The following is a 54583-nucleotide window of genomic DNA, read 5'->3' on the forward strand; positions in this document are numbered from 1 at the left end:
ATATGGGCGTGTTCTTCAGCATCACCATGACAAGGAAGGAGTCCGGCGCGACGCCCTTCTGGATTGACGGTAACTAAGAGTGCTCTCGCCCGTTGCCCGCCTGCCTGCGGCGGCTAGGCCGAGCAGCGCGTGCCGCGCTACGGGATCAGAACCCTGGGCTGGTGCCCTGTAGAACGCCGTGCTCCAGCGCATAGCGGGTCAGGCCGGCAGTTGAGGATATGCCCAATTTTCGTTTGATGTTCTTGCGATGGGTTTCGACCGTTCGCACTGAGATATCAAGTGTTTGGGCGACTTCCTTGTTCGATTTCCCTTGTGCCAGCTCCAGCAAGATCGTCTGCTCGCGCCCGGTCAAAGCCTCGCGCGTTGTGTCGCCTTTGGGTTTGAGGGAACCGCTTGCGCCCGTGCACAAGTATTGTTCACCCCGCATGACGGCGTCGATGGCCTTTTTGATTTCATCCGTTGGGACGTCCTTGAGCACGTACCCTTTTGCACCATGGCTGAGAGCAGTCGAAATATATTCGGGGCTGTCATGCATGGACAGGATCAGAATGCAGGTGTCCGGTATGCGTTCAAGGATGATCTCGGTTGCGCTCAGACCGCTTAGCCCGGGCATGTTCAGGTCCATCAGGATGACGTCAGGCTTCAGATCGGCAACCTGATCAACCGCTTTCTTTCCGCTGCTGAGTGTCCCGACCACGGTAATGTCATCATAGCTTTCGAGGATCGACTGGATCCCCTCGGCCACCATTGGATGATCGTCGACAATCAGGACCCGGATCGTCTGGTCGCTCATGTACCGGCCTTTCGGTTCGGAGTTGCGTCTTCCTGTGGCGGCAACAGGTGGCTGAGTGGCAGGCTGACCTCGATCACTGTGCCGCTGCGGTGGCCGCGTGATGACAGAATACGCAGCGATCCGTCAAGTTGCTCGATCCGTTCCTGCATATTGCGCAACCCAATCCCGGTACTGCCCCGACCCGGAGAGTTGTGCAAACCGCGGCCATTGTCGGTTATTCGCATGGTTGCGCCTTTCTTGTGCCCGCGCAGATCGATGGTGACATGGGTGGCACCGGAATGGCGTTCGATATTGGTCAGGGCCTCTTGGGCAATGCGATAGAGGGCGATCTTGCTATCCTGATCCAGCCGGTTGCGGAAAACAACGGTCGAGAAATCGGTCTCGATCCCGGTTCTCTCGCGGAAATCATCTGTCAGAGCCTCAAGCGCGGGGCCGAGGCCCAAATCGTCCAGCACGCCGGGGCGCAAGTCGCGACTGATGCGGCGGACCTCGCTGATGGCGGTTCCCAGATGCTCGATCCCCTTGTCCAGTGGATCATGCGCGCCCACATCATCGCCGCGCGACAGGCGACGGCGGGCGTTGTCCAACGCAAAGCGCACGCCCACAAGGATCTGACTGATCCCGTCATGAAGCTCGCGTGCCACACGGCCGCGCTCTTCCTCTTGCGCGTCGAATACCCGCTGGGTCAGCTGTTTCAGTTTGGCATCGGCCAGACGTCTTTCGCGGATGTTGAGCAACATGCCTGAGGCAAAGACAATCAGAACAGCGGCCAGAACAATGGCACCGATATACATGAAGGTACGCTGCACGCGCGCTTCAACCTCGGCCCGTGCGCTGGCAACTGCGGCAACAATGTCATCGATGAATACCCCGGTGCCCACGACCCAGCGCCAATCCTGAAGGCCGACGACATAGGCGATCATCTGCGCTTCTTCCCCGGTCGAGGGCTTTTGCCACATAAAGCTGTGCCAACCCGCACCCTGACGAGCAAGGCGAATGAACTCATTCACCACCGGTGTGCCGTCGCTGTCGGTCAGACCCTCCCAATTTCGGTTGATGAACTCAGTCTGACGGGGGCTTACCAGATTGGTGCCGTCATAGTCATAGACGAAAAAGAACCCGTCCTGCCCATAGATCATGGCCGACAGGATTTGCGCGACCTGAGTTTTGGCGGCTGTGTCATCCGGAGCCGCGCGCCCGTAGATATAGGCAAACCCATTGCGCGCCTGTGTGACATAGTTGCGCAGCTCTTCCTTCTTGGCCTGAATCAAAGAGCGTTCCAGTGCTTCAATTTCGCGCTCGGCAGTGGCGCGCGCCTCATAGGCAACCATCACCGCAATCGCGGCCACCGCCACGACCAGCGGGATCGCCGCCACCAGCGACAGCTTTTGAGCATAGGTCAACGAGACCAGTTGTCGAAGTCTTTGCATGGACGAATCGATACGCAAGCCACAGCAAAATTGCAAAAAGATTGGGCGTCTGGCGGGAAAACGGCACCAAAAATCCCTGTTTTGCTATGATTGGACCGTTATTGCCTGTGCAATTCGCGCAGAAAGCCGCGTTTCTACGCAGTAGTAGGTATTCCCTTTCACTTCCTTGTGACTAGTCTTGCCGCTGTTGAATACGACAGGCCCGGACAATCCGGGTCATGATTATGAAGGGGAGGATCACTCATATGGACCGTCGTTCATTTCTGAAAACATCCGCACTGGGCGGCTCGGCTGCTGCAGCGACCACGCTGGCGGCACCGGCCTATGCACAGGGCAAGCGCACGCTGACCATGGTCACATCCTGGGGCCGTGGCCTTGCAGGTGTGTTCGACAGCGCGCAGCGCTGCGCCGACAGCATCACCACCATGTCGGACGGCAACCTGAACGTTGAGATCAAAGCAGCCGGTGAGCTGGTTGGCGCGTTCGAAGTGTTTGACGCGGTATCATCCGGTCAGGCCGACATGTACCACGCGGCAGACTATTATTTTGTGGGTCAGCATCCGGGCTATGCATTCTTTACCGCTGTTCCGTTTGGTATGACCGCCCAGGAACTGGTGAACTGGTACTACCATGCCGGTGGTATGGAACTGCATGACGAGCTGGGCGAAATCTTTGGCCTGAAATCCTTCCTGGCTGGTAACACCGGTGCGCAGGCGGGTGGCTGGTACTCGAAAGAGATCAACAGCCCCGAAGATTTCAACGGCCTGAAGTTCCGCATGCCGGGGCTGGGCGGTAAAGCTCTGGGTAAACTGGGCGCATCCGTACAGAACATTCCGGGCTCCGAAGTGTATCAGGCGCTGTCATCCGGCGCGATCGACGGAACCGAGTGGATCGGTCCGTGGGCTGACGAAAAAGCCGGTTTCCAGGAAATCACCAAGACATACTACACCGCGGGCTTCCATGAGCCGGGTGCGGGTCTTTCGCTGGCAACCAACCGCGAGGTCTATGACAGCCTGTCTGCCTCGCAGCAGAAGATCATCGAGATCGCCGCAGGTGAATGCCATCAGTGGAACCTGGCGCAATTCTTGGCCAACAACGGCGCGGCGCTGCAGCGTCTGCAGGCAGGTGGCGTCAAGGTCATGGAGTTCCCGGACAGCGTTTGGGACGCGTTTGGTGCCGCAAGCCAGGAAGTCCTGGACGAGAACATGGGCGACGAGCTGTTCAAGCGCATCCACGACAGCGCGATGGAATCCATGGCCGCGTCTTCGGCCTGGAACAATCTGTCGTCGGGTGTCTACACCTCGCAGCGCGACCGCGTTCGCGGCTAAGTCACTTCGATCTTTGAAATCGGTTCCCCCGCATGTCGGGGGAGCCATTCCCGTTGCGCATCTGACGGTCGGACAAACTGTAACTCTCAAATGTGCAACTGACGCGACCTGGGGACAACATGCAGGACGAAAACGGTATCTCGTTCTTCGGCGCCCTGTGGAATGGACTGATATGGTTCATTCAGAACATTGCCGAAGCCTTCATTAATTTCGGATACGCCATCACGCATCCGCAACTCTGGCTAGACTGGTCGGACAAAGAAGCAGTCATGCGCTTTGTCTATTACGGCGGGTCGGTCGAGTTCTTCTTTGTGGTTTTCACGCTGTTTCTAGTGTTGACGGCCATTGGTCTTTACTACCGCAACTTCATGTGGGCGATGGTGCGCGGGCTTGAAGGCTTTGCCAACACGACGGGGCGTTTCTTCGCCTGGGCAGGCCTTTTGATGGTGGTTCAGCAGATCATCATCGTGTTCATGCAGCGGGTCTTTACCCGCCCGGATATGTCCTTTGGGCTGGGTATCCCGTTTCAGATGGATATCAGCTGGTTCGCTGAAGAGCTGAAACTGTATAACGCCATGGTCGTGTGCCTGTGCTGCACCTACACCTTTGTACAGGGCGGCCATGTCCGCGTTGACCTAATCTATGCCGGCATCAGCCACCGCGCCAAACGTGTGGTCGACATGTGTGGTGCCATACTGTTCATGATGCCGATGGCGGTGCTGACCTGGATGTATGGCTGGTACTTCATGTGGCGGCATCTGATCGTGCCGAAGCCCTCGGCCAGTGATACTTTGGACCGGCTGGTGGCCAAGTCCCGCGCGCTGCGCTGGAACGTGGAAACCATCGGGTTCAGCCCCAACGGATTCAACGGCTATTTCCTGTTCAAGATCTTGCTGATCGCCTTCGCAGCGATGGTGTTCCTGCACGCGATTGCATTCCTGTACCGCTCGTATCTGGAATATGTGGAAGGCCCGGAAAGTGTTGGAAAATACCTCGACAAGGACAGCCTTGGCGAGGGTGAAGAAGCCTACGAAGGCGCGCATTAGGGACGGAGAATCAGACAATGCTATTCGGACTTGATGGCGTCGAGATAGGCCTCATTATCGTATTTTTCTGCCTCTTCGGAGGTATTCTATCCGGTTTTCCGGTGGCCTTCGCCATCGGCGGGGCAGGAGTGATCTCATTCGGCATCATCGCCGCATTGGACAGCGCAGGTTTGCTGATTCACCAGGCGATCGACACCGGCTCTGCGGCGTATCAGGATCTGGTCAGCACGGGGGTTAAACCCGATACCATATCAGTGTTCCGCTTCCCGGACTTACCAAGGATTGCCGAGCCTGTTTTTGTCTCGGGCTGGGAAACCGCTCTGGACCGCAACGTGTCGTTCATCGTGAACCGCATGAACGAGCGTGTTCTGGCCGGTCAGTCCATTGAAACCCTTCTGGCGGTTTTGATGTTCGTGCTGATGGGCATCACGCTTGAACGGTCGAAGATCGCCAATGATCTGCTGACCACAATGGCGCGCGTCTTTGGACCGTTGCCGGGTGGTCTGGCCGTTTCGATTGTGGTCGTGGGGGCGTTTCTTGCGGCCTCAACCGGGATCGTGGGCGCGACCGTTGTAACCATGGGCTTGCTGGCGCTGCCAACCATGCTGCGCAACAACTATTCGCCTGAATTGGCGACGGGTGTCATTGCGGCTTCAGGTACGCTGGGGCAGATCATCCCGCCCTCGATCGTGATTGTTCTGCTGGGAACGCTGGCCGGTGACTTGTATTCGACGGCTCAAGAGACCCGCGCGGTTGACGCAGGATGCACGGACGCACTGACCTATCTGGGTGAGCCTGCGGTTGTCTCGGTCGGTACTTTGTTCCAGGCCGCCTTGCTGCCAGGGATCATGTTGGCGCTGCTATATGCGCTTTATGCCTTTGGCTATGCGCTGCTCAACCCGCATAAGGCGCCTGCGGTGCCCATGACCGGCGGCAGCGGAGAGCCCATTACCCGTTCAGAAGGTTTCACCTGGTTGCTGGGTGCGCCTGTCGCGCTGATCGTGGGTACAGTTCTGCTGGGCAATTTGGGGGTTATCGGCAGCCAGAACGTCTCGGTCTCGGCTTTCTCTGATATCGGGCAGGGCGCATCGCTGCGGACCAACGTTTCCGAAACCTGCAAAGCCTCGATGATTGAGCTGCATGGTCAATCCGCCTGGGATCAGGCCGTGGCCGAGCAAACGGCCATTGATGACGCAGGTGGTGCCGCAGAATCGACCCGTCTGACCGAGGAAGAACTGGCCACCGCGCAGCAAGAGAAGATTGCCAACGCCGCTCCGATTGGAACGGGTGTTGCGGTGATGGTTCTGTTGCTGGGTCTGACCATTGTGCTGGGTCGGGGCATTGCGCCGTCACGGTCGCCACAGCCGCTGATCCTTGGGTCCATTGGTCTGATCCTGATGTTGCTTGTCGATATTCTGTTCGTGTCGCCAACAACGTCGTCAGGGTTGACCTTTGTGATGCTGGCGTTGCCCTTTGCCTTGGCCATCTATGGCTGCAAAGAGGCTGCGGCGCGCTGTGCCACCAATGATCTGATCCGGGTGGTCTTTCCTCCGCTGGTTCTGATCATCGCGGTGCTGGGGTCGATCCTGGGTGGGGTGACCAACCCAACACCGGCGGCGGCTTTGGGCGCAGGTGGTGCGATCATGCTGGCGGCCTATCGCAAGCTGCAAGATCAGGAGCGGTCCGGCAAGGTCATCATCTGGGCCACCTTCGCCGTGGTCATTGCCCTGTTGATGGGGGTCAATTTTGATCTGCGCATCAATCAGAGCAGCGCCTCGGCCGAAACCTGGATTGCCTTCATCATAGCCTATGCGGCCTATCTGTATGCCCTGTTCGGTTTGCTGTTCGGCTGCTGGGTTCTGTATTCCAGCGGCGTGCTGACCCCGGTGGTGCGGGAAACCGCCAAGGTGACCTCAATGGTGTTCACCATTTTGATCGGGTCTCAATTGCTGAACCTTGTGGTGATCTCGTTTGGCGGTGAGCACTATATCCAGCAATTCCTCAAGAGCTTTGACAATGAATTCACAGTCTTCCTGATCGTGATGCTGGTGCTGTTCTTCCTTGGGTTCGTACTGGATTTCCTGGAAATCATCTACATCGTGATCCCGATTGTAGGCCCGGTAATCTATGGCGGGTCTTTTGATCCGAAATGGGTGACGATCATGGTGGCGGTGAACCTGCAGACCTCGTTCCTGACGCCACCTTTTGGATTTGCGCTGTTCTATCTGCGCGGGGTCGCGCCGAAAGAAGTGACGACCGGCCATATCTATCGTGGGATTGTACCGTTTGTGCTGATCCAGGTGGTAGGTATCGGAATCCTTTGGTTCTTCCCTGCGATTGTGACCATCGTGCCGGATCTGATCCCGAATTGATCAAAGATCAGGTGTTCAAATGAAAAGGGGGGCCAGCTGGCCCCCTTTGCTTTGTTTGTAGGTAGAAGGGGCCAGCCCCTTCTTGGCCTGCGGTCAATTCAACCCCGAGGTATTTTTGGCCAGATGAAGATGCGGATCAGGTGAATTGGATCAGATCCCATCTGTTTCCGAACGGGTCCTGCCAGACTGCTACGGTTCCATATGGTTCATGGCGCGGGGCTTCTTCGAAATGGACGCCTTTGGCCAGCATGTCCTTATAGTCGCGGTCGAAATTGTCTGTTTCCAGAAAGAAGCCGACCCGACCACCTGTCTGGTTGCCGATTGCGGTTCTCTGATCTGCATCGATGGCCCTGGCGAGTAGAAGTGAGCCCCCGGTGGATCCGGGTGGGCTTACGCGGACCCATCTTTTTCCAGCGCCCAAGTCGATGTCCTGCGTCAGGGAAAAGCTGAGTGTATGCGTGAAAAAGGCGATGGCATCATCGTAATCCGGCACGACAAGCGTAACGGCGTGGAGGCTTTGTTGCATCAGGTTTCAGCCTTTGGTCGGGTGACGATCAGGCAGTTGGATGCTGGCAACCTGTTCGGCGATGGGGGCTGTGGACAGCGGGTGGTGGCCGTCATGTGCAATGTCATAGGGATCCTTGACCCGTTTCCATTCGCCCTGACTGTAAACTTCCAGCCCTGCAAAGCGGGATTTGTATCCCATTTTCGGGCTGCCAGGCACCCAGTAGCCAAGATAAATATAGGGCAGACCCGCCTCGCGTGCGATGTCGATGTGATCCAAAATCATGTACGTGCCCAGTGAATTCTGAGGCTGTTCCGGGCTATAGAATGAATAGACCATGCTCAGCCCGTCATCCAAGACATCGGTCAAACTGACAGCGATCAGATTGCCAGATTCCGGGTCTGAATATTCGACCACTCGGCTGCGTATGGGGGTCTCTTCGATCATGGCTGCAAATTCGAAGACGTCCATATCCGCCATTCCGCCATCCGCATGTCGGGTGTCAAGATAGGTGCGGAACAGGTCATACTGTTCGTCGGTAGCCCATGGGGAATTCGCCCGGCGTCGCAGATATGAGTTCCGCCTGACCGCGCGTTTCTGGCTTTTGCTGGGTTGAAAGGCCGAAACGTCAATCCGCGCGGACAAACACGCGGCGCAATCGGTGCAGGAAGGGCGGTATAGGACGTTCTGAGACCGTCGAAACCCTTGCTGGGAAAGGGAGTCATTCAGTTGATTTGCGCCTTCGCCCTGCAGCGCTGTGAACAGCTTACGCTCCATCTTGCCCTCAAGATAAGGGCAAGGCTGAGGGGCCGTAACGTAGAATTGCGGCGCGATTGGCAGCGTGTGTCGCATGAATGTCCTATGGTTCCTGAAACGGGATGATAACAACCGTTCCCGGAGCCGCCAAGTGATTCACGCGACAGTCTTTTAAGCGCGACGGTTAATCATAACAGTTCCGAGAAGGGTGTCAGTCAGGCCCTGGCCGCGCGCGCCGGTCAGCATCATGATGACTGAAATGATTTGCAGCACCGGAAATGCCATGCTGACAAAATAACCAGCTGTGTGTGCGACCGCTTTACCTGTGTCCATTCGTTCACCAAAAGCGTCGCGCAGTTCGACCCCCATGAAACGCATACCCAGAGTGGCCGAGCCGTTGGCGATTGTGACGACGCGATAGACAAAACTGACCACCGCATAAATCAGGGCGAGTATCAGTACGCCGAGCCCGAGGGTCAGGACGATGGCGACGGTACAAAGCAGCGAAATAAAGGCGATATCGAACAGCCAGGCCAGGAACCGTTTGGTCGTGACGGACTGGTAAAACTCGGGCTGTCGGTTCGGGTCTGGCAAGGTGTGCATACGGGTCATTCCGGTAGATGTTTCAAATACCCTGTCCCGATTGTCGGAACAGGGCAAGGTCGATCAGGCGTTATCGCCGGTTTCATCGCTTTCGCGGTTCTCGCGGACGCGTTCATCCATGAACTGGTCGAATTCGGCCTTGTCTTTCGCTTCGCGCAGGCGATGCAGGAACGCTTCGAATTCCTGTTGCTCACGCTCCAGCCGAGCCAGAGTGTCGGACTTGTAGGCGTCGAATGCGCTGTTGCCCGAGGGTTTCATTGCGCTCATGTGGCTGTGCCAGGATTTGCGACGGCTGCAGGATTTGTTGAACATACGTTTGCTCCAGATCATGTAGGCCAGAAGGGCCAGGCCGACGGGCCAGAAAAAGATAAAGCCAAGGACCATGGCTGCGATCCAGGCCCCTTTGCCTTTATCGTCAAGCCAGGCTTCTGCGCGGCTGAGCCATCCCGGGTTTTCAGGGACGGCGTGTTCGGTCAATGCGGTCATTGGTGCTCTCCGGGTTAGATGTAAATTGCTTTCACATTGAATAGATGGGGGCACCAAACCCAGTTACAAGAGGTCAATGTGAAAATGATTTACATTTCTGAATTTCGGATGGTTGACCTGACATCTGAACAAGCGCAATTTCAGTCTAACGCACCACGGTTTCTTTCAAACATTGGCTGGGTTGTCTGCTGCGGCGCTGTTTTGAGTTAAGCGCCAAATTGTTGCAATGTCGGGTCAGATATTTGGCCACAGAAATACTGAAACCACGTCATCGGAGATGAAATGACAGGACTTCTTGCCGTCAACCGTGTACCGCGCGCCTTTGATCCTTCACTTGGTTCCGAAGCGCGCGATGCAGTGGGTGGCATTACACCTGAGCAGGGGGAACTGATCGCAGGGGCTGCGGGCTCCAGCCCCTATCTCAAAGGCCTGATTGATCTGGAAGCTGACTGGCTACCGCAAGCTTTGGCGCAACCGGACGCGATGCTTGCATCCATTATGGAAACCGCAAGGGCCTTGCCTGCGGATCAACTCAGGCCGGGGCTGAGGCAGGCCAAGAGGCGTTTAGCGCTGTTGACCGCCCTAGCGGATCTGGCAGGGGCCTGGCCGTTGGAAAAAGTTACAGGGGCACTAACCGATTTCGGGGCCATGGTAGCGGATGTTGCCGCCAAGGCCGAGATTGCAACCTTGATCCGGCGAGGTAAATTGCCGGGGATGACCGAAGATGATATCGCCTCTGCCGCGGGAATGATCATATTGGCCATGGGCAAGATGGGTGCGCATGAGTTGAACTACAGCTCTGATATCGACCTGATCGTTTTGTTTGACGAAACGCGCTATGATCCGGACGATTTCTATGATGCGCGGCAAGGGATGGTCCGGGCGACACGGAATTTCTGCGCCACACTCAGTGACAAGACAGCGGATGGATATGTATTTCGCACGGATCTAAGGCTGCGGCCTGACCCTGCGGTGACGCCAGTTTGTCTGGCTGCGGAAGCTGCCGAACGGTACTATGAAAGTCTGGGCCGCACTTGGGAGCGCGCCGCATATATCAAAGCGCGTCCCTGCGCTGGCGATATCGCTGCGGGGCAGCGTTTCCTGGATACGCTCCGCCCCTTCATCTGGCGAAGGCATCTGGACTTCGCGGCTATTCAGGATGCCCATGACATGCGCTTGCGTATCCGCGAAAACAAAGGGACAGGCGGTGCGCTGACCATTCCGGGTCATGATATGAAACTAGGGCAAGGCGGGATACGCGAGATTGAATTCTTCACTCAGACCCGACAGTTGATTGCCGGAGGTCGCGATACGGACCTGCGCGTGCGTGGCACTGTACCGGGTTTGGCGGCTTTGGCCGGCAAAGGGTGGGTGCCCGAGGACGTGGCTGAAAAGCTTACCGATCACTACCGCGCGCATCGCGAAGTCGAACACCGCATTCAGATGATCCATGATGCGCAGACCCATAAGATTCCGCAATCCTCGGACGGGATTGACCGGATTGCATGCCTGATGGGGATTGATAGCGCCGATCTGACTGCGGATCTGAAACGGCGACTGACCGAGGTTCATGAGTTGACCGAAGGTTTTTTCGCCCCCGGCCCGACAGCCCGTGCACCTTTGCCAGAAGTTGAATTTGACGAAAGCATATTGGCGCGCTGGACGACCTACCCATCACTGCGTTCTCAGCGCGGGGCGCGGATTTTCGAACGGCTGAAACCAGAGCTGCTGACGCGTCTTGCCAAAACCGCCCAACCGGATGAGGCGCTGCTGGCACTGGACGGCTTCCTTCGCGGGTTGCCTGCGGGCGTGCAGCTGTTTTCTCTGTTCGAGGCCAACCCGCAGCTTATCGACCTGCTTGTCGATATAGTAGGCACGTCGCATGCATTGGCCGCGCATTTGTCGCACAACGCCTCGGTCTTTGATGCGGTGATTGGCGGCAGCTTCTTTGACGACTGGCCGGGCCGGACGGTGCTGCAGGGCGAATTGGAGCGAGAACTCTCGCAGGAGCAGGACTACGAAAGCCAGCTTGATCTGGCGCGGCGCTGGTGCAAGGAATGGCATTTCCGGATCGGCGTTCACCATCTGCGCGGGTTGATCGACGGCGTGCAGGCCGGGCAGCAATATGCCGAACTTGCAAGCGCGGTGATCGCTGCGATCCTGCCATGTGTTGTGGACCAGTTCACCAGCAAACACGGGCCCGCACCTGGTCGCGGTGCCGCTGTGTTGGGCATGGGATCCCTGGGGGCAGGGCGGATCAACTCGCAATCTGACCTTGATATGATCGTGATCTACGACCCGCTGGATCAGGACATGTCCGAGGGCCCACGGCCTCTTGCCACGCGGACCTACTATGCCCGGTTCACGCAGGCACTGATCACGGCGCTGTCGGCTCCAATGTCGCAGGGGCGACTTTATGAGGTCGACATGCGGCTGCGCCCCTCGGGCAATCAGGGGCCGGTGGCGACCAGTTGGGCCAGCTTCACGAACTATCAGCAGAATGAGGCATGGGTGTGGGAACACCTAGCCCTGACGCGCGCAAATCCCGTCGCCGGTGAGCCCTCTCTGGCCGACGATATCGAGGGCTTTCGAACAGAGCTTGTTTCGCGCTCCCGCGATCAGGCGCAGGTTTTGCGCGAAGTTGCCGAAATGCGCGCGCGTCTGGCAGCCGCGAAAACCCCCGCCGGTATTTGGGATGCCAAGAATGGGGCCGGACGCATGATGGACATAGAGCTGATGGCCGAAACAGGCGCTTTACTGTCCGGTGTTGCAAAGCGCGATGTACATGCCGGGTTGGACGGTGCAGTCGCAGCCGCGCTTTTGGATGTCGCTCAGGCGCAAACGTTGAAGGATTGCTACGATCTATGCTGGTCTGTGCAATGCGCAGCTCGACTGTTGTCAGGTAAGGTTATCGAGGCCGATAAAATCGGAGAGGGCGGTTCCGCCTTCCTGTGTCGGGCCACCGGGTATGAGCAGGTAGAACAGTTGCAGGCCGAGTTGCAGGAAAGCTACGATATCGCCGCCGAAATTATCGGCCGCGTGATTCAGGAGGATAAAGATGCCGCGCAATGACGATCCGAACGATCACAAAGGCCTGATCCGCGAGGCCTATCGCATCGATGGCATCACATTGCCCGAATGTCGCAGTATCTTTCTGGACTGGGCGTTGAGCCTTCCGGAGGGGCGTGATCAGAGGCAAGCCCTGTCTGACCTGCACGCCATCTATGCCAAAGATGAGGCCGATCACCCAATGACACAGGTGCTGACCGAAGGGTTGCAATCAGCTCAGGCGCCGAAACGGCGCGGTGGTTGGCGGTCTCGCAACCGCTAGGGCTTTCCCCTCGGCGCGTTCGCGACTATGAGGTCGCCATGACCCAAACTGCAGACCGTCCCCGTATCCGCCTGAAACCCAAAGCCAATGCGCGCGGCCTTCGCCATGGCTTCCCGTGGGTCTATGCCAATGACATTGTCACCGACCGTCGCACGCGCAAAATCCCTGCTGGCGCGCTGGCCGTGCTCGAGGATGAAAATCGCGCGCCGATCGCGTTGGTGGCGGTCAATCCTGAATCGAAAATCATGTGCCGTGTGCTGGACCGCGATCCTGACGCCGAGCTGACGGCTGATTGGTTCGAAACCCGTCTGCGCCGCGCGCTTGATATGCGCGAACGCCTGTTTGACTCGCCCTTTTACCGCCTGATCCATGCCGAGGCCGATGGCTTTCCGGGTGTCATCATCGACCGGTTCGGTGAGGCGTGTGTGATCCAGCCCAACGCTGCCTGGGCCGAAGCGCATCTGGATATGTTGACCGATGCACTGACCGCCGTGACCGGCGTGACGACCGTGCTGAAAAACGCCTCGGGCCGGACACGCGGTCTGGAAGGGTTGGATGATGTCAACCTGACCTTGCGCGGCACTGTCCCAGATGCGCCTTTGCCCGTGTTGATGAACGGTGCAACCTATATGGCGGATTTGGCGGGCGGTCAGAAAACCGGCCTGTTCTATGACCAACGCCCCAATCACGCCTTTGCTGCGCAGCTGGCTCAACCCAAGGCACAGGTACTGGATGTCTTCAGCCATGTCGGAGGGTTCGGGTTGGCGATGCTGGCGGGTGGCGCCGGACAGGCGCTGTCGGTCGACGGGTCGGCCGCGGCATTGGAGTTGGCCGCAAAAGGGGCCGAGGCTTCTGGCTTTGCCGATCAATTCAACACGCGCCAAGGCGATGCCTTTGATGTGTTGGCTCAGTTGAACGACGAAGGCGCTAAATTCGACGTCGTTATCTGTGATCCTCCCGCCTTTGCACCATCAAGGCAGGCGCTGGATGCAGGGCTGCGGGCTTATGAACGCATTGCGCGATTGGCCGCCACACTGGTCAAGCCGGGCGGATATCTGGGCTTATGCTCTTGCTCGCACGCTGCTGATCTGGGCCGCTTCCGCGACGCCTCATCCCGTGGTATCGGGCGCGCCGGGCGCTCAGCCCAACTGATCCATACGGGCTTTGCCGGGCCCGATCACCCGCAACTGCCGCAGCTGGCTGAAAGCGGTTACCTGAAGGCCGTGTTCTACCGGTTATGAAGGCTGTACTCGATACCTGCGTCATCTATCCAACGGTGATGCGTGAGATGCTGTTGGGCACCGCCCGACTAGGTCATTTCACCCCTATATGGTCGGCGCGCATCCTCGAGGAATGGGCCCGCGCCGCACGCAAGCTGGGCCCCGAGGGCGAGGCGCAGGCCCGTGCCGAGATTGCCCTGACGCAGGTCAAATGGCCCAAGGCAGAACGCCCAGCCAATGACGGTCTGCAGGCTCGGCTCTGGCTGCCGGACGCAGCAGATATCCACGTTTTGGCCACTGCAGTAGCCGCGTCAGCGGATATCATCGTCACGGTCAACGCCAAGGATTTCCCCAGAAATATTCTTGCAGAAGAAGGGCTTGAGCGGCGTGACCCTGACAGTCTGCTGTATGGTTTCTGGTATAACGACCCGCAAGGGCTGGACCAGCTTGCACAGCAGGTACTGGCCGAAGCAAACCGCCTGTCAGGCGATACATGGACTTTGCGTGGATTGATGAAAAAAGCCCGCCTGCCGCGTCTGGGCAAAGCGCTGACTACCTAGGCGCGATCCCTGTTTCATCTGGCCAAAAATACCTCGGAGAGCGCGAGAGGCTGGCCTCTCGCCGCCGGCCCTCAGCCACGCGCCCAACGCTGCTCAAGCACTTCCAGTGCCGCAATCCGCTCATCCGTTTTGGGATGGCTCATCAACCAGGCGGGTACAACGCCCGCGCGTTGCTGCGTCAAATCCTCAAGCTTGTGAAACAGAGACTTTTGCGGGCCGATGCCGATTCCGGCTTTGGTTAGCAGGGCGGCGGCATATTCATCTGCTTCATATTCATCCCCACGTGACAGGCGCGACGCCAAAAGCGCAGTCAGCGCATTTGCAATCATCGCACCGATGAATGGGATGAACCGGCTCAGAAGCAGCATCAAGGCTGTCCGCAACGCATTCTGTCCAGAAAAATCAATCATCCGCCGACGTGCATGACCCAAGGCCACATGCCCCAGTTCATGTGCGATGACGCTCGCCATCTCTTCGGCGGAAACCTCGCCATTGAGGAACTTGCGATAAAACCCGCGTGTGATGAATATTCGTCCATCCGGCGCCGCAAGCCCGTTCACCGGGTCGATTTCATATATATAGACCGGAACCCTCTCGATCCCCAGCGCCGCCGCCAGCCGGTCAGTCATACGCTTGAGGGCGGGATCGGCCAGTTCGGTCGATTTCAGGTCAAGCTCGCGATGGGTGCGCCAGACCGAGATCCGGTACATCACCACGGCATACAGAACCGCCAGAAGAATCGGAGTAATTCGGAGCATGGTTCTGATATGGGGATAAGCAGACACAAGGGCAAGGCATCAGCGTTTCCGTGGGCCTGAAAGGTCTCCTAGCTGCCATGACGCAGTGGAAACTGGGTTCATTAGGATTCTAACTGTTGAAAAACGCCGCCTGCCGCCTTATCCGCACGGGAACTCGTCGGAGAACACACAATGTCCAACAATGACCACGAAGCCCGTCACCTGGAAACGCTTGACCGCGACCTTAGACGCTTTTCTCGGCTAGAAGTGGCAACCTCCCAGGTGGGTCGCCCATTTGTCGGGTCTGGCATCGCGCTTTCTTTTATCGTTGTCGCAGGTCTTGTGGCAGCCTTCCTGTTCGGACAAGGCAACAACACGCTGATCGTAGTACTTGCGGCAATGTTTGGGGCATATATGGCGCTGAATATCGGGGCCAATGATGTTGCCAACAATATGGGACCGGCGGTCGGGGCCAATGCGCTGACCATGGGGGGCGCCATCGCGATTGCTGCCATATTCGAAAGTGCAGGCGCGCTGATCGCTGGAGGTGACGTTGTTTCCACGATCGCGAAGGGCATTATCGCTCCTGAAAGCATGGGAACGCAGACTGTATTCATCTGGGCGATGATGGCGGCTTTGTTGTCTTCGGCGCTTTGGGTCAACCTGGCGACCTGGGTCGGAGCGCCCGTGTCCACGACCCACTCGGTTGTCGGAGGCGTCATGGGGGCGGGGATCGCCGCAGCCGGTTTTGGCGCAGTAAGCTGGGGGACGATGAGCAAGATCGCGGCCAGCTGGGTTATCTCGCCGATGCTTGGCGGTCTGGTGGCGGCTGGTTTTCTTTGGTTCATTAAGGCCAGGATCATCTATCAGGACGACAAGATCGCGGCGGCCCGGAAATGGGTTCCGATGCTGGTTGGTATCATGGCGGGGGCGTTTGCAAGCTACCTGGCGCTGAAGGGTATCAAGAAGATCGTCAAGATCGACCTGAGCACTGCTCTGCTGATCGGGGCAGTCTGCGGGGCGTTGGTCTGGGCCGTGATGATTCCGGTTATTCGGCGTCAATCCGAAGGGCTGGAGAACCGCAACAAGTCCCTCAAAATATTGTTTGGCATTCCGCTGATCGTGTCCGCTGCACTTCTCAGCTTTGCACATGGGGCCAATGATGTGGCCAATGCCGTTGGGCCTTTGGCGGCCATCGTGCAAGCCTCTGCCTCGGGTGATTTCACCCAGGCGATCAGTATTCCCTATTGGGTCATGATCATCGGCGCCTTTGGCATTTCGTTTGGCCTGTTCCTGTTTGGGCCAAAACTGATCCGAATGGTTGGCAGCCAAATAACCAAACTTAACCCGATGCGTGCCTATTGCGTTGCGCTGTCCGCAGCCATCACCGTTATCGTGGCCAGTTGGCTGGGTCTTCCCGTAAGCTCGACCCATATTGCAGTGGGTGCCGTCTTTGGTGTCGGCTTCTTCCGGGAATGGGATGCTGAAAGACGGCTGCGTAAAGCCCGCATTACAGTGCCTGAGCGGACGGTTCTGGCACCGGAAGAACGCCGCCGGCGCAAGCTGGTGCGCCGCTCGCACTTTATGACGATCATAGCAGCCTGGATTATTACCGTGCCCGCGGCGGCTGTGTTGTCGGGTGTTCTGTTTCTGGGCATTCAGGCCATCGCCGGGTAATACCGGCCTCGGCAGAACCTGATCCGCGGGCTGGCGTTATCGCGTCAGCTCGCGCATTCCTTTTTCCAGCCCGGCCAGAGTCATCGGCACCATCCGATCCTGAAAAATCTCGCGGATCATTCCGATTGAGTGGGTATATTCCCAATACTTCTCAGGCACTGGGTTGATCCACAGGTTCGATGCCCATTGGTCGCGCGCCCGCTGCAGCCAGATCTGGCCAGCCTCCTGGTTCCAATGTTCATTGGCACCGCCGGGATAGGCGACCTCGTAAGGGCTCATCGAGGCGTCGCCGACGAAGATGCATTTGTAATCGGGACCATAGGTGCGCAGCACCTCATGGGTCGGCGTCTGCTGGTCCCAGCGGCGGATGTTGTCACGCCAGACACCTTCGTACAGGCAGTTGTGGAAGTAGTAATATTCCAGATGCTTGAATTCGGTTCTTGCGGCCGAGAACAGCTCTTCCACCACTTTGATATGTGGGTCCATTGAGCCTCCGACGTCCAGAAACAACAGAACCTTGACGGCATTGTGCCGTTCGGGCCGGGTTTTGACGTCTAGATATCCATGCTCGGCTGTGGCGCGGATGGTGCCGTCCAGATCAAGCTCTTCTGCAGCACCCTCGCGGGCCCAGCGGCGCAGGCGTTTCAGCGCGACCTTGATGTTGCGCGTGCCCAGTTCGACCGTGTCGTCCAGGTTCTTGAATTCGCGCTTGTCCCAAACCTTGACCGCGCGCTGATGACGGCTTTCCTTCTGGCCGATCCGCACACCTTCCGGATTGTACCCGTAGGCTCCGAAGGGCGACGTTCCTGCCGTACCGATCCACTTGTTGCCACCTTGATGGCGGCCTTGCTGATCCTTGAGCCGCTCTTTCAGCGTCTCCATCAGCTTGTCGAACCCGCCAAGGGCCTCGATCTCGGCTTTTTCCTCTTCGCTGAGGTGCTTCTCCGCCATCTTCGCCAGCCAATCGGCAGGGATGTCGACGGCTTCGAGGACCTGTTCGAACCCGATCTGTTCCAGCCCTTCAAAGCTGGCGGCAAAAGCGCGGTCGAACTTGTCGATATTGCGTTCGTCCTTCACCATCGACACGCGGGCGAGGTAATAGAACGCCTCGACATCATAGGTTGCCAGCCCCTTTTTCATACCCTCCAGAAAGGTCAGATATTCCCGCAGGGATACGGGGATACCGGCTTTGCGAAGGTTTTCGAAAAAGGGAACAAACATGGGCTACACCACAAAGCGAACCAGAACCAAGGACAGGATTAGCCCGACCAGCGCAAAGGCGATTCCATATCCGGCTGCATATTGCGCGATATCGGCGCCGCTGCCGTTGCGTTTGCGCGCGGTCAACGCCCCAAGGAGCGCACCCAGCACCGCCAGTCCCAGAACCACTATCATGCGTTAATCGCCCCCGTTAATTGACTGGTCCTTCTGCGACGTCCTGCATAAGCGACCGGGCCACTACATCCGAGCCAAAGCCGTATCGTGCCCATCTCAGACTGTCCAGTCTGACGGAACGTGCCTCTGCGGAACGGCCGACTTCATTCAGGACCTCGGCTTTCAGCAACAATAATGTTGCAAGCTGCGAGGCGTTCTCAGCCCGTGTCATCACGTTAATAGCGTCGTCGATTTTGGGCAGGAACTCTGGCCCATTGCCTTGCGAAAGCGCAAAGGCGCCCAGTTGGGTCGTGATGTAGGATCGATGCAATTCCGTGCCCGGTGTAGCGCGCAGAAACTGCAGGGCAATATCATATTGGCGCAACGCTTCATGCGGATCATCGAACTGTTCCATGCGGCCCATCAGGTAATGAGGGTAAGCGCGCCGGTGATCGGTCCAACCTTGTTCCTTGCCAATTCGGGCTGCCTTGCGGGCCTGCCTCATGCGCGATTGCTGGCTGCGACTGGATTGCAAGGATTTCTGAATTGCTGAAATCCAGGCTCGTGGAGTTTCCGACATGGGCTGTACCGGCACCGCATCACCGCGCGGATTCAGACGCGAGAGAATTTCGGGTATGGCCGTTTCGACCTGTTCACGTGTCATACCGCTGTGCAGTTGGGATGAATATGCGGCCTTCAGGATCAACATGTCGAACCCGGTCAGGACCGTGTGGATATTGTCATCGTTGAATACCGAGTCCGGAAGGCGATACAGGTCATTCAGCGGGCCAAGCGCCTGTGCAATCTCTTCGTGCAGGCAGTCACGTTTTTCCTGCGGACTTGCATCTGCGGGAATGAAGATGCCCAGTCGCTCACGGCTGCTCAGTTTGGTCCAGCTGCTTTTCTGTTTGAACCGATCCCGGCGGTACTCCTCAAGGCTTGAGGCATTGGGTACCACGAAACATGCAGCCTGAGGCAGGATGTCCTGAATCTCTTTTTGACTGACCGCCGCGATCGTGATGTTGGCCTGACCGTCCCTGATCTGTTTGATGTCTATCCCGGCCTCGGTGCGCAGACGGGTCAGCAGGCGGCCCAGATCCTTTTGAAGCGAGGCCGTCGCAGCCCCTGTCAACCGCACCGTGATCGGGGTTTCGAACCGGGTAAAAACAGGCAGTTCCGTACCCCCTTCCAGTGCGAAATGCAGAGAGATGAAATCCGCTGCAATGTTTTCATTCGACCGCGCCGGAGGCGAGGGGTATGCACGCGTAAAGGACTTGGCGGGGGGCAGGGGTGGTTCGACGTCCACAATCTCGGGTGGGCTTTCGGCAGGCTCAATCGTGGCACATGCAGTCAGGACAAAGCTGATCAAGATTGCGACCCATCGCGTCATGGGCGCTGATACTTGATGAAAGGTGTCTGTTTGCCGATCCTGTCATAGAGCTTTCGCGCGGTATGGTTGAAATCCTGCGTCAGCCAATAGACAGACGGTGCACTTTGCCGGTCCGCTTCGTCGTAAACGGCCTGAATCAAAGTGCGACCGACCCCCATGCCGCGCGCCTCGGGCCGGGCGAATAGGTCCTGCAAGTAGCACACGCTTTCTTCCTTCCAGGCATGGCGGTGGAACAGAAAGTGGGTCAAACCCACAAGCCCCCCGTCGGCCTGCGCGACGAAACAAGAAAAATCGTTCGGATCATCCCCCAGCAGTCGCGAGAATGTGCTGTCATAGACGGAATCCGGAACCGTCGTTTCATAAAACGCCAGATAGTCCCGCCACATATCCGCCCAGTCCTCGCGATCAGTCGGATGCAAGGCTCGAATTGTTACTGTTTCTGGCATTGCTGAGTCCCGTTGGGTCTGATGGTAAATTGCCCGGACAAGCCGGGCAACCCGAGACCAATGCTTGCATCCGAGACTTGCTAAGGCAAGCGGCGATCACCGAGGGATTACCGGCTCAGCGTTTGTTGCGGGCCATGAATGCCAGGCGTTCGAACAGGTGCACGTCCTGTTCATTCTTAAGCAGCGCACCGTGCAGTTTGGGCAGGGCATTGGCGCCATCGCGCTTGAGATCTTCGGCGGTCAGGTCCTCGGCCAGCAGCAGCTTGAGCCAGTCCAGCACCTCTGAGGTTGATGGCTTTTTCTTCAGGCCCTGAGTTTCGCGAATCTCATAGAACTGGGTCAGAGCCGTTGTCAAAAGCGCGTCTTTGATGCCGGGATGATGGACCTCGACGATGCGGCGCATCGTAGCCTCATCAGGGAACCGGATATAGTGAAAGAAACACCGGCGCAGGAAGGCGTCGGGCAGTTCCTTTTCATTGTTCGATGTGATGATGACGATCGGACGGTTCTTGGCGCGGATCGTTTCGCTGGTCTCGTAGACGTGGAACTCCATCTTATCGAGCTCTTGCAGCAAATCGTTCGGAAACTCGATATCGGCCTTGTCGATCTCGTCGATCAACAACACGACCTTTTCATCGGTTTCAAAGGCCTGCCACAATTTACCCTTGCGGATATAGTTCGACACGTCGTGCACGCGCTCTTCACCCAACTGGCTGTCGCGCAGACGACTGACGGCATCGTATTCATACAGTCCCTGCTGCGCGCGGGTGGTGGATTTCACGTTCCACTCGATCATCCGCAGCCCCAACGCTCCGGCCACCTGCTTGGCCAACTCGGTCTTGCCAGTTCCCGGCTCACCTTTGACCAGCAAGGGACGTTCCAGCGTCACGGCGGCATTTACCGCAATGGTCAGATCGTCTGTGGCGACGTATTCGGCTGTTCCTTGGAAACGTGCGGTCATTGGCCCCTCATCAAGTGTCGCGCGAAATGCGCCCTTGGGGTTACCGCGCAGCAGAAATTTTGACAAGCCAGGTCGCTGCGTCGCATGAAGGGAAATTGCCAAGTAACTACAATGCTTTTGGTTGATTCGTGCGCTAACCTCCGGTGCCGTCTTTTTGGCGTTGCCCTGAAATGGTCAGTTAATTTTCACAGAAAAACAAGGTTTTGTTGTTTGATTGGACGTATTTAGATCACGCGTAATGGCGCGGCGCCGGGGCGACGTTTGCATAGTGACAATTACTGCGCTGTCAGATAAACGCTCCGCAGAAGGGGATTGCCGCATGTCAGGTAATGAGAGAGTGACCGGCGTTGCAGGCCACACCGAGGGAGCAAAAATGAAGCAGGAAGTTTTTCTGCCTGAAGATTACCGTCCAGCTGAAGACGAACCATTTATGAATGACAGGCAGCTAGAGTATTTTCGTCGCAAGCTGCTGGATTGGAAAAACGAACTAATGGCTGGCAGCCGCGATACGATCGAAGGGCTGCAGGACAACACCCGTAACATTCCGGATGTCGCTGACCGCGCAAGCGAAGAAACCGATCGCGCGCTGGAACTGCGCACCCGCGATCGTCAGCGCAAACTGGTGGCCAAGATCGACTCGGCCCTGCGCCGGATTGATGAAGGCGAGTACGGCTATTGCGAGATGACCGGTGATCCGATTTCGCTGAAACGTTTGGATGCGCGCCCGATCGCGACCATGACGCTTGAGGCACAGGAACGGCATGAGCGTCGCGAAAAGGTCCACCGCGACGATTGATCGCTGGGAAAATCTGATAACATAGACGCCGGGGCCTTTTGCTCCGGCGTTTTTGCGTTAAGCCGGTGACATGAACATCAGCGGATCGAAATTCGGCATAGTCGGAGGTGGCATTGGCGGCCTCGCGGCTGCTTTGACCCTGCGACAGCGCGGCGCCGTGGTGACCGTGTTTGAGCAGGCACCAGAATTGACCGAGGTTGGCGCGGGCCTTCAGATCAGCGCCAACGGGATGGCTGTGCTGCGTGCGCTGAAGGTTGTTGCGGACACGCCCGAGGCTGGGCTTTTGTCCCATGGAACGGCCCTTCGTGATTACCGGGCAGGGCGGCTGGTCTGCAAAATCGTGCCACCCTCTGCCGGGCCTACCTATTATTACCATCGCGCTGACCTGCTTGATCTTCTCTACAAAGCGACGGTTCAAAAAGGGGTAGAGTTTCACCTTGGTGCGCGTGTGGAACGGGTGCGAAAGCACCCGTCCGAGGCCGAAATCATCCTCGATACGGGGGCGAGATTTCGGGTTGATTGTGCAGTCGCGGCGGACGGCGGCCAAAGTGCAATTCGTGCTGACCTGACTGGCAGGGAAACACCGAAATTCACACATCAGGTTGCCTGGCGCGCGACGATTCCATGGGACCGGCGCAACAAGAACCCTTGCGCGGTGCTAACCATGGGGCCGGGACGGCATGTAGTGACGTATCCTTTGCGCGATCAGACCCTGATGAACATCGTGGCAATCGAAGAGAGGTCTGACTGGCAGGAAGAAGGCTGGCGTCTGCGCGGTGATCCAGAAGAGCTGAAGGCGCGATTTGCAGGTTTTGGCGGCTTGGTCAAAGAGATTTTGCAAGAGGTTCAGGACCCGAATATCTGGGCATTGTTCCTGCGCCCTGTTGCTGAATGCTGGCAGAATGGGCGTGTGGCGCTTTTGGGCGACGCAGCTCATCCAACGCTGCCTTTCATGGCCCAAGGTGCTTGCCTTGCACTAGAAGATGCCTGGACTCTGGGGCGGTCTTTCGAAGAACAATCCGGCGTTTCGCAAGCACTGGCCGCCTATGAAGCGACCCGTCGCCAGCGGGCAACTCGGGTGGTCGCTGCCGCTGGAGCCAACGCGCGCAACTTCCATCTACGTGGCCCTATGCGTGTCGGGGCGCAACTGGCGTTGATGGCAGTTGGATCGCGGTTGGGCCGAAAATATGATTGGATCTATGAGTTCGATGCCACGGCTTAGCCGATTACAGATCTAGATCTATCCAAACCGGAACATGATCTGAAGGTTTTTCGTGCCCCCGAATTTCGGAATCGATTTTGCAATCGCGCAAAAGGTCAGCGGCCTGAGGGGTCAGAAGGAAATGATCAATACGAATCCCGTCATTTCGGTTCCACGCACCCGCTTGATAATCCCAGAATGAATAATGTTCCGGACCTTGCGTGCCAGCGCGAAAGGCCTCGGTGAAGCCGAGATTCAGAATTTTCCGAAATGCGGCCCGGCTTTCAGGGCGAAACAATGCATCCTCGCGCCAGGCATCGGGACGCGCTGCGTCTTCGGCCTGGGGAATGATGTTGTAATCACCTGCCATCAGAGCGGGTTCTTCACTGTTCATCAGGTCGCGGGCCCGATGATAGAGTCGCTCCATCCAGGCAATTTTGTAGTCGTATTTTGGCCCCGGGGTGGGGTTGCCGTTTGGCAGATAGAGCCCGCAGATACGCAGTGCCTGTTTGCCGACGACCGTGGCCTCGATCCAGCGGGCCTGTTCATCCTCATCATCACCGGGCAAACCCCGCGAGACGTCCTCGAGCGGTAGCTTCGACAGAATGGCAACGCCGTTAAAGCTTTTCTGCCCGTGCGTTTCTACGTTGTACCCGCGCGCCTCAAAGATCTCTCTGGGGAAGTTATCGTCGACTGACTTGATCTCTTGCAGCAGCACAACATCGGGCTGGGCATCATCCAGCCAACGCGGCAATGCTTCGGCCCGCGCCTTGATGCCGTTGATGTTGAATGTGGCGATTTTCATGCGCGGCCCTCCGACAGTCCTTGGCAACCTATCGCCCAGAACGGGCCCAACGGCAAGGCGGAGAACAGGTTTGCGAGGCGCTGCCTCGCGCTCCGAGGTATTTTTGGCCAGATGAAGAAACGGACCGTTAACCAGAATCTCCGAAAACCAGCTGGCGGTACAGGCGGAGGCGCCGATGACCGCGCCAGGTGAAGCTCTCCGGTCTAGAAATCGGAGAGCGGATCCCTGCTTCATCTGGCTAGAAATACCTTGGGGGTGTGGGGGTGAAACCCCCACGGGTGATCACATTGAAAACGAAGTGCCGCAGCCGCAGGAGGAGGTGGCGTTTGGGTTTTCGATCACAAAGCGTGCGCCGATCAGTTCTTGTGTGAAATCAATCACCGCATTTTCAAGAAACGGCAGTGAGATTGCGTCGACAATGACCTTCTGCCCCTTACCCTCAAGAACCAAATCGTCGTCTTTGGGTTTGTCCAATGCAATTTCGTACTGAAAGCCCGAACACCCGCCGCCTTCGACAGCGACACGCAGGGCTTGACCCTGATCGGCTGCGCCGATCTCGGCAAGGCGGTCAAAGGCGCGTTCTGTAACTGTCGGGGGCAGATTCATGCCAAACTCCAAAGGTTTATTTCTTAACCACTCTACCATATAGAAAGCCCAAGGACAGGCGACAAGGACAGACCGTTGGACAGAGCATGTTTTGCCTCGAATCCCGACCGCGCAAGAGGGCGGTTGGTGCCAGAGGAAGAAAGCAGTTTCCGGTCATGCTTTCAGCGCGACCGGGACCGGATCATTCATGCCAGCGCCTTTCGGCGGCTCAAGCACAAGACCCAAGTTTTTGTTGAGCACGAAGGGGATAGTTATCGAACGCGGTTGACCCATTCCATCGAGGTCGCGCAGGTGGCGCGGACGATTGCCGGGGCTTTGGGTTTGAATCCAGAACTGACCGAAGCGGTGGCTCTGGCCCATGATCTTGGCCACACGCCGTTCGGACATACTGGCGAGGATGCCTTGCATGAGATCATGCAGCCGTATGGCGGGTTCGATCATAACGCGCAGGCCATTCGGATCGTCACCCGGCTCGAGCGTCATTATGCCGAGTTCGATGGGTGCAACCTTACGTGGGAAACCCTGGAAGGCATTGCAAAACATAACGGACCGGTGGAAGGGGAACTGCCCTGGGCGCTGGCGGAGTGCAATGCGGCGTTTAATCTTGAACTGCACACGCACGCAAGCGCAGAGGCGCAGGTGGCGGCCTTGTCTGACGACATCGCCTATAACAATCATGACCTGTTGGACGGGCTGAGGGCGGAGTTGTTCAGCGACGAGGACATTCAGCGACTGCCGATCGTGGGCGACTGTTATTCGGAGGTGGATCGCAAGTACCCGGGCCTCGACCCCTATCGCCGTCGGCATGAGGCGTTGCGGCGGGTGTTTGGGGTTATGGTGTCGGACGTGATCGACACGTCTCGGGCTCTGATCGCAGGGTCCGGTGCCCAGAGCGTCGAAGAGATCCGGCATCTTGGCTATCCGGTCATTCAGTTCTCAACAGGCCTTTGGGCGCAACTGAAGGAAATTCGCGCTTTCCTGTTTTCGCGGATGTACAGGGCGCCGTCGGTGATGACGGTGCGCGCCGAGGTCAGCAAAGTGGTCGAGGATTTGTTTCCAATCTACCTTGGCGATCCGAAGCAAATGCCCGCGCGCTGGCACGCGGACATTGAAGAGGCTGAGGATGAGACTGCCTTAGCCCGGATCGTATCGGACTATATTGCCGGGATGACCGACAGGTTTGCGCTACAGGATCATGCCAGACTGACTGGCCACCCGATACCGGCGGATCACTCGACCCCGATATAGGCCAAAGCCCAGACTTGTTGGCCCGTCTGATCCTGCGCCGCCTCAGCGTCGTCGGTGGGTGGGAAGACGATCATCGTTGGGCCATACCCTCCGATCCCCATGGGGGCGCCGTCGGCGTGGGTGGCGAGGATAGGCTGATAGGTCGAGATACTATGCCAGGGAATTTCGGCTTGATACCCGTCCATTGCCATCGGTTTGGCCGTCTTACCTTCGGCACCGGCTATGACCATCACATCCGACAAAAGCGGGCCGCTAAAGGTGATGTCGCGCTGGTTGTCCTCGGTGCCGTAGGGAATTGTGATCTCGACCTGATCCAAACTATCCAGCAATGTCGCGTCAAAGCCAGCTGCCCCGTCATGGGTGACCTCCAGATAACCCAGCAAGCCGCCGTCCTCTGCACCGCGTGCGGGCAGGTTGGTTTTCTCAACCGAGCCGCCGAGCGTTATCAGCACATGGCCTTGCGGGGCGGGCATTTCTGCAAAAGCGGGCAGGGCGGTCGACAAGAGCAGGCACAGGGGAAGGGCAAGGCGCATAGGAATCTCCGTTTAGATAGATATGACCGACCTTAGCGGCGGCGGCTCTTATTCCAAGCGCATTCTGGCGCCGTCCATTGACCTTGCTGCACCGCGTGGTAAACCGCCGGGCAAGCAAAAGGACATTCGAAATGAACCTGTTTTCCGAGATCCGCAGCCTCGTGCTGGACGCGCTGGCACAGATGCAGTCCGAAGGCGCGCTGCCCGAAGGGCTGAGCTTTGACAACGTGGCCGTTGAACCGCCGCGCGATGCGGCGCATGGCGACATGGCGACGAATGCGGCTATGGTGCTGGCAAAGCCCACCAAGATGAAACCGCGCGACATTGCCGATGCGCTGGCCGGAAAGCTGGCCGAGGATAACCGGATCACCAGTGCCGAGGTTGCCGGGCCGGGGTTCTTGAACCTGCGGTTGGCGCCATCGGTCTGGCAGAGTGTACTGGCTGCGGTGCTGCAACAGGGCACGGACTATGGCCGCTCGACCATGGGGCATGGGCAGAAGGTCAACGTGGAATACGTCTCGGCCAACCCGACCGGCCCCTTGCATGTGGGTCATACGCGGGGCGCGGTGTTCGGAGATGCGCTGGCAAGCCTGTTGGCCTATTCCGGCCATAACGTGACCCGTGAATACTACATCAATGATGGCGGCGCGCAGGTGGATGTTCTGGCACGCTCGGCTTACGAACGGTATCGCGAGGCAAACGGGCTGAGCCCCGAGATTGCCGAAGGCCTGTATCCTGGCGACTATCTGATCCCGATTGGTGAGGCGCTGAAAGAGAAATACGGTGACAGCCTGATCGACAAACCGGAAAGCGACTGGCTGGAAGAACTGCGCGAGTTTTCGACAGACGCGATGATGGACCTGATCCGCGCCGACCTGAAGGCGCTGGGCGTTGAGATGGATGTGTTCTTCTCGGAAAAGTCGCTCTATGGCACGGGTCGGATTGAAGCTGCGTTGCAATCCCTGACCGACAAGGGCCTGATCTATGAGGGCGTGCTGGAGCCGCCCAAGGGCAAAAAGCCCGAAGATTGGGAACCACGTGAGCAGACCCTGTTCAAATCGACCGAGCATGGCGACGACGTGGATCGCCCGGTCAAGAAATCGGACGGGAGCTGGACCTATTTTGCCCCGGATATCGCCTATCACTATGACAAAGTGACCCGTGGGTTTGACGCGTTGATCGATGTGTTCGGCGCTGACCACGGTGGCTATGTCAAACGGATGAAGGCCGCAGTATCGGCTCTGTCCGATGGCAAGGTACCGCTGGATATCAAGCTAACCCAGTTGGTGAAACTGTGGAAGAACGGCGAGCCGTTCAAGATGTCCAAGCGGGCAGGGAACTTCGTCACATTGCGTGATGTGGTCGATCAGGTTGGCCCGGATGTGACCCGCTTCGTGATGCTGACCCGCAAGAATGACGCTGCCCTGGATTTTGACTTTGACAAGGTGTTGGAACAAAGCCGCGAGAACCCCGTTTTCTACGTCCAATATGCCCATGCCCGCGTGATGAGTGTTCTGCGCCGTGCAGCTGAGGCCGGGATCGACGCGCAGGACCCAACGCTGAAAAGCGCCGATCTAGGCAAGATCGACCATGCCTCTGAGCTGACTGTTGCCAAGAAGCTGGCCGAATGGCCGCGTCTGGTTGAGATCGCCGCGCGCACCAATGAGCCGCACCGGGTTGCCTTCTATCTGTATGAACTTGCAGGGGATTTCCACGCGCTTTGGAACAAGGGCAACGATGAGACCCAGCTGCGGTTTATTCAGGATGGCGATGTTGCCACAAGCCAGTCAAAAATCGCACTGGCCCGGTCCGTTTCTGTTGTGATTTCAGCAGGCTTGGGTATTCTTGGCGTTACCCCGGCGCAGGAGATGCGGTGAACAACACCGTCCGAACCGCCGGTACGAGGTAGGCAAGAAATGACCCGCGCGCCTTATTTTCGGCGCTAAACGGGCGGTGAGGCGGACATGGCAAGTTACGATTACCCGGGGCAAATGCGCCCCGAGCAGATGCATTATACGAATCAAGCTCATCCTCAGGATGGGTATGACCTCCCTAATGACTTGCACGGATATGACGAAACGCCCCATCCCGCGGGTTTGGGTCGTATTGTTAGTGCTCTAGGTGCCGTTGCATCATTGGCGCTGGTCGCTGGCATCGGTGTTTGGGGTTACAATTTGGTAATGCGCGATGTGAGTGGCGTGCCGGTTGTTCGGGCCTTAGATGGACCAATGCGTATTCAGCCGGATAGCCCGGGTGGCACCCCTGCGGATCATCAGGGTTTGGCCGTGAACACGGTTGCGGCAGTGGGCACAGCAGCGCCGCCTGCTGATCGGCTGATCCTTGCACCGCGCCCGGTTTCCCTGACAGATGAAGATACTCCGGTGGCACCGTTGCAACCGACACCTGCCGTACATGTGGTCCAGGAAAACGTCTCTGACCGGACGGCCACACAGATGCGCCAGGGCGCGGTTGATGCACTGGTTGCTGAACTGGCGGGAGAGGCGGAAAATTCCGATCAGGTTGGCGAGCAAAGTTTTCAGTTGGCCTCTTTGACCATCCCCGAGGAAGAGCCTGCTATTGATCCGGCTGATCTGGCTGCATCGCAACCGGACCCAGAACTGGCGGCTTTGCCTGGTGTGCGCCGGTCGCTGCGCCCGGTCCTGCGCCCCGCTGGCGGTGTGCGCAGCGCAATTACGTCAAACAGCACTACCGAAGACGCGATCAACGCGGCGGTCAAAGCTGCGGTCGGCTTGGATGTAGATCCTGAAACTCTGACCAAGGGCACCCGTATGGCCCAGCTTGGCGCCTATGAAAATTCGGACGTCGCGCGCTCGGAATGGGATCGCATGAATGGACGATTCGGGGATTATATGGATGGAAAACAGCGTGTTATACAGAAAACCTCAAGCGGTGGGCGGACTTTCTATCGTCTTCGGGTTCTGGGGTTTGACGATCTGAGCGACTCGCGCCAATTCTGTGCCGCTTTGCAGGCCGAAGGCGCTGATTGCATTCCGGTTGCCGCGCGGTGAATTTCGGCGCAGTCATTACCGACGCTGAAGGTCTGCGCCTGACGCCTGATGAGAAAAAACTGTTCCGAGAGATGAACCCATTCGGGTTCATTCTGTTTGCCCGTAATATCGAGTCTGCGGATCAGGTGCGCGCCCTATGCGACGATTTCCGCGAGGCTGTGGGGCGAAACTGCCCGATCACTGTTGATCAAGAGGGTGGACGCGTGCAACGACTGCGCACACCGCTGGCACGGGAATGGATGCCGCCGCTGGATCACGTGGCCCAGAGCGGAGAGCAGGCCGAACGTGCCATGTATCTGCGCTATCGTCTGATTGCGAATGAACTGTTCGAGCTTGGGATCGACAGCAACTGCGCCCCCATGGTGGATCTGGCCCGGAACGAGACGCATCCGTTCCTTAGAAACCGCTGCTATGGGTCTGATCCCAAAATGGTTTCCCGGATCGGTCGTGCGGTTGCCGAGGGGCATTTGGATGGCGGTGTATTGCCGGTGCTCAAACACATGCCGGGTCATGGTTTGTCCACGCTGGACAGCCATCATGACCTTCCCCATGTCGATCTGACGCAAGAGGACCTGACCGAGGCCGATTTCGGCCCGTTTCGGGATTTGAACGATCTGCCGATGGGGATGACGGCGCATCTGGTCTATGACCGGATTGACCCTCAACCTGCTACGATTTCTCGGACCATGATCAGCCTGATCCGCAAAACGATCGGGTTTGGCGGGCTGATCATGACGGATGATATCTCGATGAAGGCCCTCAGCGGAAATCCAGAAGAGATTGCCAATCAGGCGCTAGCTGCAGGGTGCGATGTGGTTTTGTACTGCAACGGCTCTTTTGATGCCCGTGCTAGGGTGCTGAGCACCGCCGAAAAGATGTCCGAACAGGCACAGAAACGCGCTGAACGGGCGTTGGCGATGCGCAAAGCCCCGCAGGAACTTGACATCCAAGCCGCCGAAGCCGAACTTTCTCGCCTAATGGGCGGGCAGGTGTATGTCGGATAATCTTTTTAGCGAAGACCCCGTCTCGGTCGCGGATCGCCTTGCGGCAGAGGCATTGATCGTAGACGTCGACGGGTTTGAAGGTCCGCTCGATGTGCTGCTGATGCTGTCCCGCACGCAAAAGGTTGATCTGCGCAAAATATCGGTTCTGGCGCTGGCGCAGCAATACTTGTCCTTTGTTGAAAAGGCACGGGCGCTGCGGATCGAACTGGCCGCCGACTATCTGGTGATGGCGGCATGGCTGGCCTTTCTGAAATCGCGCTTGCTGCTGCCTCCGGATCCGAATGACGAAGGCCCCTCGGGCGAAGAACTGGCTGCGCATCTGGCATTTCAGCTCGAGCGGCTTCAGGCCATGCGCGATGCTGCCGCCCGATTGATGGGGCGCGATCAGCTGGGGCGTGATTTCTTCAAACGCGGGCAGGGCGAGGATGTCACGCGCATCCGCACCGTGACCTATTCCGCCACTCTGCTGGACCTGATGCAGGGCTATGCCCGCATTCGCACCCGTGATGAATTCCGCCCCTTTGTCATGGACCGTGACGCCGTATTCACGATGGAACAGGCGCTGGAACGTATGCGCCCGCTGATCGGCTTTGCCGGGGCCTGGACGGATATGGAGACCTATCTGCCCGAGGGCTGGGATGCCGACCCGGTGCGCAGGCGGTCCGCGACGGCGGCTACTTTTGCGGCCTCACTTGAGTTGGTGAAAGAAGGACATATGGAAATTCAGCAGAGCGAAACTTTTGCTCCGATACAACTACGCAAGAGGACCCAATCCCGTGACTGACGCGCCTCAGGAAGAAGGTACCGGCACCCTGTTCGAAGCTCCGCCTATGGCCGAACAGGAACGCATGGTTGAGGCCGTGTTATTCGCCAGTGCCGAGCCGGTGACGATTGCCGATCTTGAAGTGCGGATGCCCCATGGCAGCGACGCGTCACAGGCGGTGGAAATGCTTAAGAAACGCTATGAAGGGCGTGGTGTTCGTGTGGTTCAGGTTGGTGAATCCTGGGCCATTCGCACTGCCCCAGACTTGGGTTTTCTGATGCAAAAAGAAACGGTTGAAACCCGCAAACTCAGCCGGGCCGCGATCGAAACGCTGGCGATCGTGGCATATCACCAACCCTGTACACGTGCCGAGATCGAAGAAATTCGCGGCGTATCGGTCTCGCGCGGGACCATCGACCAACTTTTGGAGATGGAGTGGATCAGACTGGGTCGTCGTCGCATGACGCCGGGCCGTCCGGTGACTTTCGTGGTGACTCCGCAGTTTCTGGATCACTTTGGGCTGGAGAACGCCAGGGATTTGCCGGGGTTGAAAGAATTGCGCGCTGCCGGTTTGCTGGAGAACAGACCGCCTCCGGGAACGATCCCACTGGGAGAGGGGCAGGAAGACGAAGATCAAACCGAACTGTTCGAGGAAGAGTGATCACGCGGCCCTTTTGTTGCCGCACAAATCGACTATTTAGAAGCCTGGAAATCGGAGTTGAGCAATGAATGCCAATCGTATCATTGACATGATTGTGCGACAGGTCATGCGGCGGCTTGTCACCAAAGGGGTGGACAAGGGGTTCGACATGGCCAGCCGCGTGGGCCAGAAGTCGGGGCAAGAGCAGCCGCCGCACGAGAGCTCAGGTGCCTCTGATCAGCTGCAGGCGGACGGAAACCGCCAGCGTCAAAACATGCGTCAAGCCCAGCGAGTGGCCAATCAGATGCGCCGGTTTATCCGGTTCTGATCAGGTTACCGCTTTGAAGTGCTTGGACAGTTTCAATCCTTGTCCCTGATAGTTCGAGGCGATGCCTGCACCATAAAGCTGCGTGGGCATTTCTGACATCCGCTCGTACACCAGCCGCCCGACGACTTGGCCGTGCTCCAATACAAATGGGGCCTCGTGACAGCGGACTTCCAACACTCCGCGTGATCCTTCGCCACCTGCGGCGGCATGGCCAAAACCGGGATCGAAGAAACCGGCATAATGCACCCGGAATTCCCCGACCATCGCCAGATAAGGGGCCATTTCAGCCGCATACATCGGCGGGATATGCACCGCCTCGCGGCTGACCAGAATGTAAAACGCACCGGGGTCGAGGATGATGCGCCCATCGGTGGTACGCACCTCTTCCCAATATTCCTGCGGGTCGTATTCGCCGATCCGGTCCAGATCAATGACACCCGTATGAGGTTTGGCGCGGTAGCCCACCAAATCGGTGTCGGGCAGCCGCAGGTCCACCGAGAACCCGAGCCCGTCTTGAATGACAGCGGGGCCATCGACCAGCGGGGATTCGGCGTGCAGGGCGCTTAGATCGGTATCGCTCAGCACGGCCTGTCCCTGCCGGAACCTGATTTGGTTCAGCCGCATTCCCGGACGCACCAGAACCGAGAATGAGCGGGGGCAGATCTCGGCATACAAGGGGCCGGTATAGCCTGCAGGCACCCGGTCAAACTCGGTCCCGCCATCGGTGATCGTGCGCGTCAGAAGGTCCAGCCGCCCAGTCGAGCTTTTTGCATTGGCGGCCGCGCTCAGCCCCTGGGGCAGGGCCAGCGATTCCATCAACGGCACTAGATAGACACAGCCCTTTTCCAGCACAGCACCTTCAGAGATATCGATGCGGTGCATCTCAAATTCCGACAAACGTTCGGCTACGGTGCGACCTTCGCCTGCCAGAAACGAGGCACGTACCCGGTAAGCAACTGTACCTAAACGCAAATCAAGGCTGGCGGGTTGAATCTGGGCGGGGATGACCTCTGGGCTTGCGGTAATCTCACCGCGCGCGATCATCGCCTCTATCTGCTGGTTCGGGCATACGCCGGTCATTCCGATCCCCCCTGATGCCAGAGCGGGATCTGGCCTGTGTGCCATAAACGTCGGTGTGATTTGGTCGGGCTAGCAGGACTCGAACCTGCGACCTTCCGTCCCCCAGACGGACGCGCTACCAGGCTGCGCCATAGCCCGACGTTGAGGTGTTCATAAAGACTTTCCCGGCGGGGGCAAGAGGAAATCATCGCCTTTTTTCTTATCCCGCCGATCGGTTTTCTATTCGGTTCAACACGCTGCGCAGCTCTTGCGCGATGGGTGCTATCTGGCTGAGCAACTGGTCATCGAATGCGTCTCGGGTCCAGGCCAGTGTCGCGATCCCACCCAACAAGGGCGAGGCGTCGGGATAAGACGGCTGGGCTTGGGCCGCAGGCTCAGCTTTTGGCGGAGCGGGGGCAGGGGTCGGTTCGGGTTTTTGCGCGTCGCCAAGATCTAGATGTATCTGCTCATGCGGGGGGGCTGGCTTGGCCGTGAATGGCACAACGACATTTGCATCGGGTGCGGGTTCAAGATGTGCCATTTCATCCAGGCCCTGGGACACTGAAGAAACATGCGCCACGCCCTGTTCACGCAAAATGCGCTGTACGCCTTTGATGGTGATCCCATCTTCATGCAAAAGCTTCTTGATGCCGCCCAGCAGGCGCATATCGTTGGGGCGATAATATCGGCGCCCACCGGCCCGTTTTACCGGTTTCACCTGATTGAAGCGGCTTTCCCAGAATCGCAGAACATGCGGCTGCACACCCAACCAGTCCGCAACTTCACTGATGGTGCGAAAGGCGTCTGGGGACTTGCTCATATTCGTGCCGTCCTGATCTTATTTGCGGTTCCCTGCGGCGACGCGATCTTTCATCAGATGCGACGGGCGGAAGGTGAGAACACGGCGAGGCTGAATTGGAACTTCTTCGCCTGTCTTGGGATTGCGGCCGATACGAGCTGTCTTGTCCCGAACACTGAACGTTCCAAAAGATGAGATCTTCACCTGTTCACCGCGCACCAATGCGTCGGACATATGGTTCAGAACGCTCTCGACCAGTTGCGCGCTTTCATTGCGTGAAAGGCCAACTTCACGAAATACGGCCTCGCTCAGATCCATTCGGGTCAGTGTTTTGTCGCTCATGCCAATTCCCCTGTTGCTATCAGAGCATAGGGTCAGGGCAAATTCGCTGTCAATATCAATGAATTGCGGGCGAGTGTGTAAGCTGAATTGCGCTTGTTACCACCGCAAGAGGACTGAGCCCCAGGCCAATCCACCTCCGATTGCCTCTGTGACCAGCAGATCACCCTGTTTGAACTGCCCACGCTGTTTCGCAACAGACATTGCCAGGGGAATAGATGCGGCCGAGGTATTTCCGTGGTCCTGCAGGGTAACGACAACGTGTTCCATAGGAACGCCCAATTTCTTGGCTGTGCCCTGAATGATTCTAATGTTTGCCTGATGCGGTACGATCCAATCCACATCTTCATGGCTTAGCCCAGCCTTCTCGAGGCAGGTTTCTGCGGTAGAGGTCAGACGTTCAACTGCCTGCCGAAACAGCTGGTTTCCTTTCATCCGCAGATAGCCTGTGGACTGGGTCGAGACGCCTCCATCCACATAGAGCAGGTCCTTATAGCGCCCGTCCGAGTTCAGGTCGGTTGCCAGAATGCCCCGATCGTCCGAGGTTCCTGCGCCCTCATGCTGTTCAAGGATTATCGCTCCGGCGCCGTCGCCGAACAACACGCAGGTCGACCGGTCGGTCCAGTCCATGATACGAGAGAACGTCTCGGCGCCGATGACCAGCACGCGTTTGGCCTGGCCTGACACGATCAGCGCATTGGCATTGGTCATGGCATAGACGAATCCGGCGCAAACCGCCTGTACGTCAAAGGCGAAGCCTTTGGTCATGCCAAGCTGCGATTGAACCATTGTTGCGGCAGAGGGAAACGTCAGGTCAGCGGTCGATGTTGCAAGAATAATCGCATCAATATCATCTGCCTCCAGACCCGCATCGACCAGTGCGGCACTGGCAGCCTTTGTAGCCATAATCGAAGTGGTTTCGTCTTCCGCTGCAAAATGCCGGCGTTCGATCCCGGAACGTGTCCGTATCCACTCATCAGACGTATCGAGCGTTTCTTCGAACTCGGAATTCGGGACGATGCGCTCTGGCAAATAGTGCCCGACACCAACTATAATTGAACGGCCTGCCATGCTGGGGTACTGCCTTTTTTGTTATTCACCGGCCTTCGACGGCGTGTCTGCGGCATCTTGTGCAAGCTCGGCTGTCGATGCAACCCGTGCTGCCAATTTTTCGGCGAAGCCGGACTCGGCCAGGGTAAAGGCCAGCTTTACAGCGGCTGACACGCCGGTCGAGTCTGCACCACCATGTGATTTGACGACGGTTCCGTTCAGGCCAAGGAAAACTCCACCATTCACGCGCCGAGGATCAATTCGTTTCTTCAACCGCTGCAAAGATGTGATTGCAAGGATCGAGGCCAGTCGTGAGAGCGGAGAATATTTGAACGCCTCGCGCAGAAGATCTCCGATCAGGCTGGCTGTGCCTTCTCCGGTCTTGATGGCGACGTTGCCTGTAAACCCGTCTGTTATAATGACATCGGCTTTGTCTCCCGGGATGTCGCTGCCTTCGACAAAACCCACAAAGTCAAAGCTGGCCTGATCCGCAAAATCCGAGATCATGCCATGCGCTTCTTTTAGCTCGGCGCGCCCTTTATGTTCCTCGGTGCCCACATTCAAAAGGCCGATCCGGGGACGTTCCAACGCCATGCCGTTTCGGGCATAAGAGGCACCCATCAAAGCATATTGCAGCAGGTCCTTGGCGTCCGCGCGCACATCGGCGCCTACGTCCAGCATTACATTGAAGCCCTGCGGATTGCGCGAGGGCCACAAAATAGCGATTGCCGGGCGGTTTACCCCCGGCAGCTTACGTAGACGCATCATCGACAGGGCCATCAATGCGCCGGTGTTGCCACAGGAGACCGCGCCATGGGCTTCACCCTGACGTACCGACTCCAGTGTGGACCACATCGAAGTTTGCTTACCGTGCCGGACGACCTGGCTGGGCTTGTCCTCCATCGTGACCACATCGGGACAATCACGAAAAACGACGCGCCCGTTCAGGACACGCCGTTTTGCGACAAGTTTGCGCAACATGGCCTCAGGCCCGTGCAAGATGAACGCGATATCGGGGTTCTTATCCGCCGATTTGGCGATCCCCGCCACAACAGCAGCGGGCCCCGAATCTCCGCCCATTGCGTCAACCGAGATGGTAATCCGTCCGGCGTGCGTGGGCTGTTCTGTCATGCTTGGCCTGCGCTTTTAGGGCTTAGGCCGCGTCTTCGTCCAGGTCGATTTCGTCGGCCTGAGCGACGACTTCGCGGTCATCATAGTGGCCGCAGGACGCGCAGACGTGGTGCGGGCGCTTCAGCTCACCACAGTTGGCGCATTCGTTCGGGTTTGCAGCAACCAGAGCGTCGTGCGCGCGGCGGTTGTTGCGACGCGACTTGGAAACTTTGTTCTGTTGGACAGCCATGGTCTCAACCTTTGTCTACTAAGGGCCGGCAGATTCGCTGCGGGCCAGGTTTCATTCTTCGTTTTTCTCGTGGTTTGACGCGCGTTTAGGGGACGGGCCCCGCGATGTCCAACCCAAATTCCGATGAGCGCGCGAAAATACTGCGATTCTCAGCATGTTCAAGCGATTTTTCTGAGCGCCTGCTATGACAGGATTTCAGGCCCGTGTCACTCGTCTTTTTTCAGTGCATCGCGCAGCCCGGCCAAGCCCGCAAAGGGTTTGACATCTTCATCCGTTATTGCCTGTTTGCCGGGTTCGGTAAAGCCCGCCTGTTCCAATTCGGCACCTTCTTTCCGGGGATACTGGGGCAGGGCAAGTGCCAGCGCTTCGGACATGACCTCGGTCAGAACGATTTCGGTCCCTAGCGGCTCAGATTCGTCACCTTCCGGGATTTCGAACTCTTCCTCGTCAGGGTTTGTCCAATCTGACAGAAACATCCGGGTCACCGGAATGTCGATCCGCGTGGTAACCGGTGTCAGCGTCACGACACAGGGTTGAATCACGGTTGCCCCCAGTTTTCCTGAAAGCGCCCAATCACGCTTTCCATGCGCACGCACCTCGCCGACAAAACTCAGCTTACGTAGCCCAAGCAGGCTCAACTCGTTCTTTAAGACATCCAACTCCTGTGCGTCAGGGCGAATTTCAAAGGGCGTCGGTGCGTTCTGAGGCAGGTCGGCGACCCTTAAAGATGTCTGGTTGCTCATACGTGGCCCTTTCGTGTGTTGAACCGGGGTGGCGGTTTGATGTAATCGGATAGGGGCCGCACGGTCCCAAGGCAAGAGGGTGTGAATGTTGAAAGTTATGAGCAGGTTGAAACCAGCGTCCAGAACGCTCGTATTTGCGGCCTGTCTGACCGCTGCTGGTGCGTGTGCTCCGGTCTTCAAGAAACACGGATATGTCCCCACAGCCGAGGACCTGGCCGAAATTCAGGTGGGTGTAGATACACGTGAAAGCGTACTCGAATCCGTTGGCGCGCCCAGTACTTCAGGCGTCGTTCGCGATTCCGGCTTTTATTATGTGACATCACGCGTTCGTCATTATGGTCCGAAACGACCGAAAATCGTCTCGCGCGAGCTTGTGGCGATCAGCTTCGATGACCGAGGTGTCGTGCGCAATATTGAACGCTTTGGCCTTGAGGATGGAAACGTTGTGACGCTGGATCGTCGTATTACCGAATCCTCAGTTCAGAACCGTGGGTTCTTGCGGCAGCTGCTTGGCAATATCGGCAACTTCAACCCGGCAAACATTCCTGGCGCGACCAACTAATTCATAGTCACGTCTTGTCAACTTCACAGGGCGGTCACAAATCCTGTGTTATTGACCCTGCAAGACGAAACAGGTCAGCAACCCAGGAGGATGCGACCATGGCACTATTGCTCGGCAAGGGCCGGTACCGTGCGCGTCAGGCGCAAACACCGCAGGATGTTGCGGCGGCACAGTGTCTTCGAACACTGGCTTTCGGGACTGATCAGGTGGATCAGGATGAGTTCGACAGCCGTTGTACGCATATTCTGGTCGAGGATATGCGTGCCAACGGTAAACTCGTGTGCTGCTTTCGCTTGTTGATGATGGAGCGCGGGGCCGAGATTGGCCAAAGCTATTCCGCCCAGTTCTATGACCTCTCGGCACTTGAAGGGTTTAAGGGGCGTATGGTCGAGATGGGGCGCTTTTGCGTGCATCCTGGTCGAAACGACCCAGACATTCTGCGTGTTGCCTGGGGGGCGATGACTGCATTTGTCGATCAGAATAATGTTGAGATGCTGTTTGGCTGCTCTTCGTTTGCGGGTACAGAAACGGCGGAATATCTTGATGCTTTTGCGATGTTGAAACATCGCCATCTGGCCCCGAAACGCTGGTTGCCACGGGTCAAGGCCCCAGATGTTTTCCGGTTCGCCGCGAGATTGCGTCGGCGCCCGGATGCCAAAAAAGCCATGATGCGCATGCCCCCTTTGCTGCGTACTTACTTGATGATGGGCGGCTGGGTCAGTGACCACGCAGTCGTTGACCGTCACATGAACACTTTGCATGTCTTTACCGGCCTCGAAATCTGCGCCATTCCGCCCGCACGTAAACGTTTGCTGCGGGCCGTTGCCGGGTAATCGCCGTTGACGGCTCGACGCTGCGGGGTTAGCTGGCGGGCATGGCAAGAATCCCTTTATTGCAGATGTCCGGCATTTCCCTGACTTTCGGGGGCGATCCGGTTTTTTCAGACCTTGATCTGGTGGTTCAACCAGGCGACCGCGTCGCTCTGGTTGGGCGGAACGGATCCGGCAAGTCAACTTTGATGAAGGTGATGGCCGGTTTGGTGGAAGCGGACAAGGGCGAGATTGTAATTCCCCCGGGTAAGTCAGTCGGTTACATGGAGCAAGACCCCGGAATGGAAGGGTTTGCTACGCTCGGCGACTATGCCTCCAGCGGGTTAGAGCCGGGTGAGCTTTACAAAGTCGAACGCGCAGGCGAAGGGCTGAAATTCGACCCGGCGCGCGCTGTTGAGACGGCCTCGGGCGGTGAACGCCGCCGTGCCGCGCTGGCCAAGCTGATGGGCGAAGCCCCGGATTTGATGCTGCTGGACGAGCCGACCAACCATCTTGACATCGAAGCCATCGCCTGGCTCGAGCGTGAGCTGGGATCGACACGGACGGCCTATGTGCTGATCTCACACGACCGTGCCTTTCTGCGCGCCTTGACCCGCGCGACGCTATGGATCGATCGTGGGGCGGTCCGACGGCAGGAGCAGGGATTTACGGCATTCGAGGCTTGGCGCGACAAGATCTGGGAGGAAGAGGACCAGCAACGTCATAAGCTGAACCGTCTGATCAAGTCCGAGGCGCGATGGGCCGTCGAGGGCATCAGCGCCCGTCGCAAGCGCAACCAGGGTCGGGTCCGCGCCTTGCAGGACCTTCGATCTGAAAAAGCCGCACAGATAAAACGTCAGGGTTCGGCCGCGATGACCCTTGAGTCTGGACCAAAATCAGGGCGAAAAGTGTTTGAAGCCAAAGGCCTATCCAAGTCTTTTGGTGATCATCAGATCGTGCGCAACTTTGACCTGTTGGTACAGCGGGGCGACCGCGTGGCCTTTGTTGGCCCAAACGGCGTCGGCAAGACAACATTGCTGAAAATGCTGTTAGGACAAGAGAACCCGGATGAGGGGTCGGTCACGCTGGGCACCAATCTTGAGATTGCGGTTTTCGACCAGACCCGCGCGCAGCTGGACCCCGAAATGAGCCTTTGGGACAGCCTGACCGGTGACCCCGAGATGCGTGTTTCCGGCAAGGCGGATCAGGTGATGGTCGGCGGCCAACCCAAGCATGTGGTCGGCTACCTCAAGGAGTTTCTGTTTGACGAGGGGCAGGCCAGAGCAGCCGTTAAGTCACTGTCCGGTGGGGAAAAAGCTCGTTTGCTGCTGGCAAAGCTGATGGCCAAACAGTCGAACCTGCTGGTATTGGACGAACCGACCAACGATCTGGATGTGGAAACACTGGATCTGTTGCAGGAACTGCTGGACGATTATGACGGCACCGTTTTGCTGGTCAGTCACGACCGGGATTTCTTGGACCGTGTGGCCGCAACGACCATCGCGATGGAGGGTAACGGCCGTGCAACCGTCTATGCCGGGGGGTGGTCGGACTACCTCGCTCAGCGCGGCGAGGTGGCTGATAAGAAAGAAGTAAAAACAAAAGCTTCCAAGCCAAAGGTAAAGCAAGAGGCGCAGCCGAAACTGGGGCTATCATTTTCAGAGAAACACCGTCTTGAGAAATTGCCTGCCGAGATTGAGCGGCTTGAGGCGGAAATCGGAAAGCTTGAAGAGCTGATGTCCGATCCCGAGCTTTTCAGCCGTGAACTTGTTAAGTTTCAGAAAGCGACCGAGGCTTTGGTCGAGCGGCAGGAAAAGCTGGCCGCAGCCGAGGAAGAGTGGCTGATCCTCGAGGAAAAGGCCGAGGGCGCCTAGATCAGCTTTCGGGCTGTGGCCGGCTATCCGACCACAGTTCATTTGAGCGAGCTGTTTTCATCGGTAGGTGATCAGCCACGCTCAGCGCATTCGCAGCGCGCCGTCGATACGGATGACCTCGCCGTTCAGGTAACCCATTTCGACGATGAACCCGGCCAGTCGCCCGTATTCGCGGGGGTCGCCAAGGCGCACAGGGTTGGGAACGTCAGAGGCCAGTTGTTGCTGCACCTCTTCGGGCAGCCCGGCCAGCATCGGAGTCATAAAGATTCCGGGTGCGATGGTCATCACGCGGATACCGGACGCGGCTAGATCCCGTGCCATGGGCAGTGTCATACCCACCACACCGCCTTTCGAAGCGGCATAGGCAGCCTGACCCTTTTGCCCATCAAAGGCGGCAATTGAAGCCGTGTTGATGATAACCCCACGCGCGCCATCCGGTTCTGGGTCGTTCTTTGCCATTTCCGCGGCTGCAAGGCGTGAAACGTTGAATGTACCCACAAGGTTGATGTCTATCGTGCGCTGAAATGCATCAAGCGGGTGCGGGCCATCCCTGCCTACGGTTTTCATGCCAACCGCGATCCCGGCGCAATTCACTGCCGCGTTGATCGCTCCCATCTTCTCACGGGCATGGGCGATGGCCGCGGCCACGGATGTTTCATCGGTTACATCCGTCTGGGCGAAATGCCCGCCAATTTCTGTTGCGACCTGGCTGCCTCGGTCCACATCCCGGTCCAGAATGGTTACCTGTGCATTGTTTTCTGCAAAAAAGCGGGCCGTTGCCTCACCCAGCCCCGAGGCGCCTCCGGTGACAATGGCTGCGGTGGTCGATAGGTGCATCTGGATCTCCTTCCAAAAGATATGAACATACGTTCATTTAATATCAGCCAAGGGACAGTGTCCATAGGGGGGCGTCGGGCAGGCGGCCCTTCCTCAAGGCTTTCTCAGGTCAGCTTCAGGCGTTCTTAATGTTGAAATCTCAAATCGACACTGAACGCAATCGAGCGTCTGGGTGGCGCATTTGAGGAGGACAAACTATGCGAATTGGAACCAAATCAGGGCTTTCCGCTTTGGTTGCCGCTCCGTTTCTGGGGATTATGGCGGCTGGAAGTGCGGCCGCTGCACCAGAGGTCTGCAACTGGAAAACGGCGCGGAATGCTGCAAACAGCGGCGATTATGCGACCATGTGTGAGTGCACGCAGGTAACCCCCAGCTTTCTGGAGCGCTTGCAGAAACGTGCGGATTTCGAAACCACATTGCGAAACACATCCGCGCAATGCCCGGGGTTGGCCGCCTTGTTGACCGACTTTCCGACAGCATCAATCGTAAGCGCGGCAAATGCGGGCGAAGACCGCAGTTCGGACCCAAGCCGTCCGGTCACGCCGGTTGGCGGCGGTGGAACAGGGTCCGGGGGGTCGGGCGGTAACGGTCCCGGCAACGGCGGTGGCGATGATCCGGGTGGCGATAACCCGGGTGATGATCCGGGTAACGGTGGTGGGGATGATCCCGGTGACGACAACCCAGGTGATGACCCCGGCAATGGAGGTGGCGATGGCCCCGGCAAACCTGGAAATGGCAATGGTCCCGGCAAAGGGGGCAATGGTCCGGGTAAAGGCGGTAACGGCCCCGGAAATGGCAATGGAAACGCTGGGAACCCCGGCAATGGCGGGGGCAATAATGGCGGCTCTGGCCCCGGCACCGGAAACGGTGGAGGTAACAACGGCCACGGCGGAGGTCACGGTAATGGCGGCGGCGGCCATGGAAACGGCGGAGGCAAAGGGGGCAAGCGATAAGCCTGCAAGTGACGGATTTGCTCATGCAAAACAGAAACGGCCACCCAATTAGGTGGCCGTTTTTCTTTCAGAGGTCTTAGTTAACCCAACTGAACCAGCGCGTGCCGTTTCTTGCCGGCGCTTAGTTTGATTGGCGAGGACAAGGCGCCTGCGTCGATCATCAATCCCGCGTCTGTTAAAGAAGCGTCGTCCAGTTTGGCGCCGTTTTCTGCAATCAGGCGCTTGGCCTCTTTGCCAGATTTCGCCAGGCCAGACTGTACGATCAGTTGCACGATGGATATCGGCAAGTCTGCTTCGCCGACCGTTAGGGTCGGCAGATCGTTCCCGACGCCACCTTTTTCGAACACTTCGCGAGCGGTGGCCTCGGCGTTTGCCGCAGCCTCGGCCCCGTGCAGCAAGGAGGTGACCTCGTTTGCCAGGCGGATCTTGGCCTCGTTGATCTCGGACCCCTGCAATGCGCCAAGGCGGTCACACTCATCCACAGGCAGTTCGGTGTACAGCTTAAGGAACCGCCCAACATCCGCGTCGGTGGTGTTGCGCCAAAACTGCCAGAACTCATAGGGTGAGCGCATCTCGGCATTCAGCCAGACCGCACCGTCTTGCGATTTGCCCATCTTCTTGCCATCGCTGGTGGTCAGCAGGGGTGAGGTCAGGCCATAGATCTCGTTATCCAACACGCGACGGGTCAGGTCGATACCGTTGACGATATTGCCCCACTGATCGCTACCGCCAAGCTGTAGGACACAGCCATAGCGACGGTTCAGTTCAAGGAAGTCATAGGCCTGCAGGATCATGTAATTGAATTCGAGGAAGGACAGCGATTGCTCGCGGTCCAGCCGGGATTTCACCGATTCAAAGGCCAACATCCGGTTGACCGAGAAATGCCGGCCGATGTCGCGCAGGAAGTCGAGGTAATTTAGGTCGTCCAGCCACTCTTCGTTGTTCAGCATCAGTGCTGCGTTTTCTGCGTCGCTATCATAGTCGATATAGGCGGCAAACACCTTTCTGATGCCTGCGATATTGGCGTTGATCTGGTCCGGGCCCAGCAGGGGGCGCTCATCTGACCGGAAGGACGGATCGCCCACCTTCGTGGTGCCGCCGCCCATCAGGGTGATCGGCTTATGACCTGTTTTCTGGAACCAGCGAAGCATCATGATCTGGATCAGGCTGCCCACATGTAGGGACTTTGCCGTTGCATCAAACCCGATATACGCCGACTGACACCCGCTGATCAGCGCCTCGTCAAGGCCCTGATAATCGGTGCAGTCAGCCAGAAAGCCGCGCTCGATCATCGTGGCGATGAAATCCGATTTGGGGTGGTAGGTCATATCGTGCCCTTTGGGTTAATGTTGCGGGGCAGTGTATAGGCGGTGGGGCTGACAAGGAAAAGGCACCTTGTCCAAGAAAAACACGCGGCTTATGTGATCTGGCTTGCCTTGGGTTTGCGTTAACGTGCAGGTTGTGGACAACGCGACGACAGAACGGGCGCGAACTGGCGAAAGAGGGCTGGCGTGGGTCGGGCAATTAGCAAATCAGGCGTATTGACTGCATTGGGTGCAATGTCGGGGACCTCGCTGGATGGCGTGGACGCGGCGGTGATCAAAACGGACGGTTACAGAATTCTTGGCTTTGGGCCCACCGGATACCGCGCCTATTCAGATGCGGAGCGGAAAACGCTTCGTGCTGCATTGGGACAGTGGCATGGCCCCGAGGTGGATGCCGCGGCGGAATTGGTTACGCTTGCCCATGCCGAAATACTGGCGGACTTCGACAAGATTGATCTGATCGGGCTTCATGGTCAGACCCTAGCGCATGAACCAAGCGGGCGCGGCACGTTGCAGGTGGGTGACGGCGATGGCCTGACGCAGGCCTTGGGTGTCCCCGTCGTTTGGGATTTCCGCAGCGATGATGTGGCGATGGGGGGCGAGGGCGCTCCGCTTGCGCCCTTTTTCCACTTTGCCTGTGCCAAGTGGATTGAGGCCAACCAACCGCTTTGTTTTCTGAACCTGGGTGGGGTCGGGAACCTGACCTATGTAGATCCCAGGTTTGATGGCCCTGAAATACCAGGTGCGCTCTTGGCTTTTGACACCGGTCCGGCCAACGCACCGGTTGATGATCTGATGCAGGAACGTCTGGGTCTGCCCATGGATCGCGACGGCGCGGTTGCGCGCGGCGGTAGGGTCGAGGCCGGAGCACTTGAACTGTTTCTGGCAGAGCCTTTCTTTAACAGGATGCCGCCGAAATCGCTGGACCGGAACGACTTTGCCGAGATGATCCGCCTGGTTCAGGAATTATCAGATGCTGATGCAGTTGCCACGCTTACCGGCATGTGCGCCGCCGGAGTTGCGCAAGGGATCGAGCATTGCCCGGAACCGCCGTCGCGTGTGTTGGTGACAGGAGGGGGACGGCATAACCCGGTCCTGATGGAGATGCTGCGCGTTTCGCTGGATTGTCCGGTGGAGCCGGTCGAAGCGGTTGGTCTGGATGGGGATATGCTGGAAGCACAGGCCTTTGCCTATCTTGCTGTCCGTGTCGTGCGCGGGCTGCCGACCTCTTGTCCCGGCACTACAGGGGTTAAGGCACTGGTCGGGGGCGGGATGGTCAGCGTTCCATCGAGCGAACGTAGTCTGACGTAAAATCTGAATACCCGTCAGAGGTCGATTTCAAATGTGCTTTGGTCCAGTCATGCAGCGTTGGCAGCTGGTGAAACGGCACGTTTGGAAAGGCGTGGTGTTCGGCGTGATAGGGCATGTTCCAGGCCAGAAATCGGACCAATCGGTTGGTGAACGTAGTGCGCGAGTTTTCAAGCATATTCGCCACCGGCGGGCAGAGACCGTGTTCCGCAAGCAGGTACAGCCGAAGAACGGGCTGTGCCACCAAGACCGGCAACAGCCATAAGCTGACCACCAGAGGTGACACCAGCAGGCTTGCCCCTGCAAGCGCGTAAATGGCCAGCAGGACACGGGCCTCAATCCGCATGGCCTTATGTTGGCGATGCGGCAAATAGGGCGCCTCGATCCGGCCCATTGCGTTACTGATCACAACGCGCGCCATTCCAGACCAATAGGGCCAACCACTCAGATAGATCAGCAGGCTCGGCCAGCTGTCGGGCCGCGGTTTGCCCCCCAGTTCGGGGTCTTTGTCCGGGTGGTTGGTCCATTTGTGATGCGCGAGGTGAAAGTATCGAAACCAGGTAAAGGGCAGGGCGATTGGGATTGAGACAAGATGCCCAACCGCATCATTCATCCAGCCAGTCCGAAACGGCGTTTTGTGGGTGCATTCATGGCTGAGGGTGAACAGAAACACCAGCAGCACGCCTTGCGGCAGGATCAGCAGCGGCCAGAGCGGGATTTGCACGGCGATGCCTGTACTCGTTGCGCTCAGCACCAATAGATACAGAACCAAGTGCCTCAGACCCGCCGCGTCAGACCGCATCTGCAGCCGGTCTTTGGCCTCGGCCGGGAGTGATGCGATGAGGGCGCGGTGATCCATCGGTCAGCCTCGGGGGATGTCGAACCCTGGGGCGGCGAGTTCGAACCCGTCGAATTCAAACCCCGGGGACACGGTGCAAGAGACCAGCGTATAGGCCCCGCTGCTGCGCGCGGCCTGCCAGTGATCCTTGGGCACGATCAGTTGTGGTGCGCCTTGCGACAGGTCCGGGGTCAGCATGTGGTCGGTCGCCGGGCCAGTTTCGGTTGCGCTGAGCGACAGCACCAAGGGTGCCCCTGCGTGATACAGCCAGATCTCGGTCGCATCGACGCGGTGCCAATGGCTGGCCTCGCCCTCGGGCAGCAGGAAATAGATGCAGGTTCCGGTCGCACGGCTCTGGTTCTTGGCGCGCCAGGTTTCGCGGAACCAGCCGCCCTCGGGGTGGCGTTGCAGGTTCAGGTGTTGGATGATCTCTTGTGCGGTCATGGGGCCTCGGGTGTTTCTGAGAGATTATGCACGGGTTTGAACGATCCGCTATGGTATTCGTCCCGATCAGGAATATGTTTGGGCAATGACCCTGATGATCCCCTTCGACAACAGTTACGCCCGTTTGCCAAACAGCTTTTATGCGCGGCAAGCGCCGGTGCCGGTCCGTGCGCCTCGCTTGATTGCTTTCAACTCCGATCTTGCGCAGATTCTGAGAATCACGCCCGGCGAGGTGCATGAAATGGCCGAGGCCTTTTCCGGCAACGTCCTGCCAGAGGGGGCAGAACCGATTGCACAGCTCTATTCAGGGCATCAGTTCGGAAATTATAACCCCCAGCTTGGGGACGGGCGCGCGGTTTTGCTGGGTGAGACGGTTGGGACGGATGGCGTCCGCCGGGATATACAGTTGAAAGGATCAGGCCCCACACCGTTTTCCCGTCAGGGCGACGGGCGCGCATGGCTGGGGCCGGTGTTGCGCGAATATGTGGTCTCTGAGGCGATGCACACGCTGGGCATACCAACCACGCGGGCGCTGGCGGCGGTCGAAACCGGCGAGGCCATTTTTCGCGAAGGCCCGATGCCCGGTGCGATCCTGACCCGTGTCGCGCAAAGCCACCTGCGTGTAGGCAGCTTTCAGGTCTTTGCCGCGCGTGGACAGTTGGACAGTCTGCGTCGACTGACAGATTATGCCATCCAGCGCCATTACCCGCAGGCCGACGGCCCGATGGGTCTTTTGCGCGCTGTTGTCGACGCACAATCGCAGTTGATTGCCGCATGGATGGGTGTGGGATTCATCCATGGGGTGATGAATACTGACAACTGCTCGATCTCAGGCGAAACCATTGATTACGGCCCTTGCGCCTTCATGGATAACTATCATCCCAATACCGTCTACAGCTCGATCGACCGCATGGGTCGCTATGCCTACTCCAACCAGCCCGAAATCGCCGTCTGGAATGCGGCGCAACTGGCGACCGCGCTGATCCAGCAGTTCGAGGATAAAGAGGCCGCCGTTGCTGAGGCTACCGAGATCGTCCATGCGATGCCCGACCTGATACAGCAGCACTGGCTTACAAAGTTCCGGGCCAAGATCGGTCTTGTGACGCAGGAAGACGGCGATCTTGAGATGATCTCGGACTTGCTGAATTGCATGGCGCAGAACCAGGCGGATTTCACCAATACCTTCCGGGCGCTGGGCGGCGATCAGGCGCGGGATCAATTCACCGATCCGCAGGCCTTTGATCAATGGGCAGACGGTTGGCGGTCGCGGCTGTCTCGTGAAAAAAAACCTGCTGAGGTGATTAACAAGGCCAATCCGGCCTTTATCCCGCGCAACCACCGGGTCGAACAGATGATCCAGGCGGCGGTGCAGGGGGATTTTGACCCATTCCACCGGCTGAACAATGTGCTGTCCCGGCCCTATGAGGATCAACCCGGCGCTTTGGATCTGACACGGCCACCGGCACAGGATGAGGTTGTTCAGGCGACCTTCTGCGGTACATGAGTTCCTCACACCTGTTTTCGCAGTCAGCTACGTCGGTGTTTCGCCATGCGCTTGCTTTGGTGAAGCCGGCTTGCAATCAACGATGAGCAGCGCAATCCTGCGATCTCAAACGGACTTTCAGGAACCCATGTCTCAGACCGCAATCCTGCGCATCGCCAGCTATAATATTCAGAAATGTGTCGGACTGGATCTACGTCGACAGCCCCAGAGGATTCTTCAGGTCATCGAAAGCCTGCAGGCCGATATTGTCGTCTTGCAAGAGGCCGACAAACGATTGCCTCCGCGCCCTGCGGCCCTGCCGCATTTCATGCTGGACGAAGCGGGATGGCAGATCGTTGATTTGGGTGGGGCTGGCAGCTTGGGGTGGCATGGGAATGCAGTGATCTGGCGGGGTGATGCGATCCGTGTCCGGCAGACCGGGCATCACGAATTACCGGGGCTGGAACCGCGTGGGGCTGTCAGGGTCGAGTTTGACACACCAATCGGTCCGCTTCGGGTGATGGGCATGCATCTGGGGCTCTTGCCCGCCTCACGCCGTCAGCAAATCACCCACCTCAGACGGTGCGATGCGAATCTAGAGGATTTGCCAACTGTCTGGGCGGGGGATTTCAATGAATGGTCCCGACAGCCGGTTCTGGATCACCTGGCCCCGGATATGCACTTTCTTCCACCATTCCCCAGCTTTCCAGCGGCACAGCCGCTGGGCGCGCTGGATCGGATCGCGCTCGGCGCGGGGCTTGAGGCTGTTTTGCATGGCGTGCATTCGGTGCGACCCGCGCATATCGCCTCGGATCACTTGCCAATCTGGGCCGATCTACGCCTTGTAGCTTAGCCGGTAAATCCCCTGTAGCGCCGATCACGCATACGGTTTAATACAGAGAACCGAATATATGCCGAGGGTCCCTATGTCCGACACGATCATCGCCCGTTGCGAAGCCAAAGGCCTGCGTATGACAGGACAGCGCCGCACGATTGCACAGGTGCTGCAACAAAGCGATGATCATCCCGATGTCGAAGAGCTCTATTCGCGCGCCTCGCAGGTTGATTCTGGTATTTCCATCGCCACCGTCTATCGGACCGTCAAACTGTTCGAAGAGGCCGGGATTCTAGAGCGTCTGGAATTCGGTGATGGTCGCGCGCGGTACGAGGATGCCGAACGGGACCATCATGATCACTTGATCGACATGCAGTCAGGTGAAGTCATCGAATTTGTAGACCCTGAGATCGAAGCGCTACAGGAAAAGATTGCAGCTAAGCTGGGCTACAAGCTGAAAGGGCACCGGCTGGAACTGTATGGCGTTCCGCTAGACCACGACTGATCCATCACAAAAAACGAACGGCCTGCGCACGGGAATTCATGATTCCCAGGCGGATATTGCTTGCCTGACCGCCCGGCATCGGCTTTTGCTTGGATATGACCGGCTGAACGCGCCGCAATATTCTACGGACAAAACTATGAACAACGTGAACGGCATTTTGCTGGTCGTCGGCGCAATGGCGGCCTTTGCACTTGAAGATATGTTCATCAAACACCTGTCGGTCACAGTGCCAACAGGACAGATCATGGTTCTTTTGGGCCTTTCCTGTGGTCTGGTCTTTGTTGGTATGGCGGTGTTCACCCGCAAACGCATCTTTGATGCTGCCGCGTGGCAGACTTTGCCCCTGATACGTGCGCTCTGCGAGGGGTTCGGGGCCGTGGCTTTTGTGACCGCGCTGTCTCTGGTCGATTTGTCAACGGTTGCCGCGGTGTTTCAGGCAATGCCTTTGGTCGTTACAATGGGGGCGGCGTTGTTCCTGGGCGAGCAGGTTGGATGGCGGCGATGGAGCGCAATCGGCGTTGGTTTCATCGGTGTTCTCTTGATCATCCGACCGGGGTTGGACGGGTTCCAGCCGGAAACCCTTTTCGTCGTGGCCAGCGTTGTGGCTATTGCCGCCCGCGATCTGATCACACGCAGGCTGGATGTGCGTGTGGCCTCGGCAGTAGTTGCGATGCAGGCCTATGGGGCGGTTACCATTGCCGGTTTTGTGCTGATCTCGATGGCCGGCCAGCCGGTCGTTGCACTGAACCAGGCGCAATTCGGGCCGTTCCTGGGCGCGATTGGATTTGGTGTTCTGGGGTATTACGGGATTGTCAGTGCAATGCGGATTGGCGATGCTTCGGCCCTGACCCCGTTCCGATACACCCGGCTGGTGTTTTCTATCGCGGCCGGAATGCTGATGTTCGGGGAACGCCCGGATATGATGACGGTTGCCGGTGCCTCGCTGATCCTGGGGTCGGGGCTCTATACATTCCTGCGCGAACGGCGTCTGGCGCGGTCGCTGGCTGTCGCGGCCTGACGGATCGTCGCAGGTTTGCGCAAACAGGCTCTCAGATCTGTGTTAGCGATAACATGAGTGGTTTACTTTTTGCCCTATACTGATATGAGGCTGGCAACTGATTGCAGCCACAGGGACGGGCCTCATGAGCACCATCATCGACATCCATGCACGCGAAATTCTGGACAGCCGGGGCAACCCGACCGTCGAAGTGGACGTGATCCTGGAAGACGGCACCATGGGCCGTGCCGCCGTCCCGTCGGGTGCCTCGACCGGCGCCTATGAGGCGGTCGAAAAGCGTGATGGCGACAAATCGCGCTATATGGGCAAGGGCGTGCTCGAAGCGGTTGCCGCCGTAAATGGTGAGATCGCCGAAGAACTGGTTGGGTTCGACGCGACCGAGCAGGTGGCGATCGACCAGACTATGATCGAACTGGACGGCACCGAGAACAAAGGCCGTCTCGGCGCAAACGCCATCCTGGGCGTTTCGCTGGCAACGGCCAAGGCGGCAGCGGATTTCACCACGCAGCCGCTGTTCCGCTATGTCGGCGGCACCTCGGCCCGTATCCTGCCCGTGCCGATGATGAACATCATCAACGGTGGCGAACATGCTGACAACCCGATCGACATTCAGGAATTTATGATCATGCCGACCTCGGCCGCGAATATCCGCGACGCGGTGCGCATGGGGTCCGAGGTGTTCCACACTCTGAAGAAAGAGCTGTCGTCGGCAGGTCTGGCCACAGGTGTCGGCGACGAGGGCGGCTTTGCCCCAAACATCGCCAGCACGCGCGAGGCACTGGATTTCATTCTGAAATCCATCGAAAAGGCGGGCTACAAGCCGGGTGAGGAAATCCATCTGGCTTTGGACTGCGCCGCGACCGAGTATTACAAAGACGGCAAATACGTCCTGTCCGGTGAGGGCAAGAGCCTGACCTCGGAAGAAAATGCCGACTATCTGGCCGCTCTGGTCAACGACTATCCGATCATCTCAATCGAAGACGGTATGTCTGAGGATGACTGGGACGGCTGGAAGGCCCTGACCGACGCCATCGGCGACAAGGTGCAACTGGTGGGCGACGATCTGTTCGTCACCAACCCCACGCGACTGGCGGAAGGGATTGAACGCGGCTGCGCCAACTCGATGCTGGTCAAGGTGAACCAGATCGGATCGCTGACCGAGACGCTGCGCGCCGTCGATATGGCCCATCGCGCACGCTATACCAATGTGATGTCGCACCGCTCGGGCGAGACCGAAGATGCCACGATTGCCGATCTGGCAGTGGCCACGAATTGCGGTCAGATCAAAACCGGATCATTGGCGCGGTCAGATCGGTTAGCCAAGTATAATCAACTGATCCGTATCGAAGAATCTCTGGGTGAGATTGCCGAATACGCAGGGGCCTCAATCCTCAAGCGCTGAAAACTGTAAGCCTGAATTTTGATTGCCTGGCCTGTGGAAATGGGCCGGGTTTTTTGTGTTGGATTGTAGGTTTTGCCCATGTCTAAATCTCAAACCGGCACTTTAGCATGATTGGGTCAGAAGAAACTTGGGAGGTTATGAATAGTATTATCTAGATATATTAATGACTTATATAGGGGGCCTGCGCTAGCGATCCTTATGTGTGAACTTTTTCCTTTTTGTTCTGTAGTGCGCATTCGTATCATATTGAAATAACAGATAAGGGGAACACTATGAATGGTTCGAAACTTCTTCTGGTAGCGTCTGCACTCAGCACTGTATTTCTGGTTGCTTGCTCAGAGCCTGGAACATATCCGATCACCGGTACGGCAGTGTCCCCTGACGATCCGGTGGCAAACCTTGAAGCTCCGGTTTACATCCGTCGCGGTGAGGCCCGGTAGGGTCTGTCAATCTTTCGCGGGTGGTCTTGTTGTTCAGCCACACAGAAATGGATCAAAGGGTTTTGCTCATCAGCATATAGCGGTCACGAGGCTTGAAACCTGTACGTAGATACAGTTTCTGCGCAGTCTCGTTTGTACGATCGACTTCAAGATGCAAAGCTGTGAGCCCCGCGTTTGCCAACGCCTTGGGCAAATCCAGCAAGACTTCAGAGGCAATTCCACGCCCTCGCACGGCGGGACGAATATAGATCTCATCCACGAATCCATCCATGCCGCCGAATTCAACCGACCACCCAAAGGTCAGGATGACATAGCCCAAGGGTGCGCGACCGGGGCCAATCAGGTAGATGCACCCAAAAGGTATTCCCTCTAGAAGAGGGGCAAGCGCATTGCGCGTCTGATCGGCATCCTGGGTAATGCCTTCTTCGGCGTGAAAGGCGGCGACCAGACCAACCAGACGTTCCAGATCCTCGGGGCGGGCAAGGCGAAGTGCGGCGCTCATAGTCGGGCCAGCCGATCCGTGAGCAGATCAAAGAACCCGCCAGCGTCAATTTCTCCGATGAACAGGGCGTTGGGTTTTCTGTCGGTAACACCCCACCAATCGGCAACAGTCATGCCCAGGGTCAGCTCTGATTGGGTCTCGACCTCGACATTCACCAGCCGCCCGGTAAACAGTTCGGGCTTGATAAGATAGGCTGTCACGCAAGGGTCGTGTAACGGAGCACCTTCCGAGCCGTATTTGTTCTTGTCGAACCGTTCAAAGAAATCGGTCATCTCGGCCACCGCGACACCGGCCTTGTTTCCAATTCTACGGAAGGCATCGTTGCGCGTCTTGGTCACCAGAGCTTTATGCGTGACATCAAGCGACATCACCACAATGGGGCGTCCAGATTTGAACACAATATCTGCAGCTTCTGGATCGACGTAAATGTTAAATTCGGCGGTTGGGGTGATGTTTCCAACTTCGAAATATGCCCCTCCCATCAAAACGATCTCTTGAACCCGGTCCACGATGTCAGGCGCTTTGCGGAACGCTGTGGCGATGTTGGTCAATGGCCCAAGGGGGCAGAGCGTAACGGAGCCTGGTTCATGCGCGCGCAACGTGTCGATGATGAAATCGACGGCATGCCCTTCGGACAGCTGCATCTGCGGATCCGGTAGAACCGGCCCATCCAAGCCAGTTTTGCCATGCACATGCTCTGCTGTGATCAGGGGGCGCTCTAACGGGCGGTCGCATCCGGCATAGACGGGGGTCTGGGTATGGCCAGCCAGTTCACAGACAATACGCGCGTTTTTGGCTGTCAGCTCTAAGGGTACGTTGCCAGCGACTGCGGTAATGCCCAAAACCTCAATTTCGTCGGGGCTGGCAAGCGCCAGCAGAATGGCGACGGCATCGTCCTGTCCCGGATCGGTGTCTATAATAATTTTGCGAGCGGGCATGATCGTCTCCGGAGGTCGTGAAGGTGGGACACTCGCAAGTGTCCGAGAGCTTGTCTAGCGGTTTTACGTTCCGGCCTCGGCCTTTGCCGGCGGGAGTTTGCCATTGGCCCGATGTTCCTCGATCTTCACCTCGTCCCAAAGCGCGTCCATCTCTTCCAGCGTGCTTTCCGTTGGGGTTTTCCCCCGTGCAGCCAGGCGCGACTCGACCTGTTCGAACCGGCGGGTGAACTTGGCGTTGGTCCGACGCAGGGCGGTCTCGGGCTCGACCCCAAGATGGCGGCCCAGATTGACCATAACGAATAGCAGATCGCCGAACTCATCCTCTAACGCATCCGCATCCATGCGGTCGCGTGCCTCTTCGAGCTCGGCAGCCTCTTCGGTAATCTTGGCCAGCACATGGCTGGCATCGGGCCAGTCGAATCCAACACGGGCGGCACGTTTCTGCAATTTGAGAGCACGCAGCAGGGCGGGTAGGTTGGCGGCGACACCGTCCAACGCGCCTTGTTGTTCTTTACCAGCACGTTCGGCTGCTTTGATGGCTTCCCAGTCCAGTGTTTGCTGCTCTGCCGATTTGTCGCGGGATTCGTCGCCAAAGACATGCGGGTGCCGGGCGACCATCTTGTCCGACATGGTGCGCACCACGTCCTGAAAGGTGAAATGCCCGGCTTCTTCGGCCATTTGTGCATGAAAGACAGACTGGAACAGCAGATCCCCAAGTTCGCCCTTCAGCTCATCATAAGCCTCACGTTCGATGGCATCAGCGACCTCATAAGCCTCTTCGATCGTATAAGGAGCGACCGTGCCGAAATCCTGCTCAATATCCCATGGGCAGCCAGTTTGAGGGTCGCGCAGTCGGCGCATGATCTCTAACAAGCGTTCGATGCCAGCATCGCTGTCAAGGATCAGAGGATTTTCGGCCATTGCGAACCCTTTCGTTCCGGTGTCAGATGCATCCATTCCGCAGTCACGATCAGGAGTCCACCCCAGATGCCCGTCGTCAACCGAATTGCCGATTTCTCTGCCGATATGGCCGCATGGCGCCAGCATCTGCATACGATCCCCGAGCTTGCATTCGAATGCCACGAAACCGCGGCCTTTGTCGCTGATCGACTCCGTGAGTTCGATGTGGATGAGGTGCACCAAGGGATCGCCACTACTGGGATCGTTGCGATCATCAATGGCCAGGGTGAGG

59 protein-coding genes and 1 tRNA gene (2 of these 60 cut by a window edge) are annotated in these 54583 nt (G+C 57.8%); 30 read left to right on the forward strand and 30 right to left on the reverse strand.

All coding sequences use genetic code 11. The features are described from left to right. Positions 1–67 carry the 3' end of a HalD/BesD family halogenase gene (locus AC2FJV_RS04965; RefSeq protein WP_142633288.1) on the forward strand. Its footprint begins 779 nt before the window's first position, so only the last 67 of its 846 coding nucleotides appear in the window; its start codon lies off the left edge, out of view; its stop codon occupies positions 65–67. 78 nt (positions 68–145) lie between these two features. On the opposite strand, the gene AC2FJV_RS04970 is transcribed toward AC2FJV_RS04965, so the two are convergent. Together AC2FJV_RS04970 and AC2FJV_RS04975 are read right to left on the reverse strand one after the other, a co-directional pair. Next, a complete protein-coding gene (locus AC2FJV_RS04970; RefSeq protein WP_142633290.1) occupies positions 146–793 on the reverse strand; it encodes a response regulator transcription factor in 648 nt (215 codons plus the stop codon). Further along, a complete protein-coding gene (locus AC2FJV_RS04975) occupies positions 790–2223 on the reverse strand; it encodes a cache domain-containing protein (RefSeq protein ID WP_496712888.1) in 1434 nt (477 codons plus the stop codon). Before AC2FJV_RS04975 ends, AC2FJV_RS04970 begins: the two co-directional genes overlap by 4 nt. A gap of 245 nt (positions 2224–2468) precedes the next feature. Between AC2FJV_RS04975 and AC2FJV_RS04980 the strand changes: the two genes are divergently transcribed. The 3 genes from AC2FJV_RS04980 to AC2FJV_RS04990 all read left to right on the forward strand — a co-directional run bounded on the left by AC2FJV_RS04980 (position 2469) and on the right by AC2FJV_RS04990 (position 6969). Further along, positions 2469–3551 carry a TRAP transporter substrate-binding protein gene (locus AC2FJV_RS04980; protein ID WP_142633295.1) on the forward strand — a complete coding sequence of 361 codons (1083 nt, stop codon included), beginning with the start codon at positions 2469–2471 and terminating at the stop codon, positions 3549–3551. 119 nt (positions 3552–3670) lie between these two features. Continuing rightward, on the forward strand, positions 3671–4597 hold the full coding sequence (locus AC2FJV_RS04985) for a TRAP transporter small permease subunit (RefSeq protein ID WP_271947526.1): 927 nt from the start codon (positions 3671–3673) through the stop codon (positions 4595–4597). A gap of 17 nt (positions 4598–4614) precedes the next feature. Beyond that, positions 4615–6969: a TRAP transporter large permease gene (locus AC2FJV_RS04990; RefSeq protein ID WP_281971950.1), complete on the forward strand. Its 2355-nt coding sequence runs from the start codon at positions 4615–4617 to the stop codon at positions 6967–6969. A gap of 136 nt (positions 6970–7105) precedes the next feature. On the opposite strand, the gene AC2FJV_RS04995 is transcribed toward AC2FJV_RS04990, so the two are convergent. The 4 genes from AC2FJV_RS04995 to AC2FJV_RS05010 all read right to left on the reverse strand — a co-directional run bounded on the left by AC2FJV_RS04995 (position 7106) and on the right by AC2FJV_RS05010 (position 9319). After that, the gene (locus AC2FJV_RS04995; RefSeq protein WP_496693418.1) at positions 7106–7495 is read right to left on the reverse strand and encodes a VOC family protein; all 390 of its coding nucleotides are present in this window, start codon (positions 7493–7495) and stop codon (positions 7106–7108) included. 6 nt (positions 7496–7501) lie between these two features. Further along, a complete protein-coding gene (locus AC2FJV_RS05000; protein ID WP_496688360.1) occupies positions 7502–8326 on the reverse strand; it encodes an arginyltransferase in 825 nt (274 codons plus the stop codon). 75 nt (positions 8327–8401) lie between these two features. After that, positions 8402–8833: an RDD family protein gene (locus AC2FJV_RS05005; RefSeq protein WP_496712991.1), complete on the reverse strand. Its 432-nt coding sequence runs from the start codon at positions 8831–8833 to the stop codon at positions 8402–8404. Positions 8834–8896: 63 nt separating this feature from the next. Then, on the reverse strand, positions 8897–9319 hold the full coding sequence (locus AC2FJV_RS05010) for a DUF2852 domain-containing protein (RefSeq protein WP_142633305.1): 423 nt from the start codon (positions 9317–9319) through the stop codon (positions 8897–8899). Between the two features lie 282 nt (positions 9320–9601). On the opposite strand from AC2FJV_RS05010, the gene AC2FJV_RS05015 reads away from it, so the two are divergent. Genes AC2FJV_RS05015 through AC2FJV_RS05030 form a run of 4 tightly spaced genes read left to right on the forward strand, consistent with a single transcriptional unit; the run spans position 9602 to position 14430 of the window. After that, on the forward strand, positions 9602–12391 hold the full coding sequence (locus tag AC2FJV_RS05015; RefSeq protein WP_496712890.1) for a [protein-PII] uridylyltransferase family protein: 2790 nt from the start codon (positions 9602–9604) through the stop codon (positions 12389–12391). After that, positions 12378–12650 carry a hypothetical protein gene (locus tag AC2FJV_RS05020; protein WP_281971953.1) on the forward strand — a complete coding sequence of 91 codons (273 nt, stop codon included), beginning with the start codon at positions 12378–12380 and terminating at the stop codon, positions 12648–12650. Before AC2FJV_RS05015 ends, AC2FJV_RS05020 begins: the two co-directional genes overlap by 14 nt. A 38-nt stretch (positions 12651–12688) precedes the next feature. Then, positions 12689–13891 (forward strand): RSP_2647 family RNA methyltransferase, encoded by a 1203-nt coding sequence (locus AC2FJV_RS05025; RefSeq protein WP_496712892.1) that lies wholly within the window; start codon positions 12689–12691, stop codon positions 13889–13891. Next, positions 13888–14430 carry an RSP_2648 family PIN domain-containing protein gene (locus AC2FJV_RS05030; RefSeq protein WP_496712894.1) on the forward strand — a complete coding sequence of 181 codons (543 nt, stop codon included), beginning with the start codon at positions 13888–13890 and terminating at the stop codon, positions 14428–14430. The genes AC2FJV_RS05025 and AC2FJV_RS05030 overlap by 4 nt, the downstream gene beginning before the upstream one ends. 71 nt (positions 14431–14501) lie before the next feature. On the opposite strand, the gene AC2FJV_RS05035 is transcribed toward AC2FJV_RS05030, so the two are convergent. After that, positions 14502–15188 carry a M48 family metallopeptidase gene (locus AC2FJV_RS05035; protein ID WP_142633315.1) on the reverse strand — a complete coding sequence of 229 codons (687 nt, stop codon included), beginning with the start codon at positions 15186–15188 and terminating at the stop codon, positions 14502–14504. 171 nt (positions 15189–15359) lie between these two features. Between AC2FJV_RS05035 and AC2FJV_RS05040 the strand changes: the two genes are divergently transcribed. Continuing rightward, positions 15360–16844: an inorganic phosphate transporter gene (locus AC2FJV_RS05040; RefSeq protein ID WP_142633316.1), complete on the forward strand. Its 1485-nt coding sequence runs from the start codon at positions 15360–15362 to the stop codon at positions 16842–16844. Positions 16845–16880: 36 nt separating this feature from the next. On the opposite strand, the gene AC2FJV_RS05045 is transcribed toward AC2FJV_RS05040, so the two are convergent. The 5 genes from AC2FJV_RS05045 to AC2FJV_RS05065 form a co-directional block, all read right to left on the reverse strand. Beyond that, positions 16881–18065, reverse strand: coding sequence for a vWA domain-containing protein (locus AC2FJV_RS05045; RefSeq protein WP_496688351.1), 1185 nt, complete (start codon positions 18063–18065; stop codon positions 16881–16883). Between the two features lie 3 nt (positions 18066–18068). After that, positions 18069–18239 (reverse strand): hypothetical protein, encoded by a 171-nt coding sequence (locus tag AC2FJV_RS05050; protein ID WP_185956603.1) that lies wholly within the window; start codon positions 18237–18239, stop codon positions 18069–18071. Between the two features lie 16 nt (positions 18240–18255). Continuing rightward, entirely contained in the window at positions 18256–19608 is a 1353-nt protein-coding gene (locus AC2FJV_RS05055) for a DUF2927 domain-containing protein (protein ID WP_496688349.1), read from the reverse strand. Next, positions 19605–20054 (reverse strand): GNAT family N-acetyltransferase, encoded by a 450-nt coding sequence (locus AC2FJV_RS05060; RefSeq protein WP_496712896.1) that lies wholly within the window; start codon positions 20052–20054, stop codon positions 19605–19607. The genes AC2FJV_RS05055 and AC2FJV_RS05060 overlap by 4 nt, the downstream gene beginning before the upstream one ends. A gap of 115 nt (positions 20055–20169) precedes the next feature. Further along, positions 20170–21015, reverse strand: coding sequence for an AAA family ATPase (locus AC2FJV_RS05065; RefSeq protein WP_271948074.1), 846 nt, complete (start codon positions 21013–21015; stop codon positions 20170–20172). Positions 21016–21388: 373 nt separating this feature from the next. On the opposite strand from AC2FJV_RS05065, the gene dksA reads away from it, so the two are divergent. Together dksA and AC2FJV_RS05075 are read left to right on the forward strand one after the other, a co-directional pair. Then, positions 21389–21811 carry an RNA polymerase-binding protein DksA gene (gene dksA / locus AC2FJV_RS05070; protein ID WP_271947500.1) on the forward strand — a complete coding sequence of 141 codons (423 nt, stop codon included), beginning with the start codon at positions 21389–21391 and terminating at the stop codon, positions 21809–21811. 70 nt (positions 21812–21881) lie between these two features. Beyond that, positions 21882–23033, forward strand: a complete 1152-nt coding sequence (locus AC2FJV_RS05075; RefSeq protein ID WP_496688345.1) for an FAD-dependent monooxygenase — start codon at positions 21882–21884, stop codon at positions 23031–23033. Between the two features lie 4 nt (positions 23034–23037). Here AC2FJV_RS05075 and xth read toward each other — a convergent pair whose 3' ends face one another. Together xth and AC2FJV_RS05085 are read right to left on the reverse strand one after the other, a co-directional pair. Then, positions 23038–23817 (reverse strand): exodeoxyribonuclease III, encoded by a 780-nt coding sequence (gene xth / locus AC2FJV_RS05080; protein WP_496712898.1) that lies wholly within the window; start codon positions 23815–23817, stop codon positions 23038–23040. A gap of 282 nt (positions 23818–24099) precedes the next feature. Then, positions 24100–24423 (reverse strand): HesB/IscA family protein, encoded by a 324-nt coding sequence (locus tag AC2FJV_RS05085; protein WP_142633331.1) that lies wholly within the window; start codon positions 24421–24423, stop codon positions 24100–24102. A 75-nt stretch (positions 24424–24498) separates the two neighbouring features. On the opposite strand from AC2FJV_RS05085, the gene AC2FJV_RS05090 reads away from it, so the two are divergent. After that, positions 24499–25671: a deoxyguanosinetriphosphate triphosphohydrolase gene (locus tag AC2FJV_RS05090; RefSeq protein WP_496688343.1), complete on the forward strand. Its 1173-nt coding sequence runs from the start codon at positions 24499–24501 to the stop codon at positions 25669–25671. On the opposite strand, the gene AC2FJV_RS05095 is transcribed toward AC2FJV_RS05090, so the two are convergent. Beyond that, positions 25653–26204, reverse strand: coding sequence for a putative pterin-binding protein (locus tag AC2FJV_RS05095; protein ID WP_271947491.1), 552 nt, complete (start codon positions 26202–26204; stop codon positions 25653–25655). The two genes, AC2FJV_RS05090 and AC2FJV_RS05095, sit on opposite strands and share 19 nt — an antisense overlap. A gap of 131 nt (positions 26205–26335) precedes the next feature. Here AC2FJV_RS05095 and argS point away from each other — a divergent pair, with 131 nt between their 5' ends. From argS to AC2FJV_RS05125, 6 genes are all read left to right on the forward strand, one after another. Beyond that, positions 26336–28081, forward strand: coding sequence for an arginine--tRNA ligase (gene argS, locus AC2FJV_RS05100; protein WP_142633337.1), 1746 nt, complete (start codon positions 26336–26338; stop codon positions 28079–28081). Between the two features lie 87 nt (positions 28082–28168). Beyond that, on the forward strand, positions 28169–29233 hold the full coding sequence (locus tag AC2FJV_RS05105) for an SPOR domain-containing protein (protein WP_281971960.1): 1065 nt from the start codon (positions 28169–28171) through the stop codon (positions 29231–29233). Beyond that, the gene (nagZ, locus tag AC2FJV_RS05110) at positions 29230–30237 is read left to right on the forward strand and encodes a beta-N-acetylhexosaminidase (RefSeq protein WP_281994495.1); all 1008 of its coding nucleotides are present in this window, start codon (positions 29230–29232) and stop codon (positions 30235–30237) included. Before AC2FJV_RS05105 ends, nagZ begins: the two co-directional genes overlap by 4 nt. Then, on the forward strand, positions 30227–31021 hold the full coding sequence (locus AC2FJV_RS05115; protein WP_142633343.1) for a segregation and condensation protein A: 795 nt from the start codon (positions 30227–30229) through the stop codon (positions 31019–31021). Before nagZ ends, AC2FJV_RS05115 begins: the two co-directional genes overlap by 11 nt. Beyond that, positions 31014–31661 (forward strand): SMC-Scp complex subunit ScpB, encoded by a 648-nt coding sequence (gene scpB, locus AC2FJV_RS05120; protein ID WP_281994496.1) that lies wholly within the window; start codon positions 31014–31016, stop codon positions 31659–31661. The genes AC2FJV_RS05115 and scpB overlap by 8 nt, the downstream gene beginning before the upstream one ends. A gap of 64 nt (positions 31662–31725) precedes the next feature. Further along, a complete protein-coding gene (locus tag AC2FJV_RS05125; protein ID WP_142633348.1) occupies positions 31726–31968 on the forward strand; it encodes a hypothetical protein in 243 nt (80 codons plus the stop codon). Here the strand turns inward: AC2FJV_RS05125 and AC2FJV_RS05130 are convergent, their stop codons facing one another. The 8 genes from AC2FJV_RS05130 to AC2FJV_RS05165 form a co-directional block, all read right to left on the reverse strand. Continuing rightward, positions 31969–33048, reverse strand: a complete 1080-nt coding sequence (locus tag AC2FJV_RS05130; protein WP_496688338.1) for a 2'-deoxycytidine 5'-triphosphate deaminase — start codon at positions 33046–33048, stop codon at positions 31969–31971. A 61-nt stretch (positions 33049–33109) separates the two neighbouring features. Then, positions 33110–33186: transfer RNA gene (locus tag AC2FJV_RS05135), tRNA-Pro, on the reverse strand. Positions 33187–33247: 61 nt separating this feature from the next. Beyond that, positions 33248–33847, reverse strand: coding sequence for a MerR family transcriptional regulator (locus tag AC2FJV_RS05140; protein ID WP_496688336.1), 600 nt, complete (start codon positions 33845–33847; stop codon positions 33248–33250). Positions 33848–33865: 18 nt separating this feature from the next. Next, entirely contained in the window at positions 33866–34168 is a 303-nt protein-coding gene (ihfA, locus tag AC2FJV_RS05145; RefSeq protein ID WP_037316145.1) for an integration host factor subunit alpha, read from the reverse strand. A gap of 96 nt (positions 34169–34264) precedes the next feature. Continuing rightward, positions 34265–35236: a beta-ketoacyl-ACP synthase III gene (locus AC2FJV_RS05150; RefSeq protein WP_281994500.1), complete on the reverse strand. Its 972-nt coding sequence runs from the start codon at positions 35234–35236 to the stop codon at positions 34265–34267. Between the two features lie 21 nt (positions 35237–35257). Then, positions 35258–36346: a phosphate acyltransferase PlsX gene (gene plsX, locus AC2FJV_RS05155; RefSeq protein ID WP_142633356.1), complete on the reverse strand. Its 1089-nt coding sequence runs from the start codon at positions 36344–36346 to the stop codon at positions 35258–35260. 22 nt (positions 36347–36368) lie between these two features. Then, a complete protein-coding gene (gene rpmF / locus AC2FJV_RS05160; protein ID WP_037316137.1) occupies positions 36369–36575 on the reverse strand; it encodes a 50S ribosomal protein L32 in 207 nt (68 codons plus the stop codon). Positions 36576–36781: 206 nt separating this feature from the next. Next, positions 36782–37318 (reverse strand): YceD family protein, encoded by a 537-nt coding sequence (locus tag AC2FJV_RS05165; protein ID WP_281994501.1) that lies wholly within the window; start codon positions 37316–37318, stop codon positions 36782–36784. An 85-nt stretch (positions 37319–37403) separates the two neighbouring features. Between AC2FJV_RS05165 and AC2FJV_RS05170 the strand changes: the two genes are divergently transcribed. The 3 genes from AC2FJV_RS05170 to AC2FJV_RS05180 all read left to right on the forward strand — a co-directional run bounded on the left by AC2FJV_RS05170 (position 37404) and on the right by AC2FJV_RS05180 (position 40563). Then, positions 37404–37880 carry an outer membrane protein assembly factor BamE gene (locus AC2FJV_RS05170; protein WP_142633360.1) on the forward strand — a complete coding sequence of 159 codons (477 nt, stop codon included), beginning with the start codon at positions 37404–37406 and terminating at the stop codon, positions 37878–37880. Positions 37881–37978: 98 nt separating this feature from the next. Further along, entirely contained in the window at positions 37979–38713 is a 735-nt protein-coding gene (locus AC2FJV_RS05175) for a GNAT family N-acetyltransferase (RefSeq protein ID WP_496688333.1), read from the forward strand. A gap of 41 nt (positions 38714–38754) precedes the next feature. After that, a complete protein-coding gene (locus AC2FJV_RS05180; protein ID WP_496712901.1) occupies positions 38755–40563 on the forward strand; it encodes an ABC-F family ATP-binding cassette domain-containing protein in 1809 nt (602 codons plus the stop codon). A gap of 81 nt (positions 40564–40644) precedes the next feature. Here the strand turns inward: AC2FJV_RS05180 and AC2FJV_RS05185 are convergent, their stop codons facing one another. Continuing rightward, positions 40645–41400, reverse strand: a complete 756-nt coding sequence (locus tag AC2FJV_RS05185; RefSeq protein WP_496712903.1) for a 3-hydroxyacyl-CoA dehydrogenase — start codon at positions 41398–41400, stop codon at positions 40645–40647. A 197-nt stretch (positions 41401–41597) separates the two neighbouring features. On the opposite strand from AC2FJV_RS05185, the gene AC2FJV_RS05190 reads away from it, so the two are divergent. After that, entirely contained in the window at positions 41598–42353 is a 756-nt protein-coding gene (locus tag AC2FJV_RS05190; protein ID WP_496712905.1) for a hypothetical protein, read from the forward strand. A gap of 80 nt (positions 42354–42433) precedes the next feature. Here AC2FJV_RS05190 and tyrS read toward each other — a convergent pair whose 3' ends face one another. Beyond that, complete coding sequence (gene tyrS / locus AC2FJV_RS05195; RefSeq protein ID WP_496693431.1) at positions 42434–43681, reverse strand: tyrosine--tRNA ligase; 1248 nt, start codon at positions 43679–43681, stop codon at positions 42434–42436. Between the two features lie 183 nt (positions 43682–43864). On the opposite strand from tyrS, the gene AC2FJV_RS05200 reads away from it, so the two are divergent. Beyond that, complete coding sequence (locus AC2FJV_RS05200) at positions 43865–44989, forward strand: anhydro-N-acetylmuramic acid kinase (RefSeq protein ID WP_496712907.1); 1125 nt, start codon at positions 43865–43867, stop codon at positions 44987–44989. Here the strand turns inward: AC2FJV_RS05200 and AC2FJV_RS05205 are convergent. Both AC2FJV_RS05205 and AC2FJV_RS05210 read right to left on the reverse strand, forming a co-directional pair. Continuing rightward, the gene (locus AC2FJV_RS05205; RefSeq protein ID WP_496712909.1) at positions 44955–45845 is read right to left on the reverse strand and encodes a fatty acid desaturase; all 891 of its coding nucleotides are present in this window, start codon (positions 45843–45845) and stop codon (positions 44955–44957) included. The two genes, AC2FJV_RS05200 and AC2FJV_RS05205, sit on opposite strands and share 35 nt — an antisense overlap. A gap of 3 nt (positions 45846–45848) precedes the next feature. Continuing rightward, positions 45849–46268 carry a cupin domain-containing protein gene (locus AC2FJV_RS05210; RefSeq protein ID WP_496712911.1) on the reverse strand — a complete coding sequence of 140 codons (420 nt, stop codon included), beginning with the start codon at positions 46266–46268 and terminating at the stop codon, positions 45849–45851. Positions 46269–46353: 85 nt separating this feature from the next. Between AC2FJV_RS05210 and AC2FJV_RS05215 the strand changes: the two genes are divergently transcribed. The 6 genes from AC2FJV_RS05215 (at position 46354) to AC2FJV_RS05240 (ending at position 51951) form a co-directional block, all read left to right on the forward strand. After that, the gene (locus AC2FJV_RS05215; protein ID WP_496712913.1) at positions 46354–47772 is read left to right on the forward strand and encodes a protein adenylyltransferase SelO; all 1419 of its coding nucleotides are present in this window, start codon (positions 46354–46356) and stop codon (positions 47770–47772) included. A gap of 127 nt (positions 47773–47899) precedes the next feature. After that, complete coding sequence (locus AC2FJV_RS05220; RefSeq protein ID WP_142635102.1) at positions 47900–48604, forward strand: endonuclease/exonuclease/phosphatase family protein; 705 nt, start codon at positions 47900–47902, stop codon at positions 48602–48604. A 73-nt stretch (positions 48605–48677) separates the two neighbouring features. After that, entirely contained in the window at positions 48678–49091 is a 414-nt protein-coding gene (locus tag AC2FJV_RS05225) for a Fur family transcriptional regulator (protein ID WP_142633379.1), read from the forward strand. A 136-nt stretch (positions 49092–49227) separates the two neighbouring features. After that, positions 49228–50109 carry a DMT family transporter gene (locus tag AC2FJV_RS05230; RefSeq protein WP_496688324.1) on the forward strand — a complete coding sequence of 294 codons (882 nt, stop codon included), beginning with the start codon at positions 49228–49230 and terminating at the stop codon, positions 50107–50109. A 124-nt stretch (positions 50110–50233) separates the two neighbouring features. Continuing rightward, entirely contained in the window at positions 50234–51511 is a 1278-nt protein-coding gene (gene eno / locus AC2FJV_RS05235) for a phosphopyruvate hydratase (RefSeq protein ID WP_496688322.1), read from the forward strand. A 272-nt stretch (positions 51512–51783) separates the two neighbouring features. Further along, positions 51784–51951: a hypothetical protein gene (locus tag AC2FJV_RS05240; RefSeq protein WP_185956604.1), complete on the forward strand. Its 168-nt coding sequence runs from the start codon at positions 51784–51786 to the stop codon at positions 51949–51951. Between the two features lie 52 nt (positions 51952–52003). On the opposite strand, the gene AC2FJV_RS05245 is transcribed toward AC2FJV_RS05240, so the two are convergent. From AC2FJV_RS05245 to mazG, 3 genes are all read right to left on the reverse strand, one after another. Next, positions 52004–52453, reverse strand: a complete 450-nt coding sequence (locus AC2FJV_RS05245; RefSeq protein WP_496691118.1) for a GNAT family N-acetyltransferase — start codon at positions 52451–52453, stop codon at positions 52004–52006. Continuing rightward, a complete protein-coding gene (locus tag AC2FJV_RS05250; protein WP_496712915.1) occupies positions 52450–53391 on the reverse strand; it encodes a nucleoside hydrolase in 942 nt (313 codons plus the stop codon). The genes AC2FJV_RS05245 and AC2FJV_RS05250 overlap by 4 nt, the downstream gene beginning before the upstream one ends. 63 nt (positions 53392–53454) lie before the next feature. Further along, positions 53455–54312 (reverse strand): nucleoside triphosphate pyrophosphohydrolase, encoded by an 858-nt coding sequence (mazG, locus tag AC2FJV_RS05255; protein ID WP_281994995.1) that lies wholly within the window; start codon positions 54310–54312, stop codon positions 53455–53457. A 66-nt stretch (positions 54313–54378) separates the two neighbouring features. Here mazG and AC2FJV_RS05260 point away from each other — a divergent pair, with 66 nt between their 5' ends. Beyond that, positions 54379–54583: the 5' portion of a M20 aminoacylase family protein gene (locus AC2FJV_RS05260; RefSeq protein WP_142633389.1), read on the forward strand. 959 nt of this gene lie beyond the right edge of the window; the window shows 205 of its 1164 coding nt (coding positions 1–205); it begins with the start codon at positions 54379–54381; its stop codon lies off the right edge, out of view.

This window comes from Ruegeria sp. CDSA241, from assembly GCF_059611265.1.

What these genes read in the sequence shown, in the direction of transcription:
- AC2FJV_RS05230 (WP_496688324.1), top strand. Translation starts at nt 49,228, where the DNA reads ATGAACAACGTGAACGGCATTTTGCTGGTCGTCGGCGCAATGGCGGCC.
- AC2FJV_RS05130 (WP_496688338.1), bottom strand. Translation starts at nt 33,048, where the DNA reads ATGACCGGCGTATGCCCGAACCAGCAGATAGAGGCGATGATCGCGCGC.
- AC2FJV_RS05045 (WP_496688351.1), bottom strand. Translation starts at nt 18,065, where the DNA reads ATGTTTGTTCCCTTTTTCGAAAACCTTCGCAAAGCCGGTATCCCCGTA.
- AC2FJV_RS05180 (WP_496712901.1), top strand. Translation starts at nt 38,755, where the DNA reads ATGGCAAGAATCCCTTTATTGCAGATGTCCGGCATTTCCCTGACTTTC.
- AC2FJV_RS05005 (WP_496712991.1), bottom strand. Translation starts at nt 8,833, where the DNA reads ATGCACACCTTGCCAGACCCGAACCGACAGCCCGAGTTTTACCAGTCC.
- AC2FJV_RS05115 (WP_142633343.1), top strand. Translation starts at nt 30,227, where the DNA reads ATGTCGGATAATCTTTTTAGCGAAGACCCCGTCTCGGTCGCGGATCGC.
- AC2FJV_RS05105 (WP_281971960.1), top strand. Translation starts at nt 28,169, where the DNA reads ATGGCAAGTTACGATTACCCGGGGCAAATGCGCCCCGAGCAGATGCAT.
- AC2FJV_RS05085 (WP_142633331.1), bottom strand. Translation starts at nt 24,423, where the DNA reads ATGAATCTGCCCCCGACAGTTACAGAACGCGCCTTTGACCGCCTTGCC.
- AC2FJV_RS04970 (WP_142633290.1), bottom strand. Translation starts at nt 793, where the DNA reads ATGAGCGACCAGACGATCCGGGTCCTGATTGTCGACGATCATCCAATG.
- AC2FJV_RS04980 (WP_142633295.1), top strand. Translation starts at nt 2,469, where the DNA reads ATGGACCGTCGTTCATTTCTGAAAACATCCGCACTGGGCGGCTCGGCT.
- AC2FJV_RS05125 (WP_142633348.1), top strand. Translation starts at nt 31,726, where the DNA reads ATGAATGCCAATCGTATCATTGACATGATTGTGCGACAGGTCATGCGG.
- AC2FJV_RS05095 (WP_271947491.1), bottom strand. Translation starts at nt 26,204, where the DNA reads ATGCGCCTTGCCCTTCCCCTGTGCCTGCTCTTGTCGACCGCCCTGCCC.
- AC2FJV_RS05055 (WP_496688349.1), bottom strand. Translation starts at nt 19,608, where the DNA reads ATGACGCGATGGGTCGCAATCTTGATCAGCTTTGTCCTGACTGCATGT.
- AC2FJV_RS05205 (WP_496712909.1), bottom strand. Translation starts at nt 45,845, where the DNA reads ATGGATCACCGCGCCCTCATCGCATCACTCCCGGCCGAGGCCAAAGAC.
- xth (WP_496712898.1), bottom strand. Translation starts at nt 23,817, where the DNA reads ATGAAAATCGCCACATTCAACATCAACGGCATCAAGGCGCGGGCCGAA.
- AC2FJV_RS04995 (WP_496693418.1), bottom strand. Translation starts at nt 7,495, where the DNA reads ATGCAACAAAGCCTCCACGCCGTTACGCTTGTCGTGCCGGATTACGAT.
- argS (WP_142633337.1), top strand. Translation starts at nt 26,336, where the DNA reads ATGAACCTGTTTTCCGAGATCCGCAGCCTCGTGCTGGACGCGCTGGCA.
- ihfA (WP_037316145.1), bottom strand. Translation starts at nt 34,168, where the DNA reads ATGAGCGACAAAACACTGACCCGAATGGATCTGAGCGAGGCCGTATTT.
- AC2FJV_RS05190 (WP_496712905.1), top strand. Translation starts at nt 41,598, where the DNA reads ATGCGAATTGGAACCAAATCAGGGCTTTCCGCTTTGGTTGCCGCTCCG.
- AC2FJV_RS05030 (WP_496712894.1), top strand. Translation starts at nt 13,888, where the DNA reads ATGAAGGCTGTACTCGATACCTGCGTCATCTATCCAACGGTGATGCGT.
- AC2FJV_RS05050 (WP_185956603.1), bottom strand. Translation starts at nt 18,239, where the DNA reads ATGATAGTGGTTCTGGGACTGGCGGTGCTGGGTGCGCTCCTTGGGGCG.
- AC2FJV_RS05175 (WP_496688333.1), top strand. Translation starts at nt 37,979, where the DNA reads ATGGCACTATTGCTCGGCAAGGGCCGGTACCGTGCGCGTCAGGCGCAA.
- AC2FJV_RS05140 (WP_496688336.1), bottom strand. Translation starts at nt 33,847, where the DNA reads ATGAGCAAGTCCCCAGACGCCTTTCGCACCATCAGTGAAGTTGCGGAC.
- tyrS (WP_496693431.1), bottom strand. Translation starts at nt 43,681, where the DNA reads ATGACCTACCACCCCAAATCGGATTTCATCGCCACGATGATCGAGCGC.
- AC2FJV_RS05065 (WP_271948074.1), bottom strand. Translation starts at nt 21,015, where the DNA reads ATGACCGCACGTTTCCAAGGAACAGCCGAATACGTCGCCACAGACGAT.
- AC2FJV_RS05150 (WP_281994500.1), bottom strand. Translation starts at nt 35,236, where the DNA reads ATGGCAGGCCGTTCAATTATAGTTGGTGTCGGGCACTATTTGCCAGAG.
- AC2FJV_RS05185 (WP_496712903.1), bottom strand. Translation starts at nt 41,400, where the DNA reads ATGCACCTATCGACCACCGCAGCCATTGTCACCGGAGGCGCCTCGGGG.
- AC2FJV_RS05040 (WP_142633316.1), top strand. Translation starts at nt 15,360, where the DNA reads ATGTCCAACAATGACCACGAAGCCCGTCACCTGGAAACGCTTGACCGC.
- dksA (WP_271947500.1), top strand. Translation starts at nt 21,389, where the DNA reads ATGAAGCAGGAAGTTTTTCTGCCTGAAGATTACCGTCCAGCTGAAGAC.
- AC2FJV_RS05240 (WP_185956604.1), top strand. Translation starts at nt 51,784, where the DNA reads ATGAATGGTTCGAAACTTCTTCTGGTAGCGTCTGCACTCAGCACTGTA.
- AC2FJV_RS05215 (WP_496712913.1), top strand. Translation starts at nt 46,354, where the DNA reads ATGACCCTGATGATCCCCTTCGACAACAGTTACGCCCGTTTGCCAAAC.
- AC2FJV_RS05220 (WP_142635102.1), top strand. Translation starts at nt 47,900, where the DNA reads ATGTCTCAGACCGCAATCCTGCGCATCGCCAGCTATAATATTCAGAAA.
- AC2FJV_RS05210 (WP_496712911.1), bottom strand. Translation starts at nt 46,268, where the DNA reads ATGACCGCACAAGAGATCATCCAACACCTGAACCTGCAACGCCACCCC.
- AC2FJV_RS05025 (WP_496712892.1), top strand. Translation starts at nt 12,689, where the DNA reads ATGACCCAAACTGCAGACCGTCCCCGTATCCGCCTGAAACCCAAAGCC.
- rpmF (WP_037316137.1), bottom strand. Translation starts at nt 36,575, where the DNA reads ATGGCTGTCCAACAGAACAAAGTTTCCAAGTCGCGTCGCAACAACCGC.
- AC2FJV_RS04985 (WP_271947526.1), top strand. Translation starts at nt 3,671, where the DNA reads ATGCAGGACGAAAACGGTATCTCGTTCTTCGGCGCCCTGTGGAATGGA.
- AC2FJV_RS05225 (WP_142633379.1), top strand. Translation starts at nt 48,678, where the DNA reads ATGTCCGACACGATCATCGCCCGTTGCGAAGCCAAAGGCCTGCGTATG.
- AC2FJV_RS05165 (WP_281994501.1), bottom strand. Translation starts at nt 37,318, where the DNA reads ATGAGCAACCAGACATCTTTAAGGGTCGCCGACCTGCCTCAGAACGCA.
- mazG (WP_281994995.1), bottom strand. Translation starts at nt 54,312, where the DNA reads ATGGCCGAAAATCCTCTGATCCTTGACAGCGATGCTGGCATCGAACGC.
- AC2FJV_RS05010 (WP_142633305.1), bottom strand. Translation starts at nt 9,319, where the DNA reads ATGACCGCATTGACCGAACACGCCGTCCCTGAAAACCCGGGATGGCTC.
- AC2FJV_RS05020 (WP_281971953.1), top strand. Translation starts at nt 12,378, where the DNA reads ATGCCGCGCAATGACGATCCGAACGATCACAAAGGCCTGATCCGCGAG.
- AC2FJV_RS05075 (WP_496688345.1), top strand. Translation starts at nt 21,882, where the DNA reads ATGAACATCAGCGGATCGAAATTCGGCATAGTCGGAGGTGGCATTGGC.
- AC2FJV_RS04990 (WP_281971950.1), top strand. Translation starts at nt 4,615, where the DNA reads ATGCTATTCGGACTTGATGGCGTCGAGATAGGCCTCATTATCGTATTT.
- AC2FJV_RS05060 (WP_496712896.1), bottom strand. Translation starts at nt 20,054, where the DNA reads ATGCCAGAAACAGTAACAATTCGAGCCTTGCATCCGACTGATCGCGAG.
- eno (WP_496688322.1), top strand. Translation starts at nt 50,234, where the DNA reads ATGAGCACCATCATCGACATCCATGCACGCGAAATTCTGGACAGCCGG.
- plsX (WP_142633356.1), bottom strand. Translation starts at nt 36,346, where the DNA reads ATGACAGAACAGCCCACGCACGCCGGACGGATTACCATCTCGGTTGAC.
- AC2FJV_RS05015 (WP_496712890.1), top strand. Translation starts at nt 9,602, where the DNA reads ATGACAGGACTTCTTGCCGTCAACCGTGTACCGCGCGCCTTTGATCCT.
- AC2FJV_RS04975 (WP_496712888.1), bottom strand. Translation starts at nt 2,223, where the DNA reads ATGCAAAGACTTCGACAACTGGTCTCGTTGACCTATGCTCAAAAGCTG.
- AC2FJV_RS05000 (WP_496688360.1), bottom strand. Translation starts at nt 8,326, where the DNA reads ATGCGACACACGCTGCCAATCGCGCCGCAATTCTACGTTACGGCCCCT.
- AC2FJV_RS05170 (WP_142633360.1), top strand. Translation starts at nt 37,404, where the DNA reads ATGTTGAAAGTTATGAGCAGGTTGAAACCAGCGTCCAGAACGCTCGTA.
- AC2FJV_RS05035 (WP_142633315.1), bottom strand. Translation starts at nt 15,188, where the DNA reads ATGCTCCGAATTACTCCGATTCTTCTGGCGGTTCTGTATGCCGTGGTG.
- AC2FJV_RS05250 (WP_496712915.1), bottom strand. Translation starts at nt 53,391, where the DNA reads ATGCCCGCTCGCAAAATTATTATAGACACCGATCCGGGACAGGACGAT.
- AC2FJV_RS05245 (WP_496691118.1), bottom strand. Translation starts at nt 52,453, where the DNA reads ATGAGCGCCGCACTTCGCCTTGCCCGCCCCGAGGATCTGGAACGTCTG.